Below are 57,075 nucleotides of genomic sequence, written 5' to 3'. Positions count from 1 at the left end.
AGGCCACCCTCCCCGTCGGTCCTCGTGGCTCGGCGCGAGTCCGTGAACAACATCAGCGCCAACAGCCCCTGAAGTGACGGCTCGTCCGGCATGAGGTCGATCATCAGGCGGGCCAGCCGAATTGCTTCGTCGCACAGCTGAGGTCGCACCAGAGTCTCGCCGCCGAGATGCCCGGCGGTGAAGAGCAGATACACCGTGGTGGCCACCGCCTCGAGTCGTTGCGGCAACTCCGCCGAATCCGGTACTCGGTACGGAATGTTGGCGGTGGCGATCTTCTTCTTCGCGCGCGTGAGCCGTTTGGCCATGGTGGCCTCCGGCACGAGCATCAGGCGGGCGATGTCGGCAGTGGCGAGCCCACAGAGGGTGCGCAGGGTCAGCGCCACCTGCGCCTCGACGGAGAGCGTCGGGTGGCAGCAGGTGAAGACCAACCGCAGCAGGTCGTCGCCGACCGAGTTCTGATCGCTCTCACTCCAATCCTGTTTCAGCAGCGCTAGATTCGCTGCCTCCCGTTCCTTGGCGCTGCGCCCGGCCTCTCGTCTGACGATGTCGAGCGCCTTGTTGCGAGCCACGGTCGTGAGCCAGGCGCGTGGGTTGTCGGGGACACCCGACCGAGGCCAGTGGGCGAGTGCTGCCACCACGGCTTCGGAGACTGCGTCTTCGGCGACGGAAAGGCTGCCGGTGATCCGCACGAGGGTCGCCAGAACTCGGCGACCCTCGTCACGGACCACGGCCGCCAGGTGCTCGGCCGGTGTGCTCACCGAGCCATCGGGATGATCGGCCGCACTTCGATTGCTCCGTTCCACGCCGCGGGGATCTGTGCTGCCAATGCAATTGCCGCGTCAAGGTTCTGTGCCTCGAGAAGGAAGAACCCCGCGAGTACCTCTTTTGCTTCGGCGAACGGACCGTCCGTCGTCAGGACGTCGCCGCCCTTCCCACCCGACACACGCACCGTGGTGGCGGTCGACGTGGGGTGAAGTACCGCGCCGCCGATGATCGCGGGTCCGGCCGCGGCACTGAATGCACCGTATTCGGCCATCTCTTCCGCCACGTCGGGTGAGGTCCAGTCGGCATCATGGGTGTAGACGATGGCTGCGTATGCGGTCATGGTGAGCTCCTGAGAATCGTCGTGGTCGGCGCCGTTCGCCGACCTACACACGAAGGACGAACGGGGTTCGTCGAAAAGGACACCATGGACCGGACGTTCTCGCCACACCTCAGTTCTGACAGTGCGGGCAGTGATAGATCTGCCGTTCCTCGAGCGGGTTGTCACCGATCAGACCGAATTCGATGGTGTTTCCACAGCGTCGACACGGCTTGTTCTCGCGCCCGTACACCCAGAAGTGTCGGCCCGGGCGCCGATCCCCGGTAGTGACGCGCTGGTTTCGATCCTTGTTGGCCATGATCAATCGATAGGACAGGTCGATCGTCTTCTTCAGGTCGCCGGCGTCGCCGACCGGTGTGCGAGGGTCGATTCCGCGCAGAAAACAGATCTCGTTGCGATAGACATTGCCGAGCCCGGCGATGTTGCGTTGATCGAGCAGTGCGAGCCCTATCGGCCGGGCCGGATCCGATGCCAGCCTGGACAGAGCGACGTCGGGGTCCCAGTCCGTACCGAGCAGGTCCGGTCCGAGGTATCCGACGGCCTCCTCCTCGTCCTCGATGATGTCGAGCACTCCGAGCTCGAACCCGATGGCCTGCGCGTTCGCGGTGTTCAAGATGATGCGCGCCTGGAATGCCGGGCGACGCCACCGAGCGCCGGGTGCGTAGACGTGCCAGGTGCCCTCCATCTTCAGATGCGAATGGATGGAGTAGCCGCCCACTCGAATCAGCAGATGCTTCCCGCGTGAGGCAACGGAGTCGACGGTCTCGCCGGTGAAGTCGACTGTGGCGTAACGGGGTACGCGAATGTCGCAGGTGGTGAGCTGCTGGCCCTCCAGCGCGGCGCGCAGGGTGTTGGCTGCGCGCCAGACGGTATCGCCCTCGGGCATCGGAGTTGGTGTCCTCTCTGCTGTTCTTCGTCGGTCACGGATGATTCAGCGGCGTAAGCGAAGCCCTCGTGGTGTTGCCGAGAAACCTGCTTCGGTCAGGGTCCTGGAGAAATCCGTGCCGTGGATGTCGTGACCGTTTATCCGCTCGACGAGCAACTTGTCGACACCGCCGCGTCGAACGGTGGCCGCCAATGCGGTTGCCGCAGCGCCGACGTCCTCGGCATTTTCACCGAACGTCAGCACCGACTTTCCGCCGCGTTCGACGAACATCGTCAATTCGCCTCGGACGAGTACGACCAGTGCGCCGGCTTTGCGACCCGGGCGATGCTTCGTCGTCTCGTCCGGCTTCTCTCCGACACCGACCTCGCCGCTGCCGGCCTTCGGCCAGGGCAGTGCTCCGCCGTAGGGGTTGGCCGGATCGCACGACGCGAGCACCACAGCGCTGGAATTCTTCTTCGGTTCGTCGTAGCTGCGTAGCCGGTCGACCACGTCGGACGTGGAGAACTGCGCACCGCCGAGTGAATCGACGAAATAGCCGCGACGGCAGCGGCCGGAATCCTCGAATCCGGTGAGCACCTTGTACATCGTGGCGAACCCGCCCGGCACACCCTCGTTCATCACCGAACCGCGGGTCACCACGCCGTAGCGTTCGAGCAGTACGTCGGCGGTCGCATGGGCGCGGACGGTGAGGTCGGGTTCGAGTTCGGGTAATCGTGACCATCGTCCACCCGCAGTCGGCGGACCGGTGCGGGTCGGAAGAGCAGGGCGCTCGAACTGCCGGTACGAGCGCAACCGCGGCGTACGACGAGGTGCTCTATGACTCGGGGCCGAGCGGGTGGTCGTGGAGTTCAACAGGGCGCGCAGCGGAGCGAACGTGTCGTTGCTCAGACGGCCCGCCCACACCAACTCCCACAGTGCAGCCTGCAGGGCGGTGTCGTCGGTACTGCCGACGGTGTCGGAGAGCTGCCGGAAGAAGTACGCGCCGCCGCCCGCGACGGCGTCCTGTATGCGAATCTGCAACTCCGACAGGTCGGATTCGGCTGCAGGCACGAGGGTGAGCGGGGCGGTGTCGGCCATGTGCAGGCTCACCCAGCCGTCCTTGGACGAGATCGCGCCGTGTCCCGACCACAACACCTCACCGGTGGAGGTGAGTTCGTCGAGCATCGCCGGGCTGTAGTCGGTCACCCGCGAGGAGAGGACGAGAGATTCCCAGGCCGACGCCGGAACAGGCACGCCCGCAAGCTGTTCGATCACGGTCGCGACGCCGTCGATTCCGCTGAGGCGTCGGCTGTCCACGTGCTGCCACGCCGGCAGGAAGCGGCCGAGGGTGGCGGTGGAGACGGGTTCGACTTCCTGCCGAGCAGCAGCGAGTGAGCGACGGCGTAGACGCCGGAGGACCTCGGCGTCGCACCATTCGCTACCCGTTGCGCCGGGACGGAATTCGCCTTCGACGACTCGTTTGTCGACGGCCAGTCTGCGCAGGACGTCCCGTACCACGGCGGTACCGACGCCGAATCGCGCCGCGGCGTCGTCGAGGGTGAACGGCCCGTGCGTTCGGGCGTACCGGCTGATCAGGTCGACCAGCGGGTCGTCGACGGGTTCGATGAAGGCGGCCGGGGTGCCGATCGGGAGCGGGACGCCCAACGCGTCGCGTAGCCGAGCGGCGTCCTCGATCGCCGTCCACCAGTTCTGGCCGGCGAACGAGACCTCCATTGCCCTTTTGGCATCGGCGAGTTCGGTGAGCCACTGCGGGTATTCGTCGCCGTCGGTTCGGAGGCCGACTTCGTCGACGGTCAGCGGACCGAGCAGTCGCAGGAGGTCTGCGACACCTTCGATGTCCTTGGCGTGGCGGTCCTCGGGGAGGCGCTGTAGTTCGAGTTCGGTGGTGGTGATGACACTGTCGTCGAGCAGTTCTCGCAGTTCGACGCGTCCGAGTAGCTCGGCGAGAAGCGCGGAGTCGAGCGACAGTGCGGCGGCCCGGCGTTCGGCCAGGGGGCTGTCGCCCTCGTACATGAATGCGCCGACGTAGTTGAACAGCAGCGAATTGGCGAACGGTGACGGCGATGGTGTCTCGACGTCGACGATCCTGATTTGGCGCCGACCGATTCTGGCCAGGATGTCTTCGAGGGCGGGGAGGTCGTAGACGTCCTGGAGGCATTCGCGGACGGTCTCGAGCAGGATCGGGAACGTCGGGTACTTGCGTGCCACGTCGAGCAGCTGAGCCGAACGCTGGCGCTGCTGCCACAGCGGCGCTCGTTTACCCGGGTTGCGGCGGGGGAGTAGCAGTGCCCGCGCGGCACATTCGCGGAATCGCGATGCGAACAAGGCCGACCCGCCGACCTGCTCGGTGACGATGTCTGCGATCTCGTCGCGCTCGAACACGAACAGTTCCGCGCCGGGCGGCTGATCGTCGGTATCGGGGAGCCGGACGATGATGCCGTCGTCGGATGCGGTGGGGGCGGCGTCGATGCCGTATCTCTCGATCAGCCTCGCGCCGACCGCTAGCGCCCACGGCGCATGCACCTGCTGGCCGTAGGTGGAATGCAGCACGAGCCGCCAGTCGCCCAGTTCGTCGCGGAACCGCTCGACGATCATCGTCTTGTCGGTGGGGAGCTGGCCGGTGGCCTCAAGTTGCTCGTCGAGCAGGGCGATGAGGTTGTTCACGGCGTTGGCGTCGAGACCGTCGGAGCTCAGCCGCTCGGCCAAGTTGCTGCGATCGGTGGTGCTTCGCAGGAACTCGCCCAGAGCTTGACCCAGTTCGGCCGGCCGGCCCAGTCCGTCGCCGTGCCAGAAGGGGAGCCGTCCGGGTTGGCCGTACGCCGGGCTGACGAGCACCCGATCGTGGGTGATCTCCTCGATTCGCCAACTGGTGGCACCGAGAGCGAACACGTCGCCCACTCGCGATTCGTAGACCATCTCCTCGTCGAGTTCGCCCACCCTGGACTGCTTTTCGCCCACCATGTACACGGTGAACAGGCCGCGGTCGGGGATGGTGCCACCGGAGGTGACGGCCAGCCGTTGCGAGCCGGGACGGCCGGTGAGAGTGTTCGCGTCGCGATCCCACACCAGCCGCGGCCGCAGTTCCGCGAACTCGTCCGAGGGGTAGCGACCCGAGAGCAGGTCGAGGGTCGACTCGTACGCCGAACGAGGCAGAGTGGCGAAACTGCCGGTGCGACGAACTGATTCGAACCAGTCCTCGGCGTCGATGGGTTCGAGTGCGCACGCCGCGACGGTCTGCTGGGCGAGGACGTCGAGGGGATTGGCCGGGACGAAGAGGGCCTCGATCTTGCCCGACGTCATGCGTTCGACGGTCACGGCGCAGTGGATCAGGTCGGTGCGGTGCTTGGGGAACAGCACGCCCTTGGAAATCTCGCCGACCTGATGGCCCGCGCGTCCGACGCGTTGCAACCCACTCGCCACCGATGGTGGTGCTTCGACCTGGACGACCAGATCGACTGCGCCCATGTCGATTCCGAGTTCGAGGCTGCTGGTGGCGACGACGCAGCGCAGCCTGCCGGTCTTGAGATCGTCTTCGATCAGCGCACGCTGATCCTTGCTGACACTGCCGTGATGGGCTCGGGCCAGCAGGGGATCGGCACCGTGGTTGACGTCGGATGCGGTACCGACCTGGGACGGCGGCTTGTGTTCGGTCGCCACCTCGCCGCCGATCCGCTCGGCGTAGACCTCGTTGAGCCGCGCGGTCAGTCGTTCGGCAAGACGACGAGAATTGGCGAACACGATGCACGACTTGTGCTCGAGGATGAGATCGACCATCTTCTCCTCGACGTGCGGCCAGATCGATCCCTGAGCCGGGGGAGCGGCGGAGGTGTCGGCATTCGGGTCGCTCACGCCCAGTTCGGTCATGTCCTCCACGGGCACCTGAACCGTCAGGTCGAAGGTCTTCGGAGCGGGCGGGGCGACGATCTCGATGGGGGCTGCGCCGGCCAGGAAGCGGCCCACTTCTTCGTGGGGGCGCACCGTCGCCGACAAGCCGATGCGCTGGGCAGGCTTGTCCAGCATCGCGTCGAGCCGCTCGAGGGACACCGCGAGGTGCGCGCCACGTTTGGTGCCTGCAACGGCGTGTACCTCGTCGACGATCACGGTGTCGACCTCGGCGAGGATGTCGCGGGCAGCCGAGGTGAGCATGAGGAACAGTGATTCCGGAGTGGTGATCAGGATGTCCGGGGGAGTCTTGATCATGTTCCGGCGGTCGGCAGCGCTGGTGTCGCCGGATCGCACTCCGACCGAGATCTCGGGTGGGTTCAGCCCGAGGCGCTTGGCGGTCTGGGTGATGCCGACGAGAGGAGCTCGCAGGTTGCGCTCGACGTCCACTGCCAGAGCCTTGAGCGGCGAGATGTAGAGGACCTTGGTCTTGCGGGTGCTGTCCGCGCCCAGTTGCGCCAGCTCGTCCAAGGCCCACAGGAAGGCCGAGAGCGTCTTACCCGAACCCGTCGGAGCGACCACGAGGGTATGTGAACCGCTCGAGATCGACGACCACGCGCCCAATTGCGCGGACGTAGGAGCTGGAAAGGCTCCGGTGAACCACTCACGGGTGGGCCGCGACAGCTTCTTCATCACCGACAGCTCGTTCGCGGCGTCGGTGCCCGTACTGTGCCTGGCCATCCCATCATCATGCCCCCGGGCACCGACAGATAATCCTCACGCAGTTCCCCGGCCGCGGAACGGTGTCGATTCGAGCGATTCGGGTACACCGATTCCATGACCGACGACCAAGAGACCATGCAGAAGATTTCCGCGAAGCTCGACGCTCTGCTCGGCAGCAAGACCAATGGCCTGCAGAACGAGGTGCCTCCGGGCGCGAGCATCCAATCCGACGAGGACGATGCCGAGCATGGGCCACTCGGTCGCGACTACCACCTGGCGAGCAAGTACGCGCAGGCGCTCGCCATCAACGAGCCACAGGTCATCGACCGTGAAGAATTCGATCGATTGGTCGCCGAGTACGGCTGACCAGCACCGCTGTACGACGACAGCCCCGGCCCGCGCACTGGGTCGGGGCTTCGTCGTGTTTGCGGCAGACGTGGCGCAGAGCCTGGCACCGGATCTACAGTCGATGGGGTGACCGAACGCAAGAAGCCAGGAGTCACGTTCGAGTCCTGGGTGGACAAGCAGATTCGTGAGGCGCAGGACAACGGTGCGTTCGAGGGCCTCGAGGGCACCGGCAAGCCGATCCCGGTCGGCGATCCCGGAGACGAGCTGTGGTGGGTCCGCGGTTACTTGAAACGTGAGAACCTGCCTGCCGATGCGTTGCTGCCCACCGCACTGCAGCTACGCAAGGAGATCGAGCGGCTGCCGTCGACACTGATCGGTATCAGGCGCGAGGATTCGGCGCGAGAGGTGTTGGACGAGTTGAACGCTCGCATCGTCGACTGGATCCGGTTCCCGACGCCGCCGATCGTGCCGCTGGGCCCGGTCGATGTCGAGACGTGGATGGAGAGCTGGCGGATCAACCGCGCCGATGTCGACCGACTGGAGCGTGAGCATCGCTCGCAGTCGGCCGCGACACCCACGACTGCGACGGGTTCGGATGCGCCGTCCTGGTGGACACGACTGCGCGCGAAGATCGTCCGGAAGCGCCGAGGTCGAGTGCGTTAGTTCTCCGAGTCGCGTTCTTCGTCGGCGAGCTTGTCCTCGCCGCGATTGCGGAAGAACTTGAACCCTGGAATGCCGATGACCGCGCGTCGAACGTCCTTGGTGACTCCGAGGAGCTCGTGAATCTCGGGGGACACCGTGTCGAGCGTGGCGAGAATGGGAAGCAGCGCTTCCATGTGATCGAGGAGCCCGGGCAGTTGATCGACCATGGCGATCGCGGCGTCGACTTCCTCTTCGGAGAGGTTGTCGACGAACTTTCGTGCCATGGGTTCGGATTTCTTGGCGATGGGATCGAACAACTCGATCAGCTCCAGCGCGGTGTGCGAGGCGACCGACGCCGACGCGACCACCTCGTCCGCGGCCCCGGTTGTCCGCTGCACGCGGGCGACCACGGCGTCGGCGGAGTCGATCACGTGATCGATGCGTGTCATCAACATCTCAATACGCGTCAACAGTGCTTCGATTCGGCCGGGCAGGGTAAGCGCGAAAGCGGTCGTGGTGAGCATCCAGCCCGCACCGGCCCGAGCGACCGCGACTCCTCGTCGGAGCACCGTTTCGGTACCGAGGGGATCGGGGAGAACCACACCTGCCAAGACCAGAGCCATAGGAGCGACAATGCCACACCGACACAACGCCTCGAGTGCCGTTAGCCTCGAAGCATGAGAGCTCTCGTCACCGGTGCCAGCGGGTACATCGGGTCGCGGTTGGTGGCAGCTCTGTTGGCCGACGAGGCCGAGGTCGTGGTCGGCTCCCGGACACCGGACAACCTGCGGACCTTCGACTTCTTCGACTCCGTCACCGCAGTATCGCTCGACGTCACCGACGAGCAGTCCTGCGCTACCGCGTTGGCTGAATCCGGTGACATCGATGTGGCCTATTACCTCGTGCACGCCATCGGCGAGTCCGATTATCGCGCGCAGGATCGGCGATCCGCCGAGCAGTTCGCGGCGGCTGCCGCACGGGCGGGAGTACGCCGAATCGTGTACCTCGGCGGTTTCGTACCCGACGACGACCACCTGTCGGAGCATCTCGCGAGCCGGGCAGACGTCGGCGAGGCTCTGACGGTGGACGGCGTCGAGCTGGTCTGGCTCAGAGCGGCCATCGTCCTGGGTGCAGGTTCGACGTCGTACGAGATGTTGCGCTACCTGGCGGACCGCCTGCCGGTGCTGCCTCTGCCGAGCTGGCTCGCCGAGCCCGTGCAGCCCATCGCCGTCGACGACGTGCTGCACTACCTGCTCGCGTCCGCCGACGCCGACTCGGTTCCCGCGGGTTCCTACGACATCGGTGGGCCGGATGTGGTGCCGTATCGAGATCTGGTGTTCGCGTACGTCGAAGCTGCCGGTCTCCAGCGCATCGGTGTTCCGGTGCCGCTGGTGCCGACCTCGCTCGCAGGCAAGGTCATCGGAAAGATCATTCCGGTTCCCGCCGGACTCGCCGAGGATCTCGTCGGTTCGCTGCACAACACGATGACGACGTCGGAAAGTCGGATTCGTGAGCTCGTACCCGACCCCCGCCGAGGTCTCACCACGATTGCCGACGCCATGGCCCGTAGTGTGCTGGGAACGGTCGGTGACCCTCCCGGTGTGTGTGCGCTGAAGGATCCACTCCGGCTCGCGAGCACCGACGCAGCGTGGAGCGGCGGTGACGCTCTGGGGATCAGACGTCGCGGCGTCGCGGCGTCCTCCGACCGCACCTGGGGGTTGATCGAAGCACTCGGTGGGCGTCGACTGCTGTACTCGAAGCCCGTTGCGGCAGCGGTGCGTACCAATCTCGACGTGGTGGCCGACGTGAATCGACGTGCGAGGTCGGTCGTGCGCCGACTGACCGATACCGAGGAGGCGTGATGGGAACGTGGTCCACGACCGCACTCAACGTGATGAAGTCCGCTCTGGTCGATCCGGTCGAGCGCGATCACCGACAGTCCGACGCAGCGTTTCGTAAGCGCCGAATCGTCGTGCTGATCACCCTGGTGATCGGTGCCACGGTGCTCTACTTCTCGCTCAAGGTCGAGCCGGGCGACCCGGTGTTCTACGCACTGACTCTGCTGTTGGCCGGGGTGTGGACGGTGGGCGGGTTTCTCTCCGGTCCGCTGCATCTCGGACGCATCCAGGTCGGGGGATCGATCAGGCGGCCGATCGTCACGCCCATCCTGATCGGTCTCGCCGTCGGCGGGGTGTTCATGCTCGGCGGTCTCGTGGTGCGGCAGATTCCGCCGCTCGCCGATTTCACCGAGAACGTGCTCGCGCACGCCCGGGTGGGTTCGTTGGTGCTCATCGTGTTCATCGCCCTGCTCAACGGCGTGGCCGAGGAGATCTTCTTCCGCGGAGCGCTGTACTCGGCCATCGGCGTCAAGCATCCGGTGATCATCTCGACGGTCGTCTACGCCATCGCCACCCTCGCGTCGGGCAACCCGATGCTCGGCTTCGCCGCGGTACTTCTCGGCTACGTGATGGGCCTGCAGCGGCGCGCGTCCGGTGGAATTCTGGCACCGATCCTCACGCACGTCAGTTGGTCGGCGGTCATGGTCCTCGCCCTACCGCCGCTTTTCGTGTGACCTCCGGTGTTCGAGCAGAAAGAGGCGCAAGCACCGATTCGACCAGCAGAAACGGACGCCTGCGCTGATTCGTCGCCGATCTGGGCTACATTGCGCAGGTGAGTGAAAATCTCGATCGCGTCGATCGCTTGATCATCGACGAGCTTGTCTCCGACGGCCGCGCTACTTTGGCGACGTTGGCGGAGAAGGCTTCCCTGTCCGTCTCGGCCGTTCAATCCAGAGTTCGACGGCTGGAATCCCGACGCGTCATTCGTGGGTACACGGCGCAGGTCGATCCGGAAGCCCTCGGTCGTCCGCTGTCGGCGTTCGTGGCCATCACTCCGATCGATCCGGCCCAACCGGACGATGCCCCCGCCAGGTTGAAGCATCTGTCGGCCATCGAGTCGTGCCACTCGGTTGCCGGTGAGGAAAGCTACGTCCTGTTGGTCCGAGTCGAGTCCCCGCGCGCGCTGGAACGTTTGCTGCAGGAGATCCGGGCCACCGCCAATGTGCAGACGCGCAGCACGATCATTCTGCAGACGTTCTACGACCGCTGACCGCCCGCCACACGCGGTCCGAGGACATCGGTAGGTCGTACAGTCGGGTACCGACAGCGTCACGGATCGCGTTGGCCAAGGCCGGTGCCACGGGATTGTACGGAGACTCGCTCATCGATTTCGCGCCGAACGGGCCGAGACGGTCGTAGGTGTCGGCGAACAGAACTTCCGTGGGAGGAATGTCCGCGAACTGCGGAACGTGGTAGCTGCGAATCGAGTCCGTGGTGACCAGACCCGCACCGTCGGTGCGGATCTCCTCGTACAGTGCGCTACCGATCGCCTGTGCGACGCCGCCCTCGACCTGCCCACGGCACTGCTGTGGATTCATCACGGTTCCGGCGTCGGCGCTCTGCACCGACTGCAGTATTTTCACGGTGCCGGTCTCCTCGTGCACCGCTACCCGGAACGCGTGCACGTTGAACGCCAGCGAACGCGGCAGTCCGCCGCTGTTGCCCGCGGTGACGAGGGTGCCTCCCGCCATCGCCAGAACGTCGTCGAGGGTGACGAAGCGATCTCCGCAGCGGACTCCCTCCGGTCCGAGGGTGCAGTCCGAATTCCGGTGTCCGGTCGCGGTGGCGGCCAGATCCAGGATCCGAGCCGACATCGCGCGAACCGCCGCATACAGGGCCTTGCCTGCCACCACGGTGCCCGCCGAACCGAAAGCGCCCGTGTCGTACGTGACCGAGTCCGTGTCGGATTGATCGACTCCGATGCGGTCGACGGACGTGCCCAGTTCGCTGGCCGCGATCTGAGTGTGGACGGTGGTGGTTCCGTTGCCGAATTCCGCAGTCCCGACGCGTATCTCGTACCGACCCTCGGACAGCAGTGCCACCGAGGTCTCGGCCCGGTGACCACGCGGCGGAATGGTCGCGATCATGGCCACCGCCATTCCTTCGCCGACCTTCCAGCCCGCCGGGGCGTGCTCGCCGTTGCCCCGTCGCAGAGCGGCTTCGGCGAGGTCGATGCACTGATCGAGGCCGTAGCTGCCGAACTGCAGGTCGTCTTCTTCGTGATGGGCGGCGACGATGTCGTCGCCGGGGACGATGACGTTGCGTCTGCGGAACTCGAACGGGTCGACGTCGATCTCCCGCGCCAGATCGTCCATCGCCGATTCGATCGCGAACATCACCTGTCCCAGCCCGTAGCCGCGGAAAGCTCCGGACGGAATGTTGTTGGTGTACACGGTTTTCGCGTCGACCCGCTTGTTGGCACACCGGTAGATCGCCACCGACTCGCCGCAGCCGTGGAACATCACGCCTGCACTGTGGTTGCCGTAGGCACCGGCGTCGGTGAGAACGTCGATCGACAGGGCGGTCAACGTGCCGTCGGCGCTCGCGGCTGCCGTGACGTCGACCCGGAACGGATGACGACACGGTGCGACGGTGAACTCGTCCGTGCGGGTGAACTCGAACTGAATCGGTCGACCGGTGCGTAGTACTGCCAGCGTCACGACATCTTCGGTGAGCAACTCCTGCTTGCCGCCGAACCCGCCGCCGACGCGCGCGGTGAACACGCGGACGCGATCGCGTGCCAAACCGAAGATCTCGCAGATCTCGTCGCGCACCAGAAACGGAACCTGAGTGCTGGTGCGCAGATTCAACTTTCCGGTCTCGTCCAACCAGCCGATGGTGCCGTGGGTTTCCAGGTGTACGTGCTGTATCCGCTGAGTGGTCCAGCGGCCGGTGACGACCGCCGCCGCGTCGCGAACTGCAGCCTCGACGTCTCCGGTACTGCCGTGCAGTTCGGCCACCAGATTGCGAGACGGATCCGCGATGCGAGCCGACGCGTCCTTGTCCCCGTGGATCCTCGGCGCATCGGGTGCGAGCGAGGACTCCGGATCGAACACTGCGGGCAGCACGTCGTACTCGACGACAAGAGCGCGGCATCCCTCCTCGGCTGCTGCGACCGATTCTGCGACCACGATGGCCACCCGCTGGCCGATGAAGCGCACGACGGTATCGAGAACATGGGTGTCGTCCGGATCGTCGACGCGGCGGTCGTGGCGGGCCGTCGAGAAGGCCGTCGCCGGGCTGTCTTTCGCAGTCAGGATCAGGTGCACCCCCGGTACCTGCTCCGCCGCGGTGGTATCGATGGAGACTATCCGGGCATGCGCGTGTGGACTTCCAAGAACACTGGCGTGCAGCAACCCGGGAGGGGTGTGGTCGAGTGTGTAGGGCTCGGTTCCGGTGACGATGCGGGTGCTGGCGGGTGCCGCGACGGATCGTCCACACGCCGGACCGTCGACGGACTTCTCGGTGTTGACCACCCCGCAGACGGCGTCGGACACGGCGCGATACCCGGTGCAGCGACACAGGTTTCCCTTCAGCCGTTCGGGAAGCTCGTCCAGATCGTCCTCGGTCAGTGTCGAGGCGGTGACGACCATTCCCGCAGTGCAGAATCCGCACTGGAACCCGGCGGCGTCGACGAATCGCCTCTGCATCGGATGGAGGTCGTCCGGTGTGCCGAGCCCCGCGACGGTGGTGACGGACCGGTTGGCGGCACGGAACGCGGGAAAGATGCACGAGTGCACCGGTTCGCCGTCGACGAGCACCGAGCATGCGCCGCAGTCGCCCGCGTCGCATCCTTTCTTCACCTCGAAGTGGTCGTGTTCACGGAGCATGGTGCGCAGGCACTGACCGGGCCGCGGAGTGACATCGGTCGGTACACCGTTGATGTCCACGATCATGACAACTCCTCGCGAATCTGCTGCGCTGCAGTGCAACTGATGTGACGGCGCCAGTCCGGAGCCCCGTGGGGGTCGTCGTACCAGTGCTGGGGACCGATGGTGGCGGCGAGCGCGTCGTCGAGTTCGCCCGCCGTCGGCAGGCTCGGAAAGCGCAGAACGAACGGACGGACGGTCGACGCGCTGACGGTGAGAACGAATTCGCCGCCCTCGTCGACCCGCCCGATCACCACGGCGGCCGATCGGCCCAGCGGCGACAGTGCGAGCTTGCGCATCGCCGTTCTCGACTGGAGTGCGTGCAGCGGAATCTCGATGCTGCGCAGCACGTCTCCCGGTCGAAGGGCGTTGGTGTGCGGGCCCGTGACCAGGTCTGCGATCGCGATGCGGTAGTCGTGATCGGGCCCATCACCCGACCACACTTGCCCGACCCCGTCGAGAGCTGCAGTCAGCGAGATCATCGCACCGGCAGGCAGGGCCAGCGCGATGTTGCCGCCGACCGTGGCGGTCTTCCAGATCTTGAACGAGGCCAACAACGCTGCTGCGCAGCGGGGAAACAATGCGGTGGCCGGCCACGGTGAGGTGTAGCGCGCCAAAGTTTCGATGGTGCACGTCGCGGCGATCTCGAGTCCGGTCTCGGTGACGGTCAACGGCTCCCAGCCCAAGGCGGTGACATCGACGAGAGTTGCCAGGTGGTCCTGTTTCTCCGAGAACAGCCAGGTACCTCCCGCGAGCACAGCGGTGTCCGGGCGTCCGGGCGGAAGGTCCGCGCGGGAGCCGGGAACGAGAATGTCGTCGACAGTACCGAGATCCATGGCCCTCGTTCACCTCGTCCTCGCCGGATGATCCACCACGCCGGCAGATCCACCACCCGATGTGTCATCTCGAACTGTAGTGAGTATCTGTTACCGATCTTCGGTCGTTCGGCGATACGCCCGAAACTCGGAGGAAACAACACACACATACTGTTTCTACCTACGAGCTCAGCTGTTTCGAGCGCGTTCAGCGAAGGCCGGGGGAGGAACAGCAGTGCAGGTCAAGGACTTGCTCGACGCCACGCAGCTCGGCATTCGATTGCTCACCTCCGATACCGACGCCCTTGGCCGCACGCTCCGATGGACGTACACGACCGATCTGCCCGATCCGTCGCGCTACATCGCCGGCGGCGAGCTGGTCATCACCGGTCTCGTGTGGCATCGAACGCCTGCTGACAGTGAGATGTTCGTCCAGGCTGTCGCCGAATCGGGGGCTTCGGCACTGGCCGCCGGTGAAGGGCTCCTCGGCCACATTCCACCCGACCTGATCGACGCCTGCGAGCGACACGGATTGCCGCTGCTCGCGGTGCCAGAGACCGTCTCGTTCGGTGAGGTGACCGAGTTTCTCGTCGGCCGTGTCACCGGAGACCGCATCGCCTCGCTGAACACCTCGCTCGTCCGGCAACGGCAGCTGCTCACCGCGATCGCGGACGGCAGAGCCCTCGACGAGTTGGCGCTGCACACCTCCAGGGAAACCGGGATGGCGTGTCTGATCTTCACGGCGACCGGACGTCGGCTGGTGGCCGAGGTCTCGGCGTTCTCCGATGCCGACGTGGACATGCTGACGGACGCTGCGCTCTCCTCCGAAAGGCTGCCCACGACAACAACTCTCAGTGACGGCGGTGTGTACAGTATCTTCGGCATCGGGCCGTCGCTCGTGCAACGGACCACGCGATGGTTCCTCGCGGTGGCGGGAGACATGACGGCGTTCCCACCCGCCATCTCCGATGCGTTCGGCCAACTCGCGGCCATCGCCGCGCTCGATCGTGCTCGACGCGAGGAGGGACGGCTGGTCCGACGCGAAATCGCCGACCAAGCAGTGGCGTTGATCGAAGCCGACAGCACCGGACCCGAAGCCCTGACGAGGCTGCGTCAGGCAGGAGTCGACCCGGATCGTTCTCTGATCGTCGTCAGGGTCGCCCACAGCGGACGGATCGACCTGCGCGAGATGCTGCGTACCGTGCTGAGCGACACGCTGACCTCTTTCGGTGGCGGATGCGTCGGATGCAGCACGCACGGCGACATCGTCGCGGTCGTCAACACCGATGACCCGAACTTCACGCACACTTTGCGAACCCGATTGAGCCGCTTGGGTTCCGGCATCGGACACAGCCGTCTGCTCGTGGGCGTCAGTTCCGAAGCGACCGGAATCACCATCGACGGCGCGCTGCGATCGGCGCGTCACGCACTCGAAGTCAGCAGGCAAGGGTCGAGCCCGGTGACCGTCACCGCGGGTGCGCAACTGACGTCGGCGGTCTCGATGCTCTCGGCTCTGCCCGACGACGTGCGTCGGTCGTTCGTCGAGCACGTTCTCGCTCCGTTGCTCGACTACGACCGGCGGACCGATGCCGGTCTGACCGATACCCTCCGTGAGTTTCTGGCCACCGGTGGATCGTGGAACAGAACAGCCGAGTCGTTGCACGTCCATCTCAACACCGTGCGCTACCGAATCAAGCGAGTCGAGGAGTTGCTGGGTCGCGACCTCAATTCCACCTCGGACCGACTCGACGTCTATCTCGCGCTTCAATCCATCCCTCGTTCGTCGGCCACCGGGGCCGCATAGGATCGAGTAATGACTGGCTTCACCGGAATACCCTTCGCGGCACTCGACTTCTACGAGGACCTCGAAGCCGACAACAGCAAGCTCTGGTGGAACGAGCACAAGGATGTCTACGACACTGCGGTCAAGGGGCCGATGACGGCGTTGCTCGCGACACTCGAACCCGAGTTCGGTGCTGCCAAGATCTTCCGCCCCTACCGTGATGTCCGTTTCTCCAAGGACAAGACCCCGTACAAAACCCATCAGGGTGGATTCGTCGCTCGCGGCGACAGTCTGGGCTACTACGTCCAGATCGACCCTGCCGGCTTGTTCGTTGCAGGCGGCTTCTACAACTCCTCGACCGACGGCGTTGCCCGCTACCGCCGCACCGTCGACGACGACGTCCGCGGAGCCGAGCTCGAGCGGATACTGGCGGCGCTGACCAAGGCCGGATACGAGATCGGCGGCGACAAGCTCAAGACCAAGCCGCGGGGATACGAGCTCGACCACCCGCGCATCGACCTTCTGCGCCACAAGTCACTCACGGCGGGCAAGCATTTCGGCTCGCCGGCCTGGCTGGAGACACCCAAGGCCGCGACGAAGGTGCGCGATGCCTGGCGAGCTCTCACCCCGTTGGTGGAATGGACTGCGGCGCTGCATACGTGAGCGCAGCGCTCTATCCGACGACAGAGTATGTCCGCCAGGCACTTCCGGCATCCGGGGCATCCTCGCGCTCGACGGTTGCCTGAATCAGACCGTACGGCCGATCGTCCGCATTGAACACCTCGAGATTGTTCTCGATGCCGAACTTGCCCAGGTCGTAGACGAAGTGATGCTTGTTCGGTGCGGACATGGTGATCTCGGCGATGAACGGATACTTCTCCAGCACCGCCTCGCCCATGGCGTACAGGGTCTGCTGCAGAGCCAGCGACTGCAGATTGGCGAACCGCTCGATCATGGCCGCCTTCACGCCCGCGTAGACGGTGTCCCACTCGACGTCGGTGGTGGTGTATCGCCACTGGGCTGTCAGCGATGTCGCCATCACCCGGTCGGTCGTAGGCTCGAGAATTGTCAGGTCGTCCTCGAGGAATCCGTGGAACTCGGAGCCCGTGGACTTGAGAATCACCATCTCCTTGAAACCGCTGATCACCCACGTCCGCTGTGCATCGCCCTTGCCCTCGACGGTCACCGCCGACGTACGGATCTCCTCACCCTTGCGTGTCCACGTGTGATCGTGCTCGACGCCGTCGATCACCGCGCGAGCCCAGGCGTATTCCTCCAGTTCGATGCGGGCACCGTCCACGGGCTCCACATCGTCGACGTAGTGGCGAGCCAGATCGAGGCCGTAGCTCTCCAGGTGCAGTAATCCCTTGGTCTTCGCGTATGCGTATGCGGTCTGCTTCTGAGTATCGGTGGGAAGCACATTGGACTGATCGCCCACCAGGTGAGCGGGGGAGAAGTCCCCACGCAGAGCACTCGAGACGTTGATGTCGTGGATCTCGTGCCGAGGCGAGTCCCGATAGATCCGCACCACACGGTTCTCCGCCTTGCCGTACTGATTGGATCCGAGGACGATCTTTCCGGTCAGGTCGGTCATGTCAGCTCCCGCGATAGGTCGAATAAGCAAAGGGGGACAGCAGCAATGGGACGTGATACTGGGCATCGGGATCGGTCACGGTGAACGAGATCGACACCTCGGGGTAGAAGCTCGGTGTCTTCGTCGCCTCGAAATAGTCGCCGGTGTCGAACGAGAGTCGGTAGATGCCCGGATCGATCGGCCCCGGTACGACTTCCCCGATGCGGCCGTCCCCGTCGGTGGTGGCGGTGGAGATCTCGCCCTTCTCGGGGTGGAACAGCCGCACCCGCATTCCCACCGCGGGTGTTCCCGAGGTGGCGTCGAGTACGTGCGTCGACAGCCCGGTCACTGTTCCGGACCCAGCATGCGGCCGAGGCGAATTCGGTTGATTTTGGCCAGTTCCACGCGGAGCACCCGTCTTTCGGTTTCGGCATCGTTGTCGAGCCTCTCCTCGAGGATAGCGAGCAGGTCCTCCGCGGATCTGCCGGTGGCGCACACCAGGTAGACGTGCCCGAACTTGTCCTCGTACGCGCGGTTTCTCGCCGCCAACTTTTCGCGTACCTCGGTGCCTGCGGTCGTCACCGCAGCCTGCTCACGTTTCGACGACGGGTTGTCGGCCTTACCGCCGATCCGGGGATGGCCGTCGAGCGCGTGGTCGATCTCCGCCTCGGGTAGCTCGGCGAGCACTCGATCTGCTCTGTCCAACAGCAGGTCTCGACTGTCGAAGGGGCGACCCTGGGCCACTCGACGGGCCCAGATCGACGATGCGCAGCACTCGTAGAGTGCATGCATCGCCTGCCGATCACTGAGCCGATTGAACCCGTCGAGCCCTATCCATTCGTGCAGCACATCTCGCTCGCTATCTGAAGTCGTTGATGCGCCCGAACCGCGCGGCCGCGATCGGGTTGGCGTCGGCCACGAGATCGTCGAACCGGTAGTTCGCGATCTTGGCGATCTCGATCATCGCGAACGACCGCTCCGCCGACGGTGCGTTCTCGACGCGCGACCACCCGTTGGCCAGGACTCGATCGTAACGTTCGGTCTCCCGTGCACAGATCACCAGCGGGAAGCCGAAGTGTTCGCGGTATTCGGCGGCGAGTTGGACGATGTTGTCGTGCTCGTCCTCCTCCAGGTTGGACAAGCCGACGTGGTCCGCCGCGTTGAGGGTGCCGGTGGCGTCCTCGCTGCCGAGATCGGGGTAGCTGTTGATCAGCTCGATCTGTTCCTCGGTGGTGCCGGCCAACAGTGCCTCCTGGAAGGCCTCGCGCAGACCGTGCGCATCGGCGAAAGGCCGCTGCTGGTAGGCGCGTTCGACAACCCACGGGGTGCCCTGCACCAAGCCGCCGAACGTGGCAGCGAAGTCCTCGGCGGACATCTCGTTGACCGTGTCGAGGGTGATGCCCTTCCCCGGACCGCCAGCGACGGCCTGACCTCGGTTGCCGATGTGGAAGAACAGCACGTTGAGCACGATCGCGGAGACCGCGCCGAGAACGATGCCACTGCCGAACAACATTTCCAGCCAATCGGGCACACCCTCGGAAACCGTCGGTTGAATGGTCACGAGCATCGCGAGCCCGAGGCTTGTGGCGACGATGATCAGGTTGCGGTGATCGGTGAAATCCACCTTCGACAGTGTCTGGATTCCGACCACGGCGACGGTCGCGAAGAGGGCGAGCGCGGCTCCGCCCAGCACCGGGGGTGGGATCGATGCGACGACGGCTGCCGTCTTGGGTAGCAGGCCGAGCAGAATCATGATGCCGCCGGCCGTGGCCACCACCCACCGGCTGCGCACACCGGTCAGGCGGACCAGGCCGACGTTCTCCGAGAAGGCCGTGTACGGGAACGAGTTGAACGTACCGCCGATGACGGTGGCTACTCCGTCCGCGCGCAGAGTCGCTGCGATGTCGTCCTTCTTGATGCGCTTGCCGACGATCTCACCCGTCGCATACACACTGCCGGTGGTTTCGACGGCGATGATGAGCATGACGACGATCATCGAAATGATCGCGACGACACTGAATTTGGGCACACCGAACAGGAAGGGCTGCGTGAAGCCGATCCAGGACGCCTCGGAGGTGCCGTCGAAATTCATGTCTCCCAGGACGAATGCGACGGCACTGCCGATCACCAGGCCCAGCAGCACCGCGATGGTGGCCATGAAGCCCTTGAAGAACCGTTGGATCAGCACGATGATCAGCAGCGTGCCGATCGCGTAGGCCATCCACCGCCCGTTGGACGGATCCTGTTCGTGAGTAGCAGGATTGGTCACTGCATCGTTGACTGCGACGGGGAGCAGCGCCACTCCGATGATCGTGATGACGGTACCGGTCACCACGGGCGGGAAGAAGCGCAGCAGCTTGCTGAAATACGGAGCCATGAAGAACGTGACGAGACCGGCGACGATGACGGCACCGTAGACGTACAGCAACCCCTCGGTGCCGCCGCCGTTCGCCATCGCGATCGCGATCACCGGAGAGACACCGGCGAACGTCACACCCTGTAGGAGCGGCAGGCGGACGCCGACCTTCCAGAATCCGACCGATTGAATGATCGATGCGATGCCGCAGGTGAACAGATCCGCATTGATCAGGTGAATCAGTTGTTCGTTGGTCAGTCCGATCGCGCTGCCGATGATGATCGGTACCAAGACAGCGCCTGCGTAGAACGCGACGACATGTTGGAACCCGTAGGCGGCAAGCTTCGGAACCGGGAGAACTTCGTCGACAGGATGGACACGTCTGCGTGTGGTGGGCTTGACGGACATGGGTGGGCACCTCGCGGAAGCAACAGGGCAGGATTCCTGCGACGCTGCAGGAGAAGTGCACTAAGAATCAGTCATCGCGCCTATCCTCGCTAGTCGAGCGCGCACAAACTTGTCGACGTACTCGAGTCGGATGTTGTGCGAACATCCAAGACTCCAATCGAGAGCGAAAGGAACGATCGTGTCGGACGTTGCCGTCGGAGTGCTACTGGCCGCCGGCGCCGGAACGCGATACGGATCGCCCAAAGTTCTCGCCCACGACGGGCTGTGGCTGAGGACAGCGGTGCAGGCACTGCGCGACGGCGGCTGCGATCGTGTGGTCGTGGTGCTGGGCGCGGCGGATGCCCCCATGCCCGACGGCGTGATCGCGGTAGACACACCCGACTGGCACCAGGGTATGAGTGCCTCCTTCACCGCCGGGCTGTCGGCGGTGTCGGACGCGGAGTACGCGGTGGTGCACGTGGTCGATACCCCGGACGTCGGACCCGAGGTGGTGCAGGCAGTACTCGCCGCAGCGCAGAAAACCGGCCTCGCCAGGGCAGTGTTCGACGGCCGCCCCGGCCATCCGGTCGTGCTGGCGCGTCGACATGTCGAGGCAGCCGTGGCATCGGCGTCGGGAGACTCCGGTGCCCGGGATTTCCTGCGGGGAAGAGACGACGTGATTGCCGTCGAATGTTCGCACTGGGCAACGGGAATCGATCACGACTATCGGTGAGCGGACACCCAGCCTGCATGCTCGACCGAGTCGGTCTCGTCATCGACTACGAGGATCGGGACCAGTAAAAGCGTCCCCGCGGGGACGCCCGATTCCGCGGATCTCGGCGGCAACGGCGTCGATCATGCCGTCGAACTGATGACCACCGGTCGGGAACTCGACCACTGTCGCCGACGGGAGAGCCTTCGAGTTCAGCGCCAGATGAGAAACGGGAACCACGTCGTCGTCCTGGCAGTGGACCAGCGTCAGGTCGGTCTCGGGCTCCGGGTCGGTGAACGCGTAGTCGGCCACGTCCCACCCACACGGAGTCCAGTCCGGCATCGCCAACAGGGTGGCCCGTGTGGGCCGTTCCCGGCGATGTTCTGCCAAGACCCCGACGAGGACCGAAGCGCCGAAGGAATGCGCAATCACCGCATCGTCGGGTCCAAGCTGGTCCAGTTGCTGCCGAACCGGCGCGGCCCAGTCTTCGAAACCCATGGCGGTGTCGGACAGCTCCGGCATCCGAAGGTCGAGGCGCAGAGCTCGAGCCAACCCGTGCGCCAGCTCCGCGTCGTCGAGAAATCCGCCGGCACCGTGAACGAACAGAAGTCGACCGACCATGCTGGGTTCCTCTCCTCGGCAATGCTGTCATCGAAGAAGACCGAATCGGGGCCGCGAAGTCACCGGTTGACTCCGTTTCGGGGTCCGTGCGAGCATCGTCGGCAGCGTCGCGTGCCGATGACGGACTGCGTCAGGCATGGAGGCGTCGTACTGCCCAGGAGGCAGCGCATGTCCATTTCGTTCGATCACACCATCATCGTTGCGAAGAACAGTTCCGATTCTGCGGCATTCTTTCGCGACGTGTTCGCACTGCCAGAGGCGCCGTCATGGGGGCCGTTCGTCAACGTCCAACTCACCGACGGCACGCTCGTTCAATTCGCCGAGCCCCCTTTCGATGATATTCAGTTTCAGCACTATGCGTTTCGGGTCAGCGACGATCTGTTCGACGCGGCCTACACCAGGCTGGTCGACCGGGGCGTCGAGCACTGGGCCGATCCTCGGATGACCGAACCCGGCACTGTCAACACCGACCACGGTGGCCGCGGAGTGTACTTCCGCGACCCGACCGGGCACTTCTTCGAGATGCTGACGCACTCGTACCTGCCGACGCCGGGTGAGCCGGTACCGTAGCCATTGTGACCGAGCAGCAGCATGTTTCGATGACGAGGGCCGCCTACGACACCGTCGCCGAGAGCTACGCCGACCTCGTTCGTGACGAACTCGACGGGCGACATCTCGAGCACGGACTGTTGGCGACATTCGCGGACCGAGTGTCGAGCGGCGGCGTTCTCGAAGTGGGATGCGGAACCGGCCGCATCACCGAACATTTGCACCGTCTCGGCGTCGACGTAGCAGGAATGGATTTGTCGCCCAACATGATCGAGGTCGCGCGGCGCGAACACCCATACCTGCGATTCGAGGTCGGATCGATGGAGGTAATGGACGCGGGGGACAGCACCCTGGCGGGGATCGTCGCCTGGTACTCGATCATCCACACTCCACCATCGCACCTGCCTGCCGTGTTCGCCGAACTGCATCGAGTGCTGAGGCCGAACGGTCCACTGCTACTGGCATTTCAGTCCGGCGACGAGCGAGTGCGGCTCGAACATGTCTACGGACATTCGGTCTCGTACGACGCATACCGACTCGACCCCGACGCGGTCGTGAGCATGCTCGTCGACGCAGACTTCGAGGTGGACGTGCGCGTGCATCGAGCTCCGATGGGATACGAGTCGACATCGCAGGCATTTCTGTTGGCCCGCAAGCGAACATCGTGACGTCTCGAGACCGGTAGGATTTGCCCGATGCATGCACCCCGCCCACGCGTTCTCTTCGTCACCGACCTGGCGTATCTGTCGAAGGGCCGACGCTATTGCGACAAAGATATTTTTCTGTCGTCACAGCTCCGCGAGTGGGTCGACATTGCGCTGTGTCATCCACTCGAAGCGCGTGCGCTGATGGACGCCTTCGATGTTGTCGTGGTCCGGAACTCCGGGCCCGTGCTGGGTTACCAGGATGCTTTCGACGCGTTTGCTCGTCGTACGCGCGAGAACGGAACGAGGGTCTTCACCCAGCTCACCGGGAAAGGCGACCAGCGAGGGAAGCAGTACCTGGTCGATCTTTTCGCAGATGGTTTTCCGGTCATCCCTACCGTCGACGACCCGCAGGACGTCTCGCGTTTACCCGAGGTGAATACCTATGTGGTGAAACCGAAATGGGGTGCCGACTCGATCGGCATGCGTCATGTCGAGCGCGCCGAATTATCGGAAGCAGAGCCGGGCAGCCTGATTCAGCCGCGAATCGATTTCGTGTACGAAGTGTCGTTCTACTTCATCGACCGCACGTTGCAATACTCCTTGTACGCTCCGGACCCCGGCCGACGCTGGGACTTGGAGCCGTACTCGACTACTGCTCAGGACGAAGAGTTCGCGCAACGATTCGTCGACTGGAACGACATCGACCACGGAATCACCCGGGTCGACGCATGCCGCACCGCCGACGGAGCGCTGCTGTTGGTCGAGCTCGAAGACCTGAACCCGTACCTTTCACTCGACCGGCTGCCCGAGATGCCACGTCGAGAGTTCGTGAACAACATGGCGCAGGCAATCCTGGCACTGAACGCCCAACCGTAGCGGGCGCAACCAGTCGGGTACAGCACGCTCGTCGCTCTCGATTCGGTAGCGTCGAGGCCGCGAAAGGTGGTGGCCGATGCCGATCACGGTGCTGCACATCTCGGCCGCGCTGCTGTCGGTTCTGCTCGGGGCCGTGATTCTGCTCGCGCGCAAAGGGACGCCGCGTCACCGGCGCTGGGGGCGTGTGTACGGCGTCGCCCTGCTGGTGATGGTCGCGTCGTCGTTCTTCATCACCGACCTGCGGGGCGGCTGGAGCGTGTTTCATGCAGTGTCGATCCTGACGGCCGCGCTGGTGCTGTTCGGGTGGTGGCAGCCCGTGTTCGGGCGCTCTCGAGCGGGTTGGGTGCGACGGCACATGCTGTCGATGCAACTGTCCTACCTGGTGCTCATCGTGACCGGAACGGCCCAGTTCTTCGATTACCTGCCTCTTCCGAACGACGCTCTCAACGCCATCGTTTTTCTGCAGTTGCCCCTGATGGTCGGGATCGTGGCAATCATTCGACGTAGTCGACGACCTATCGGTTCCCACGATTCGCTACCGTCTTCTCCGTGATTCTCGGACCGCACGATGCAGTGTCCCGTCGCCCCGCGAGGATCGTCGTCGCGGGGACATCCGGTTCCGGAAAGACCACGCTGGCCGCTCGCATCGGGTCCTTGCTCGACATCGAACACGTCGAGATCGACAGCTTGTTCCACGGCCCGAACTGGACGCCGCGTCCGACGTTCGAGCGCGATGTCGACGAGTTTCTTGCACGCCCGTCGTGGGTCACCGAGTGGCAGTACAACATCGTCCGTGACCGTCTCGCCGATCGAGCCGAGCTGTTCCTGTGGCTCGACCTACCGCGTCGAACAATCATCCGGCAGGTCATCGTTCGCACACTCCGTCGTAGGTTCGGTAGGCAGGAGCTGTGGAACGGGAACATCGAACCGCCGTTGCACCGAATCTTCTTCGATCGCGAGTACATCGTCCGGTGGGCCTGGAGCACCTACCGGTTGACGACCGAGCGGGTGCAGCGACTGAGTGTGCGCTGCCCAGAGCTGACGATTGTTCGCTTCCGTTCGCACCGGGATGTGGACGCGTGGATCGCGCACCAGCTGATTCCGCTGACGTGACAGGTGCTGTCAGCAGCCCAATTGCGTTGCGAGAGACTCGATCGAGTCGACGCTGTAGGTCCAGTCCGACTCCGCAACGAGGTCGGCAGTCTGACTCGGCCCGTGTTCGAGTGGACGGGCGACGAATGCAGTTGCGAAGCCACAGTCCGCGGCCGCAGCGAGATCGCTGTTGTGTGCGGCCACCATCATGCACTCGCTCGGCTCGACACCCAGAATGTCCGCGGTGCGGAGATACGCGTCGGGCATGGGCTTGTACGCCTGTACCGGTTCCGCGCCGAGGATCGCATCCCAGGGCAGTCCGGCATTCTTGGCCATGTCCAGCAGCAGCGAGATGTTTCCGTTGGAGAGCGGAGCGACGATGAATTCGGTGCGGAGCCGGGTGAGCCCAGGCACCGAGTCCGGCCATGGATCCAACCGATGCCAGGCGTGATTCAAGGATGCGACATCACTGTCGTCGAGCCGAACATCGAACTCCGACAGTACGACTCGAAGAGACTCGAGATGCAGTACATCGAGTCGGGTGAACGGTCGACTGCCCGATCGAACCTGTTCCATCGCCGGTTGATACAGGCTGCGCCAGCGGTCGGCAAATGCATGGCTGTCGACGTCGGAACCACACACCGATTCGACCTCGCGGGCCACGCTGGTGCGCCAATCGACCACCGTGCCGAACACATCGAACAGAAGCGCCTTCAACGATCCTTCTTCTTTTTCTTCGAATTCTTCGAGTGACCGCCTGCGGACAGCAAGGCACCGGCGAGGGGAATGAGAAGGAAGAAGAGCCAATTCTGATCGAAGTCGGTGAGGAAGAACAATGCCAGTGAACCGAAGATGACCAGGGGCATCACCACTGCGCGCCAATCGATTCCGGCACCGCCCTCGGCCGGTGCCGGAGACTTCCCGAGCTGGGCGGGTGTGTGCGACGTCGAAGTAGCGGGGAGATCGACGAATACCTTGTCGATCTCCCCACGCGTCGTCGCCGAAGCAACGACGGCGCTGCGCTCGTCGAATTCGGGCACAGTCAGCCGCCCCTCACTGAAGTGCAGGCTCAGTGCCTCGAGGGCCTTCTCCCGATCGGCCGTACCGATCCGAATTTCCGGAAGCTCGGACATCGCTACGTCATTTGATCTCTGCGAGGACGGTGCCTTGGGTGATGGCGTCGCCTGCGGTGACGGTCAGGCCGGTGATGGTGCCTGCTTTGTGGGCGTTGACGGGGTTTTCCATTTTCATCGCTTCGAGGACGGCGACGAGGTCACCGGCGGCGACTTCCTGGCCTTCTTCGACGGCGACTTTGACCACGGTGCCCTGCATCGGTGCGGTGACCGAGTCTCCGGAGGCGGCTCCTGCTCCGGCACCGCCGCGGGTACGGGCTTTGGGTTTACGCCGCACCGCACCGGCATTCCCGCCGTTGTTGCCGCCGAGGGACAGTTCCCCGGGCAGGGAGACCTCGACACGTCGGCCCCCGACCTCGACGACGACGGACTGGCGGGGTAGTGCGTCGTCGTCGTCGATCGGCTGGCCGGCGGTGAACGGGGGTACCTGGTTGTCCCATTCGGTTTCGATCCAGCGGGTGTGCACCGCGAACGACTCGCCGTCGCCGATGAACGCGGGATCGGAGACCACCGCAGCGTGGAACGGGATGACCGTCGCCAACCCGTCGACGGTGAACTCCGCGAGCGCGCGGCGCGAGCGTGCGAGGGCTTCGTTGCGGGTGGCTCCGGTGACGATGAGTTTGGCGAGCATCGAATCGAACTGGCCACCGATCACACTGCCGGATTCGACACCGGAATCGACACGCACTCCGGGGCCGGAGGGGGCGGTGAAGGTGGTGACCGGTCCGGGGGCGGGCAGGAACCCGCGGCCGGCGTCTTCGCCGTTGATCCGGAACTCGAACGAATGCCCGCGTGGTTCCGGGTCCTCGGTGATGGACAGTTCTTCGCCGTTGGCGATCTTGAACTGCTGCAGCACGAGGTCGATGCCGGAGGTTTCTTCGGTGACGGGATGCTCGACCTGCAGTCGGGTGTTGACCTCCAGGAACGACACGAGGCCGTCTTGGCCGACGAGGTATTCGACCGTCCCGGCTCCGTAGTAGCCGGCTTCGAGGCAGATGGCTTTGGCGCTGGAGTGGATTTCTTTGCGTTGGGCGTCGGTGAGGAACGGGGCGGGGGCTTCTTCGACGAGTTTCTGGAAGCGGCGTTGCAGGGAGCAGTCGCGGGTACCGGCGACGATGACGTTGCCGTGTTGGTCGGCGATGACCTGGGCTTCGACGTGGCGTGGCTTGTCGAGGTAGCGTTCGACGAAGCATTCCCCACGCCCGAATGCGGCGACGGCTTCGCGGGTGGCCGAGTCGAACAGTTCGGGGATTTCTTCGCGGGTGCGGGCCACTTTCATGCCGCGCCCGCCGCCACCGAATGCGGCTTTGATGGCGATGGGGAGGCCGTGTTCGTCGACGAACGCGAGGATTTCGTCGGCGTCCTTGACCGGTTCGGAGGTGCCGGGGACCGACGGTGCCTTCGCGCGGGCGGCGATGTGGCGGGCGGTGACCTTGTCGCCGAGGTCGCGGATGGACTGGGGGGACGGTCCGATCCAGATCAGTCCGGCGTCGATCACGGCCTGGGCGAAGTCGGCGTTCTCGGAGAGGAATCCGTAGCCGGGGTGGATGGCGTCGGCACCGGACTTGGCGGCGGCGTCGAGGATCTTGTCGATCACCAGATACGACTCCGCCGATGTCTGCCCACCGAGGGCGAAGGCTTCGTCGGCCAGGCGTACGAACGGGGCATCGGCATCGGGCTCGGCATACACAGCGACACTGGCCAACCCGGCATCGGCGGCCGCCCGGATCACCCGCACCGCGATCTCACCACGATTGGCGACAAGAACCTTGGTGATCTGAGCACTGGCATGGCTGGGCACTGAGCCTCCTACGGATGTATTTCTCGCGTGCATCGTTGCGAACGTCACGTCGGAGTCTAAGCACCGGCACTGTCATCGCTGCAATCGGTCCACACAGCTGCAGTGCATCGGTGGCGAGCCGCCGGGGGCTACTGATTGGTAGCGATCTGACCGGAGTCGAGATGCCCGATATCGGAGCGCTCGTCGCTCGCGACAGGGAACCGGGCCGTCCCGGTGTCCGCGACATCGGTCAACAGTGCGCGGAAGGCACCGACGTACTCGTGGACCCGCGCGGTTGCCTGCTCGGTGTTGGGGTAGCGCGCCGCGATGTTCATTCCCTGCGGTGTGCGATTGATCCAGATGTAGACGTCGTGCTGATACTGCTTACTACGCAGGGCTCGGGCGTTCCAGTCCGGCCAGTGCTCGGCGGCCGGTGCGAACCGGACATCCATGAACGACACGACGAAACGCGGGCGGGCGGAGTAGCCGAGAGTGGTGAACACGCGATCCAGAGGAACGCGGGCGATCGGTTTGGTTTTCTTCACCTCGGCCGAGGCCGCTGCCACCACCGAGCCGAACGAGTCCGTGCCGGCGATGTCGAACGATATGGGGCACAGTCCGACGAACCAACCCAGCGCGGATGCCCATTGGGGCTCGTCCCGGGTGTGGACCGGAGTCACCGTGCGAAAGCGAGTGCCGCCGCCCAGTTCGGAACCGGTGATGGCCAGCACTGCGAGCAAACCGGCGAACAGGCTGTGCCCGGTCTTGCGGCACGCGACCGAGAACGCGTCGGCCTGATCGGGGTCGAGCACCCACGCGGACAAACCGCCCTGGGGCAGATCGTCCGGGCTCGGATCACCGATGTCGAGGGGAAAGGCAGGTAGCTCGCCGTCGCCGTCGACGAGAAAGTCCCGCCAGATCCGCACAGCGTCGTGCGAATGCTCCAGTTCCGCATTCCTCTCGCGTTCGGAGGAACCGAAGTCGAGGTAGCTGCCGGCCTCGAAGAGGGCGGCAGGCGCACCGCCGAGTTCTTCTCCGTACAGAGCAGCGATCTCGTGGGCCACCAGCACCGTGGACAGCCCGTCGATGATCGAGTGATCCGCTGCGAAGAACACGGTGATCGGACGCGTCTCGTCCACCGGTTCGAGCGTCACGAAGGCATAGGCCGGCCAGATCAACGGCGAGGTGAACTCGTCGAAGAGATACTGCAGGTGCTCGAAGACCTCGCTCGATTGCGCGCACCGCTCCTGCTCGACCTGCCAGATGTCGATAGCTCCCTGTGCGGCGGTCACCCGCGTCATCTCGCCCGTCACCTCGTCGATCGACGCGCTCGAACGCATCGCCTCGTGCCGGTCTATCCAGTTCAGAACTGCCCGGCGAAACGCAGGCTTGTCCAAGGGGCCCGCGATCTCGAAGGCCGCGCCGAGCCATGACTCACGACCGCGACGAGGACTGCTCAGGCTCGTCCGCAGGTGTGCCTCGTGGACGTAGGACGTCGGCCTGGCGTCGGGCCGCCACCCTGCCGCTTCCGGCGTGCGGGCCTGCGGGCCGACGCTGGGTATCCACTCGGTGAGCGTGCCCGCGGGAACCGCGTAGTCCGCCAACTCCGTGAACTCCATATCGGCAGCAACCAACCTTCGTCGTACGCATCGGGGGACAGGGCCCTTGCAGCCCTGCCGCGGAGTCTAACGACGACCCGTTGTATCGATCAAGACGACGGCGCGCTACCGTCGCCCGTCAACGCAGGTGACGCTTGATCCGCGCCAGCATCGCCGACATTCCGCGCAGTCGTAGCGGGCTGACCGCGTCGCTCAGCCCCAGCGCCGAGTAGAAGTCGTCCGGCACGTCGAGGATCTCCTGTGCGCTGAGACCGTCGAGTCCCTGCGCGAGGATCGAGGCGAACCCCCGCGTGGTCGGCGCTTCCGGCGGGGCGCTGAAGTACAACTGGATCCGCGCCGGATCTCCCGCGTCGACCGACAGGAACAGCGGAGACTGGCACTCCGGCACCGGTTCCATCGCATCCTGGGCCAGGTGCTCGGGCAGCGGAGGCAGTTCGCGACTGAACTCCAGCAGCAGCTGCAGTTTGTCCTGGCCCTCCACTGCGGCGAAGTCCTCGACGATCTCGGCCAGCGATTCCGGAAGGGAACTCATCGAGCCGCCGGAGCCGATCCGGGCTCCTCGCCCTTGGCGATCGGGACGCGAACGGCGTTGCCCCATTCGGTCCACGAGCCGTCGTAATTGCGAACCGAGTCGTATCCGAGGAGGTGGGTCAACACGAACCAGGTGTGACTCGACCGCTCACCGATGCGGCAGTAGGCGATCACCTCGTCGGTCGAGGAGGTGTCGGAGTAGATCTCGTCGAGTTCCTTGCGGGAACGGAAGCGTCCGTCCGGTGCAGCCGCCTTGGCCCACGGGATGCTCACGGCGGTGGGGATGTGGCCTCCTCGCAGCGCGCCTTCTTCCGGGTAGTCGGGCATGTGGGTGCGCTCGCCGGTGTACTCGGCGGGGGAGCGAACGTCGATCAGTGGCACGGTGCCGAGCGAGCCGAGCACGTCGGAGGCGAACGCACGGATGGGTGCGTCGTCACGCTCGACTACCGGGTAGTCGGTTGCGGGGAACTCGGGGACATCGAGCGTGGTGTCACGGTTCTCCGACAGCCAGGCGTCACGACCTCCGTCGAGCAGACGGACGTCCTGATGGCCGAAGAGGGTGAACACCCACAGTGCGTACGCGGCCCACCAGTTGCTCTTGTCGCCGTACACGACGATGGTGTCTTCTCGCGAAATACCCTTGCGGCTCATCAGTGTCGAGAACTGCTCGCCGTCGATGTAGTCGCGGGTGACCGGATCGTTGAGGTCGAGATGCCAGTCGATCTTGACGGCACCGGGGATGTGGCCGACGTCGTAGAGCAACACGTCCTCGTCGGATTCGACGACGCGAAGGCCGGGGGTGCCGAGATGAGCGGACAGCCATTCGGTCGATACGAGACGATCCGGATGCGCATAGTCGGCGAACGTTGCGTTGGAATCGGTTGGTACAGGCACGTATCGGCTCCTACGGAAGATATTCGGCTCGCGGCCCGCCCGGGGGTGAACGGACTGCACTGTCGATCCTATGCGGAATCGGTTCGTCAGGGCGTCAGGGCAGCGATGTCGGGCTTCGTTGTGCAGGCCCGCATGAGGGCGACGAGTTCGGCGGTGAACGCGGCCATCACCGCGCGTGCCGTGGGTGTGTCGGGGAAGCGTGCTCGCAGGGCCAGTCCCGAGGGGGTGCGGGAGACCCAGAACTGGGCGTCGTCGGACACCGTGGCATTGCTGATGTGGTGTGCGTTCGAGTCCTCGAAGAGTTCGTGTCCGTCGATTCTCGTGTAGTCGATGTAGGACACCATGAACACGTCTCGACGCGACAGCGTGAACGCATCGCCGAGATTGGCCAACACCTGGGGGATCGGGACGGTGCTCAACGGCAGTGCTGCCCGAAACGCGCTGTGGGCGGCGGTGATCGTGTCGGAGAGGTGGGTTCCGACCTCGACGGTCATGGGGGCATTGGTGGTGAACCAGCCCAGGGCTCGCGACCACTTCTGCTGATGGCGGGTGTGCAGCGGGAACAGAAACGGCATGCGGCTCGGTCCGCCGATGGCGGCACCGGCCTGCGCGATGGCAGCGACGACGCCTGCGAACATGCCGGCTCCCGATCCGGCGCAGAGCTGCTCGAATTCGAGGGTGTGCCGCGCATCGAGCACGGGGGTGAGCGCCGTTGCCTGTGGCGCGGCGTCACCGTCGGCGAGGCCGAGGTCGAAGGGGAAACGCGGCGTGGTGCCCCCGCACTCGGTGAGAAAGTTCGCCCACCGCACCATGCGCTCGTCCGCGGGATCGACGCGCGGCTCGGTTGCCTCGATGCGGCAGTACTCGACGAACCCACCTACCGGAGGCAGGTCCACGTCCGGTCTCGACGGGCAGCGACGGTGGGCGTCGTACAGGGTGTGTATCTCGTCGACGACCACGGCGATGGACATGGCGTCGACGTTGGCGTGGTCGAATGCGCACAGCACGGTCGAGGTGTCCGGCCGGTCGATGCCGAAACAGGTGTACGACGGGAATTGCCGTGCATCACAGTGTAGTTGGAGTGCGCTTCGGAGCTGATCCCGAAGCGTGGACGCCGACGCGACAGCGGATCGAGTGGACTGCCGCATCTCGACGGCACCCGGCTCGTAGAGCGTCCGTTCGACCCCTGCCGTTCTGCGGACGAACGCACTGCGCAGGGTGTCGTGGCGGTCGATCAAACGCTCGAATGACCACCCGAGTGCTTCGATATCGATGCTGCCCTGGACATCGAAGGACCCGGCGATCCAGACGCGCTCGGCCTTCTCCAGATCGCCCAGGTGAAACAGCTGGTTGAACGACGGTGGAATGGGCGAGGGTCGCGGATCGCCGGTGACGACGGCGGTGAACTCGATCAGCGCACCCGCACGCGGGGTGAACTCAGTGATCGAGGTGACCCGCACCGGCCGGCTCCTGAACGAGATGGTCGAGCGTGATGTCGTAATCACCCTCGCGGGCAATGGTGTTCAGCACGTGCGCGAGGTGGTCGTGGTATCGCTGCACCGCAGCGGCGGCGACCTCGGTATCGGGGGTTTGTGCCACCAGATACAGGTGCTCACCGTCTCGGTTGATCCACATCGATGCGTTGGACGTCGAACCTTCTCCGGTGAAGTGCTTCGCGCGTGTGTCGGCGTCTCGCCCGACGCCGGGGAACCAGCGAAAGTCGATGTACGAGAGCATGTTCGGGCTGACCGCCAGCTCGCTACCCAGAGTGCCGTCGGCAGCCAGAGCGCCGAGTACGGCGTGCACCGGGGCCTCGGCGATCTGTTTGGCCTCCTCGAAGCCTCGGTGCGCCAGGGCCGCGACGTCGGAGAACGTGTCGTGTCCTGCCACCTCGAACGCGACCGGAGCGAAATTGACGAACCACCCCTGAGACTGTCCGTAGTCACCGTGGTGCCGGGTACTCAGTACGGTGATCCCGAAGTAGTCGGTGGCACCGGCCAATTCGAAGTCGGTGATCCCGACGGCGGCGAAGATGCCGCTGCTCATCCGGGCCCCGGCGGCCTTGCATGCGGCGTCGAATGCGGCAGTCAGGTCCTTGTCCAGCAAGTGACGTTCGACGATGCGAACCGGGGCTTTCTCACCGGGTGCGAGCCCGAGGTCGAGTGGGAATCGGGGCATCCGGCCGTCGTGCCGGGTGAAGATGTCTCGCCAGGCGGCGATTTCGGGAGCATCGGACCCGAATGTTGCCGCTCGTGCCCGTTCGTCGGCGGCGTAGGTCAGATGGCTACCTGCTTCTGCAGGTTCGGGTACCTGTGCTCCGGTCTCGAGGGCGTACAGATCGGCCAATTCGCTGATGACCAATGCCTGCGAACCGCCGTCGGTGAACGCATGGTCGGCACCGTAGTGCAGGGTGAAGCTACCGGGCCTGGCGACGACACCGACGACGAACCCGGGCCAGACGTCCGCGGTTGCCTCGGACGAGAACCGTTGGCGCACATAGCGTTGGAACTGCTCGTCGTCAGTCGCATGACCGGCGTCCGACACCTCGAACGCGGCTACCTCGGGGGTGGCGAGATGTCGAACGACGGTGTTGTTCTCGATCTCGAACCAGCAACGCAGGCCCTCGTGACGCACTACGTAGGCGGCCAGCGCGCGGCTCATCGCGTCCGTGTCCACGTCACCGTCGATCTCGGTTGCGACCCCGGTGTAGGCGGTGTGAACATCGCCGCGTTCGCGTGCCGCCCAGGCCGCCTTCAGATGGTCCTCCTGGAGAAACGACGGCGGAGTCGAATCGGCCGGTGCCGCAGCGGCGATCGCTTCGGCCGCCGCCGTCGGATGCCACTCGAGCAGACGGCCGGGAGCGGGATTCCACCTGCCCATTGCGGTGATGATCATCGTCGCTTCATCCTTTTCGGTTGGGGCCGCGGCCCGATTCGATGGCTCACTCTGCGGCGACGACCACCGACTGCGAGGCCGACGTGAGCACCGTATCGGCACCGCAGTCGGAGTCGATCACCGCCGTCAACACTGCGACGAACTCGGTGATGAAACGGTGGACGTTGGTGGATGCAACATCCGAACTGGGGAAGCGCGCGGAGATGTTGAGGCCTTCGAGCGTCCTGTTGACCCAGAAGTACACCTCGTCGTCGGCGTGGCAGTTGCTTCGCAGAGCCCGGCCCTTGCGGCCCTGCCACTGCGCGGCGTCCGGAAGGAACCGAAGGTCGATGTACGAGACCACGAATCGGGGAATCTCCGTCGACTCGAGGATCTGGGCGATCTTCGAGTACGGCATACGTGCCAGACCCTTGTTGGCCGCGCCCGCAGTTGCCGCGGCTTCGAGTGCCTCCCCGAAGGTGTGAGCGTTGTCGAGCTCGATCTCCATGGGCAGGATGCCGACGTACCACCCGACCGACGCAGCCCACTTCTGCTCGTCTCTGGTGTGCATCGGCATCACGGTGCGCAACGACGAGCGGCCGGACAGGCGCGAGTTCGTCAAGGCGAGAGCCGCGAGTATTCCGGCTTGCATGTTGTACCCGGCGGTACGGCACGCAGAGTTGAAGGCATCCGACTGGTCGGACGTCAGCAACCACGACGAGATGCTGCTCTGAGCAGCTGGATCGGCGGCAGCGGGTGCCCCGTCGACCGTCACCGGCAGTGGGAAGGCGGGGAAGCGTCCGTCCTCCACCGACAGAAATTCCTGCCAGGTGCGCACTGCACTGTGGTCGCTGGTCAGCGTCTCGCCGAGAGTCCTCTCGGACTGGCTGAAGTCGACATAGCTACCTACTTCGGGTAACTCCGGGTCGATGCCGTCGAGGGCGTGTGCGTACAGGCGGTCGATCTCGTTGATGGCATAGATCTGGCTGTAGGCGTCCATCACCGAGTGGTCGGCGGCGAACGCGAGCAGGAACGACTCTCCCGGCCCGTTCGCCAGAGCGCGGGATGCGTCGTCCGGTTCGATGGTGGCGAGGACGAAGTGCGGCCACGCCGTCGGAGACACGGTTTCGCCGAACCAGGAGTGCAGGTGGCTGAAGACCTGAGTCTCGGTCCGGGGTTCGGTGTGTGCCCGATCGGTCACCTGCACCGCATCTGCCGGAGCGGTGTGGCGCAGCCACGAACCGGATTCCTCGTCGCGCCGAACCTTGGTGCGAAACGCCTCGTGGCGAGCCATGTATGCGGCGATCGTTGCGCGCACTGCCTCGACGTCGTAGCGGCGATGAATCTCGAACACCGTGCCGATCCACGAGCCCGGTGCGCTGCGCTCGCAATGGTCCTGGTGCGTGAAGGACAGGCCGCGGGGGTCCGGCGCCCAGCGGTCGTCGTCGACGCGGGGGACCCACTCGGTCAGGCGACCGGCGGGGAGGGGGTAGTCGGCGAGTTCGGTGTATTCCATGGGAGTCCTCTTCCGTTCCGGGCTCGGTCAGCGATGTTCGGCGTTCGTTCGGTATTGAGTGTCCGATTACGGTTGAGCCGCGCGTGTAAAGCAGCGGAGCGGTGCCCGTCGCGTCGACTCGTCGTTTATGTGTTTGCTGTTGGATTGCTGCTTTCATCATTGAAAGAACAACGTCATTGCCGTCGACCCGAAGTGAGTCCAGAACACACGATAGGGCGAAACCAAAATTATTTCGCTACGCGTAAAAGTAATACTTCTCACTGTCGAGCGTCTTGACCTGTCGATCCCGGATCTCCTGCCGAAGACGCCCCGACTGTCCTATCGTACGACTGCATCACTGTTTCTGCTGGTCTTCTTCATGAATGTTCACAGGGAGAGTGTGGTGCGGCACGGCTCGGACGACGGACTACGAGCCACATCACTGGATGGGCCGAACATGATGCGGGGCACAATTCGGCGTGCATATCACTGCACCTATTGTCGATTGCTAATACGTGGTAAGTGGCGAATTCTCACCGCTGCCTCGGTGTCGGAGATGTAGTACGTTCGGCGCGTGACTCGAATTGGATTTGCCGATCACCTATTCTTGAGAATGCACCACGGCATCGGATATCCCGTCTATAACCAGTTTTTGTGGTGGTTCGACGAAACCGTCCGGCGCGACGACCTGGAAAATCTACGCAACAACCTGTCCGACGGTTTGCTTGCGCGCCGAGTGGTCTCCTCGAGAGTGCCGACTGCTCGTGCTCGATGGGTGCGATCACCCGTCTCCCATTCACTGGACTTTCACTCGCAGTTCATCGACGAGGCCGACATACCGGCGTGGGCCGACGGCCGTCTCGATCCCGACATCGACCCCGAAACCGGTCTCGGATGGCGTCTGGCGGCGGCACCGGTGTCGAACGGCGGGACGGTCGTGTCCTTGGTCGCGTCGCACATGGTCGCCGACGGCGGTGCGCTGATCGAAGCAGTCCGTGCTGCGAACAACCGGTCGAAACAAGGCCGGTTGGCTCCTGACGCCGACGGCATCGCAGCCATCGGCTCGGACCTCAGAGACGCCGCAGAGCAAGCGTGGTCCGTCGCTGGGTGGCTGGTGAACGCCGCCGCCGACGCACTGCCGATCCCGACCCGAACCGAACCCGACGCGGTCGTCCCACGATCCCGCCCGACCCGGTCACAGGTGCCCGCCGACGCGATGGACTCCGACTGGGTATCACCTCACGCCGTGGCAGAGGTGAACGCGGGTGCCTGGACCGCAGCCGCCGAGCGATGGGGTGGTACGTCCAATTCGCTGTTCATCGCCGTCCTGACGGCAGCGTCCGGGAACGCCGGACGTGCCTCGATCGGCGACTCGGTGCAGTGGTCTCTGCCGGTCAGTGACCGCACCCCGGCCGACACCCGTTCCAACGCCACCAAGATCGTCAAGATCGACGTCCCCGTCACCGACGCCTCGGACCGCGACCTGACGACGATTCGGTCGATCAGCAAGGCGGCGTTCACCGCTTTCGCCGTGAGGCAGGCCGAAGGGCAGGCACCCACAGGCATCTCGCAGGCCCTTGTCCAAATGCTGCCCGACGCCGTGGTTGCGCGTGTTCCGCAGCCGCGAGACGGTGCCGAAGGGCTCGCGTCCAACCTCGGTGTCCTCCCCGAGGACTTCACCACGGTGGCCGGCGTTCGGGCTCGTGCAGTCTCGGGCAGGGCGACGTTCGCGGGAGCCGATGCCGCATTCGCCCGGTCGCTCGACGGTGGTCTCACGGCCTGGGTGTGCGAGACGGGATCGAGCGTGACCGTGACCGTGCACGCCATGGATCCCGATCGCTTTGCCGACGAGGACGTCCTGCGTGAACACCTGACCGAGGCGTTCGCTCGATGGGAGCTGTCCGCGCGTTTCTGGTGACTGCGTCAGCGGTCGCGCGCGGCGGCTTCGGCGATGTCGGCAGCTGCAGCCACCGCCGTTGTGGTCGGGGCAACGACGTCGGCGAGTCGACGCGCCGCCTGCCTGGCGCGGTCGGTAGTGATATCGGTAATGGCCTGCTGCAACACGGATTCGGTCAGTGTCGAGAACTTCGTGCTGGCTCCGGCTCCGATCCGTCGTAGAGCGGTTCCCCAGTACGGCTGATCGGCGCTGAACCAACACACGAGCGTCGGTAGACCCGCCCGCGCAGTGGCCGCCGTCGTACCCGCGCCGCCGTGGTGCACCGCGGCGAGGCACTGCGGAAAAACAGTCCCATGATCGACCGAATCCACGATCTTGATGCTGGAGTTCGTCCGAGTCGCAACAGAATCGGCACCGACGAGGTTGCTCCAGCCGGCACAGACGAGAGCACGAACACCGAGTCTTTCCACGACGTTCTCGATCATGCGCAGGAGGGCGGCCGGGTCGGGAACAGGCATGCTGCCGAATCCGAAATACACCGGTGCCGAGCCGGCCTGCAGCCATTCCTCCAGCGTGGGATCGGCCTCGAAGCGTCCACTGCTCAGGCCGAGGAATCCGACGAACGGACGAAGCGGTCCCCATTGCTCGGCGAGCCCTGGGAACAGCGCCGACTCGTAGGCCTGAATCTCGACCCCGCCGTAGCGTTCGGAGCGAACGGGCAACGAATCGCCGGTCGGTGCCATTCCGAGGGACACTCTCTGCGCGTTCTCTCGGGTCTTCATCGACTTCCAGCGCATCGACTCTGCCAATGCCCACATCGATCGATTGAGCCGGCCCGGCAGGGTGATTCCCGGAACCACGGGCACGACGTCGTTGCGCCGGAGTGGGCAATAGTGCAGTGCCACAAAAGCACTGCCCGCAGACTCGGCCATGTTGAAGGCCATTTCCTGCCCCAGCGAACCGGTGACGACCGCATCGCAACCTTCGGCCATCTGCTCGAGTTCGGCTGTCATTCGGTCCCAGCCGTAGTTGGCAAGCTCGGCCAGCGCTGCCAACCTGGTCCGCGGATTGCGTGATTTGATACGCACCCTGATCAGCTCGGACTCCAAGAGGCGCTGGGTGTCCGGGCCGAACGACACCACACGTATCGGGTCGCACTCGGCCGTTGTCGTGCGCGCGAAGTCCAGCAGATTCGGCGGTGCGCCGAATACCACCTCGTGCCCGCGATCTGAGAGTTCGACGCCCAGCGCCAGACCGGGCGTCACATCACCGCGGCTCCCGTTGAAGGGCATCACGAACTTCATACGGGCACTCGCAGTCGCGTCGGTTTCGGAGAGCGATCACAACCTATCAGCTTCGCTCGCAGTAGCCCGGTGCGGAAAACATATGGTGCGAAACACATTTGCGGCCCACCTGCGTCTGCACTCGCGCAGCGATAGTCTCTCGAGGTGGAAAGACTGACGTACGACGACGACCTGTTCCTCCGCATGGAATGCGTACTCGGGGTACCGGTGGTGAACCAGATCGTCTGGAAGTTCGACGGTGCCGTCGCACTCGACGCACTCGAATCGATGTGGCGAATGCTCGCCGCAGGTCCCATCGATCGATCCGTTCGGCGGACGCGGATGCCCGGAGCCCGTGACAGTTGGACGGCGGCGCGCCGATCGGCCGATCCCGTGGCGATCGGATCGTCGATCGACCGCACGGCGGTCGACAGGTGGATCGAGGACGAAGCCGCAGTGACGTTGGACCCGATCGGGGGACCGGCGTGGCGCTTGTCGGCCACCTCGGTCGACGGAGGCGGCACGATCGTGTCGCTGGTCGGCTCGCACGTGGTCGGCGACGGTGGGGCACTGACCTCTGCCGCCGCGGCTGCGCTCGCCGGACGCGCTGTACCCGACGACTTCGTACGCGTCGGACTCGATGACAGCTCCGCGTCCTCGATGACGCTCACGGGAGCCGATGTGTCCGATGGTCTCGGCCGGATCGGTGCGTCGCTCTCGGGTGCGGCACGAGCGATCGGCCGCACCGCGGTGGAGACGGCGAGGGCACGGTTCACGGCGTCGGCCGGCCGGAGCAACGCCGCGCCGGACTCCACGAGCGCCGATCCGGACCGTCCGCGCGTGTTGGTCGCACCCGAGAACGGGGCGTGGGTTCCGAGCACCGTCGTTGTCGACTGTCTTTCCTCGCAGTGGTCCGCCGCTGCAGCGAGCAAGGGCGGCAGCTCCAACAGTCTGCTGGTCGCGGTGGTGCTCGGAATCCTGACCGGAAGCGGCAGGATCACAACGGAGGACAGGGTTCGCGTCGCCCTTCCGGTCAGTACCAGGACCACGGGAGATCGGCGCGCCAACGCGACCTCCGGTGTCTCGATTCACGTCGACGCCGGAGGGGCGTACCTCGACGATCTCGGAGCTATCCGCGCATCGAGCAAGCAGGCCTTCAGAACCCAGGCCGATCGCACCGTCACGACGACGTTCGAGCTTCTCAAACCGTTGATGCAGTTGCTGCCGGACGCGATCGTCGCCAAGCTCGCCGCGTCGGGATCGGCACCGCTGTGCCTGTGTTCGAATCTCGGTGCACGAGGCGTCGCGCTGCGCACCATCGGCGGTGTCGACGCCACCGCGGTGGCGATGAGGTCGATCACGCAGAACACCGATGTCGACCTGCTGCGCCGCACCGGCGGCGGCGTCAGCGCCTGGTGGAACGAATCGGGGGAGCGCGCGACACTCTGCGTCACCGGGCTCGATCCGGACAGGTTTCCCAGCAAGGAGCACCTGCGTGGGCTCGTCGAGGCGGAGTTCGAACGCTGGGGCCTGACGCCCGAATTCTGGTGACCTCGAGACAAGTCACAACTGCAGGCGAGGACGGATTTTCGACCGGATCGCCGGTGCGGCTATGCTTTCCGACTGTTCGAGTGTTCGAGCAGGTGTGAGAAAGGGGAGCGATCCATGGCAGTGGTCGTGTTGTTCGGGTCCGAGACCGGTACGGCCGAGGAGGTCGCCGACAAGATTGCGGACGTGCTGAGCGATCATGACGCCGAGGTACGCGACATGCTCGAGTACGAGGTGTCCGACATCGACACCGACGACTTCCACGTCGTCGTCTGCTCCACCTACGGAGACGGCGAACTCCCCACCGGTGCAGAGCCGTTCTTCGATGCACTCGTCGAGGACGCTCCGGATCTCGCCGGACTGCAGTTCGCGGTGTTCGGTCTGGGGGACCGGGTCTACGAGGACACCTTCAATCGTGGCGGCGAGATCCTCGCGGAGAAGCTCACCGAACTCGGCGGCAAGCAGATCGGTACCCACGCTCGGCACGACAGCTCGTCGAACGTCAAGCCGAAGTCCATGGCCGAGGAATGGGCTCGGGAGTTGATCGACCTACTGCCCTGACGGTAACGACCGACTGCGACGGGTACCTTCCGGCGGAGCCGGGGCGATTACGACGGTGTTCGGTCCCAGAGGGCAGCCAAGGACGTACCGACACGGGTGAGCAGCGTCCGCACCAGCGGCAGACCTATTCCGATCACCGACGACGGATCGCCCTCGATGCGGTCGACGAACCAGCCGCCGAGGCCGTCCAGCGTGAACGCACCTGCCACCAGCAGCGGCTCGCCGGAGGTGAGGTAGGCCTCGAGATCCACCGAGGACGGCGTCGCGAAATGCACGATGGTCGAACTGTGCGCTGCAGCCTGCGCCACGACCACACCGTCGGTCACTCGGAGCACCGCGTGGCCCGTCAACAATTCGCCACTGTTGCCCGCCATCGACTGCCATCTTTCGCGCGCCACCTCGACCGAATGCGGCTTGCCGTGTAATTCGCCGCCGATGGACAGCATCGAGTCGCAGCCGACTATCACCAGATCGTCGGCCGAATCCGAAAACGTCTCGGCCACTGCCGCTGCCTTGGCTCGGGCCAGCTCGGTGACCACCGTTTCCGGAGACGCAGACGGACCGAGCGCTGCGCTCAGTGCATCCTCGTCGACACCCGACACTCGGACGATCGGCTCCACACCGGCACCGCGGAGCACCGACAGGCGGGCCGGCGACGCCGACGCCAGGACCAGACGAACGGGGCCCGGCGCAGCGTCGGAGGGTGCCACCGTCACCGTGGGTGGCGACCCGACGCGGCATACGAATACGCCGATCGAGCCACGAAGCCACGATGCAACGATTCCGGCGAACCCCACAGCTCGCGGGGACGAGAATCGACCGTCGATTGCGACCCGTTCTGGGCCGCCGTCAGAACCGCCACCAGAGCGGCAAGTTCCTCGTCACTCGGATTGCCCTTCACCACGCTGACGGCAACGGGTGTTCCGGACGCTGCGTCGGCGCTCGCGGCGTCATGATTCGCTTGTGCGCTCACTGCGTCGTGATTCGCTTCGCTCATAGTGGGATGTTTCCGTGTTTCTTGGGTGGGAGGGTGACTTGTTTGCGTTCGAGCAGTCGTAGCGCGGTGACGATCTGGCCGCGGGTGTGACTGGGCGGGATGACGGCATCGAGGTAGCCGCGTTCGGCAGCGATGTAGGGGTTGACGAGGGTGTCCTCGTATTCCTGCTGCAGTGTCAACCGGAGGGCGTCGACGTCCTCACCGTTCTTCGCGGCCTCCAACAGTTTCTTGCGGTAGACGAACCCGACAGCACCGGAGGCTCCCATGACGGCGATCTGCGCGGTCGGCCACGCCAAATTCACGTCGGCTCCCATGTGCTTGGACCCCATCACGTCGTATGCCCCGCCGTACGCTTTGCGGGTGATGACGGTGATCTTCCCGACGGTCGCTTCCCCGTAGGCGTACAACAGTTTCGCCCCACGCCGGATGATGCCGTTGAATTCCTGCCCCGTGCCGGGCAGAAAGCCCGGTACGTCGACCAGGGTGATGATCGGGACGTTGAAGCAGTCGCACGTGCGGACGAAGCGGGCTGCTTTCTCGGATGCATCGATATCGAGGGTGCCTGCGAACTGGGTGGGTTGATTGGCCACGATCCCCACCGACCGGCCGTCGATCCGCCCGAACCCGACGATGATGTTGCGGGCTCGACCTTCCTGGACTTCGAGGAATTCGTCGTCGTCGAGGATCCGGGTGATCACCTCGTGCATGTCGTACGGGGTGTTCGGTGAATCGGGGATCAGGGTGTCGAGTTCGAGGTCCTCGGCGGTCAGCGAGTCCTCGATCGCCCCGACAACAGGGTCCGACGCCACGGTGCGGGGGGCGTCGGCGCGATTGTTCGAGGGTAGGTAGGACAGCAGGTCCCGGACGTAGTCGAGGGCGTCCTGTTCGCCGGAGGCGACGTAGTGCGCGACCCCGGATTTCTCCATGTGGGTGTGTGCGCCACCGAGTTCTTCCATGGTGACGTTCTCGCCGGTGACGGTTTTGATGACGTCGGGGCCGGTGACGAACATCTGGCTCGTGCCGTCGACCATGACCACGAAGTCGGTCAGGGCCGGGGAGTAGACGTGTCCGCCTGCGGCGGGTCCCATGATCACCGAGATCTGCGGGATCACCCCGGACGCGCGGACGTTGCGGTGGAAGATCTCCCCGTACAACCCGAGGGAGACCACCCCTTCCTGGATGCGGGCTCCGGCACCTTCGTTGATCCCGACCAGGGGCCGGCCGGTCTTGATCGCCAGGTCCATCACCTTGACGATCTTCTCGCCGTAGATCTCCCCCAAGCTGCCACCGAAGACGGTCGCGTCCTGGGAGAACACGCACACATCGCGGCCATCGACCGTGCCGTAGCCGGTGACGACACCGTCACCGAACGGCCGGTTGTCGGCCAACCCGAAATTTTGTGAGCGGTGCCGCGCCAACGCGTCGAGTTCGACGAACGAGCCCTCGTCCAGCAGGGCGGTGATCCGCTCCCGCGCGGTCAGCTTGCCCTTGGCATGGACCCGCTCCACCGCCGCCTCACCCGACGGAATCTCCGCAACCGCGAGACGTTTACGAAGATCGGCCAACTTACCCGCAGTGGTATGGATATCGGGGGTTTCGGCCGACCCGTGTGCAGTGGAATCCTGGACGCTGGTCATGGGGCACCACTTTAACGGCGAGTGTGATCTGGGCCCCGACCGAGGGTGGTTCGCCGAAGCCGATCGTGCCTCGCCGAGCCCATATGCTGGTCGGTATGTGGACAAACCTCGATCGCCCACCACTGGACGTTCGCGCGCTTCGCCGGGCGCTGGTGGATGGACCGCAGGCATCCTGGTCTCGGTTGGACGTGGTGGCCGAAACCGGTTCGACCAATGCCGACCTGATTGCGGGGGCTGCGAACTACGCAGACCGAACAGCCCTGCTCGCCGAGCATCAGGGCAGCGGACGCGGCAGGCATGCGCGACCGTTTTCCGGTGCGCCCCGGTCGCAGATCCTGGTCTCGATGCTGTTGAAGTTTCCCGGAATCGATCCCGCGGTCCTCGGGTGGGTGTCGCTCATGACCGGAATCGCACTGGTCGACGCGTTGCGCACCGTCGGTGAAGTCGATGCTCGACTGAAATGGCCCAACGACGTACTGATCGATGGCAAGAAGGTCTCGGGCATCCTGGCCGAGGTCGCCGCGCACGGGCCGTCGCCCACTGTCGTCATCGGGCTCGGGGTGAACGTGTCGATGACGGCCGATGAGTTGCCTGTGCCGACGGCGACGTCACTGGCGCTGGAAGGGGCTGCAGTTCTCGACCGCGACACGTTGGTCCGGGCAATTCTGCGTGCGATGGCCGCCGAGGTGGATTCGTGGCGGGACTCGAACTGGAACACCGATGCGCTCGCTCACCGGTACCGGGAGAGGTGCGGCACCATCGGGCAGCGCGTGCGGGTGGACCTGCCCGGCGGCGACGAAAAGGTCGGAACGGCGGTCGATGTCGACGAGCACGGGCGCATCGTGATCGAGGTGGAGCACACCGGGACCGAGAACCCGTCGGTGTTGGCCGTTGCCGCCGGCGACGTCACCCATCTACGACCTCTCACGTGAGACCATCTCAGCTCGACGGAAGCTATAGCAAATAGTCAGGAGTGCACGGTGGGCTATCCCCAAGATGCGTTGGCCGATGAGGAAGAGCTCCTGCTTCATCATCACCCGCACTGGAAGATGCTGATCCTGCCGTCGATCACCTTCGTGATCGCCACAGGTGTGGCGGGCGTCGCCCTCGGCGCTGCGAGTGCACGGCTCGAATCGACCGCTGCGAACGTGGCGATGATCGCCACGGCTGTGCTGTGGGCGGTGATCGTCGGGTGGCGTTGTCTGGTGCCGCTGATCAGCTGGAAGTGCACCCATTTCATCGTCACCGATCGGCGGGTGTTGATTCGACAGGGTGTGCTCACGCACTCCGGTATCGACATTCCGATGAGCCGGATCAGCAACGTGCAGTTTCGACACGGGCTGGTCGATCGAATGTTGCGCACCGGCACCCTCATCATTGCCTCGGCATCGGACGATCCACTCGAGTTCGACGACATTCCCCAGGTGCAACGAGTCCATTCCTTGCTGTACCAGCAGGTATTCGACTCGATGGAATACCGCCGCGAGTCCGTGCACGGGCGGGAGACGGCGTTCGAGTCCATGCCCGAGGATTCGGCCGCCGAGTCCAAGCCCGGTTGGCGCGCGGGCAAACGCAGGTAACACAGGCTGTTCTCACCTTCGAACCGTATGGTGACCGATGTGACCGACGTGCTACTTGCCGAAGACGACGAAGCCATCGCTGCACCCCTGTCGCGCGCCCTCGGGCGCGAGGGCTACACGGTGACCGTCGAACAGACCGGTCCCGCCACTCTCCAACGCGCGTTGGACGGAAAATTCGATCTGCTGATCCTCGACCTGGGCCTGCCGGGGATGGACGGTCTCGAAGTGTGTCGGCAGGTGCGCGCCAACCGATCCGAGGTGGCCGTCCTCATGCTCACCGCACGAACGGACGAGGTCGACTTCGTCGTCGGCCTCGATGCCGGAGCCGACGACTACGTCGGCAAGCCCTTCCGGCTCGCCGAGCTCATGGCTCGCGTACGTGCGCTCCTTCGTCGTCGGGGTGCCGGCGATGATTCCCCGATCGAGGTCGGTGCCATTCGCCTCGAACCCGCCGCTCGACGCGTCCTCGTCGGTGGCACCGAGATCTCCCTCGCCAACAAGGAATACGAGCTGCTCAAGGTCCTGCTCGACCACGCAGGCCAAGTCGTCTCTCGCGAAGTGATCCTGCGCGAGGTCTGGGGCGACGCAGAGCTGCGGGGGTCGAAGACTCTCGACATGCACATGTCCTGGCTGCGGCGCAAGATCGGTGACGAAGGACCTGTGGCCGAACGCCGTATCGCGACGGTTCGCGGCGTCGGATTCCGCATCAACAGCGACTAGCGGTCGATGCGCCGTCGAATTCTGGTCTCGATTCTCGCTGTCGTCGTCATGACGGCTTTGCTGCTCGGTCTGCCCCTGATGTACACCGCGTGGCTGTGGGTGGAGGATTTCACTCGCAACGACCTGCAGGCCCGCCTGGATCGGATGGCGGCGGAGATCATCTCGCAGGAAGGGTCGGCGGGGCTGATCGAGGGCCAACTCGACATCGGTTCACTTCGGCTGGCGATCCCGCAGGGCGGTCGCCTGGTGGTGATCTACCCGACCCCGGAGGACGCCGCCTCGCGCGCAGACATCGGCGAAGCGTCCGTGCCTCGTCCGCTGGTCGAGTCCCTGTCGATGGGTACCTCGGGTTCGCTTCGACTCGAAGTGCCGTCGGACGACATGCGTTCACTGCAACGCCAGGCGCTCGGAGCGGTGACTCTCGTCGTTCTGGCGTCCGCGATGGCGGGCACGGTTGTCGCTGTCGTCACGGCGAAGCGCTTGGCCGATCCGCTGCAGGACGTGGCACGTCGAGCTGCCCGACTCGCCGAAGGTGACTTCCGGCCGGACCCACGACGGCACGGGATCGCCGAACTCGATCGAGTCTCGGAGGTTCTCGACTCGGCCACCGTGGAGATCGCCGGCCGGCTGCAGCGCGAACACACGTTGGTCGCAGACGTCTCGCATCAACTTCGCAGCCGCCTGACGGCCGTTCGTCTGCGCCTGGACGAAATCTCCACGCACCCGGACCCGGCGGTGGTCGACGAGGCCAACGAGGCGATGGATCAGGTCGATCGGCTGACGCTGGCCATCGACGAGCTCGTACGGTCCTCTCGCAGTGACGGCGCGGCCGGGGCACACGAAGTGTCGGTCGTCGAGGAACTGATCGGGACCATCATCGAGTGGCAGCGAAACTTCGAGGACGTGGGTCGGACGTTGGTCATCAGGGGAGACGAGGATCTGAAGGCGTCGGTGACGGGATCGCGATTGCGCGAGGCCGTCTCGGTGCTGATCGACAACTCTCTGGTGCACGGCGACGGAGCCTGCACGGTGGCCGTCCGGGCGGTCTCGGCGAAGGAGAGCACCGAGCGACGCCGCGAATCTCTGGTCTGCGTCGAGGTTTCGGACGAGGGCCCGGGGGTGAGCAACGAACTCGCCCCGCACATCTTCGACCGCGGATTCTCCGGTGCCGGCTCCACCGGTGTCGGGCTCGCGCTGGCCCGGGCCTTGATCGAGGCGGACGGCGGCAGGCTCGAACTGCAGCGGCGCCGACCCGCTCTGTTCTCGGTGTTCGTGCCTGCGTGGCGTGAACCGTCGCCTGCCGTGCGAAGCAGCGAACCGCGCTGAGTCGGTTCAGGGTTTGTCGAGTGCGTCCGCTGCGTCGGTGGGGTCCTCGTTGCGTTCGGCGTCGACCTCGAGGATCGTGCGCGCGTTGTCCTCGGGAAACGCGAACCGTCGCAGAGCCCAGAATCGGAACGCCATCTGCAGCAGATTGCCGATGATGTAGTTGAGGACGAAGTCGATGACCACCAGCGTGGTCAGCGATTCGCTGGTCTCGCGAATGTCGAAGATGTTGTTCGCAATCCACAGCGGACCGGCCGCGATGAGCACGCCGATGCCGCTGATGGCGAAGAACAGCAGCGCCTCGTGGTGCCGTTCCCGTCCGCCGCGGTGCTTGAACGCCCATTCGCGATTGAGGAAATAGCTCAGCAGGGTGGCCAGAACGCCGGAGATGATCTTGGCGATCACCGGCTTCTGTTCGAGCACCGTCAGACTCAGCGAGTAGAAGATGACGAGGTCGAAGACCATTGTCGTACCACCCACGATGGCGAACTTGATCAGCTCACTGTGCCGAATCGCGAGGTCACGAATGGGCGTGGGTAAGCGATGAAGCACGCTGTCGATCGTCGGCACAACGCTGAAGTCTACGAAACACCCCCTCGATCCGACGAACCGACGCTCTGATCATCAGGGTTTCCACAGGTCCGCACCGACTCCGCGGTCTCGCGTGCGGCTGCCGGTTCGGACCGATGTCGCGCGACATGACACCATGGTGAGCCGTGACAGGTACCGAACCGCGCCCCACTGCCGCGCGCCCGTCGTCGACCGGAATGCCCGTGGTGACGATGATCGGCGGTGGTCAGCTCGCCCGCATGACCCATCAGTCCGCGATCGAGCTCGGACAAACTCTCCGCGTGCTCGCCGCGGGTGCCGACGAGCCGGCAGCGCAGGTCAGCCCCGACGTCGTTTTCGGTCACCACGACGACCTCGATGCTCTGCGCACCGCCGCTACCGGTTCCAACGCGCTGACCTTCGATCACGAGCATGTGCCGACCGAGCACCTCGAGACTCTCGTGGCCGAGGGCGTCAACGTGCAGCCGCCGCCGAGTGCGTTGATCTACGCGCAGGACAAACTGCGCATGCGACGCAAACTCGCCGAGCTCGGCGCGCCCGGACCCGCCTATGCGGAGGTCTCGTGGGCGCAGGACGCGGTCGCCTTCGGTGACGAGCACGGGTGGCCGGTGGTGCTCAAGGCCGTCCGCGGCGGCTACGACGGCCGCGGGGTCTGGATGCCCGCAGACGCAGAGGAAGCCGAGGAGATCGTCTCCGCACAGCTCGACCTGGGCGTACCGCTCATGGTGGAGGAGAAGGTCGCCATGCGCCGCGAGCTGTCGGCCATGGTTGCTCGGTCACCGTTCGGGCAGGGTGCGGCCTGGCCCGTCGTGCAGACGGTGCAGCGCAACGGCCAGTGCGCCGTGGTGCTGGCACCGGCCCCTGACCTCGACGAGGACGTCGCCACGTTCGCGGGCAAGCTCGCCCTCGACATCGCGAGTGCGCTCGGTGTGGTCGGAGACCTTGCGGTCGAACTGTTCGAGACCACCTCGGGCAAGCTTCTGGTGAACGAACTGGCCATGCGGCCACACAACTCCGGTCACTGGACCATGGACGGGTGCCGCACCTCGCAGTTCGAACAGCACCTACGCGCAGTACTGGACTACCCGCTCGGCGACACCGATCCACTGGCTCCCGTGACGGTGATGGCCAACATTCTGGGCGCGGCGGATGCGCCCGAGATGACGATGGACGAGCGGCTGCATCACCTGTTCGCACGCATGCCGGATGCGAAGGTGCATCTGTACGGCAAGAGCGAGCGCAAGGATCGCAAGATCGGCCACGTCAACATCCTGGGCTCGCAGTCGGGTTCGCTCGCCGACCCCGACTATGTGGCCTCGGTGCGCGAGCGAGCCGAACGCGCAGCGCACTGGATGTCGCACGCCGAATGGACCGATGGATGGGACCCCCACGATGCCTGACACCTCCAACTCCACTCCTGCCGTCGGCCTGATCATGGGCAGCGACTCCGATTGGCCGACGATGGAAGCCGCAGCCGAAGCGTTGGCGGAGTTCGGGATTCGATTCGAGGTCGGCGTCGTGTCGGCGCACCGCACTCCGCAGCGCATGCTCGACTACGCGCGCGAGGCCGCGGACCGCGGCATCCGAGTGATCATCGCCGGAGCCGGGGGAGCAGCCCACCTGCCCGGCATGGTGGCGTCGGCGACGCCGCTTCCGGTCATCGGTGTTCCGGTGCCGCTGAAGTACCTCGACGGTATGGACTCACTGCTCTCGATCGTCCAGATGCCTGCAGGTGTTCCTGTGGCCACGGTCTCCATCGGCGGCGCTCGGAACGCAGGTCTGCTCGCTGTCCGGATCCTCGGTGCGTCCGATCCGGCTCTGCAACAACGGATGTCGGAGTTCCAGGCCTCACTGGAGGCGATGGTGCTGGAGAAGGACAAAGCGCTGCGCACCACCCTGCTGGGGTGAGCGGAACCGTGTCACGGAGCGAGCAGCTCAGGCGCGCAGGTCGCGGTAGTCGGCAGGCCGTGTTCGTGACCCGGCTCGCCTTGCTCTACGCCGGGCTGTGGCGCGGTACGGCGAGCTTCGACGACGAGTTCGAGATCTTCGTGTGCACGGGTCTGCGCGGCGGATTCGGCCGCGGGGGAACGACATTCGGTGGTGCCTATCTGACGAAGGGCAACACCGCTCGTCGCGTGTTGCGACACGAGTCCGTGCACGCCGACCAATGGGCCCGTTTCGGGCTCACCTTCCCGTTCCGCTACCTTGCCGAGGAAGCCCGACATCGGGGCCCGGCCAACAAATACGAGAGAGAGGCCGGACTGGCAGACGGGGGCTATCGTCAGCCCGGCTGAGCGATGGTGGCGGTGACCTTCTCGGTCTCGGCGCGCCGCTGTGACTTCGTCTCGTCCGGATTCGCCACCTGAACCAGTGACGCTCCGGTGACGAGCACCGAGAGCAGCCCGTCTGTCAGTTCGTCGGCTGTGGTCCAGTGTGCGCTGGACATCACCCGGTCCGATGCGGTCAGCGACCTGGCGTCGGCCCGATCACGTGCGGCAGCGAGTACCTCGTCCACCGAGCGCCCGTCCAGAGCCGCACTTCCACCCCCGGAATCCATGGCCCTGAATTGATCGCCGTGCACCCGCACCGACGTCGCGTAGTCGGTCATTCCGATGGGCAGATCGGGGACGGCCTTGCCGAACGCGTCGAGCGAGAAGGCCAGCACCTCGTCGACGTCGGGGGCTTCGTCGAGGCGATCGCCCGAGACCAACGCCACGTCGGCGGAGTCGTCGGCCCCGAGGATCACCTCGCCGCCCGCCCACCAGATCCCGAGTAGCGCCGCAGCCGTCTGCCAGTGCGCGGGTAGCAGCACACTCACCCTGCCACCCACCTCGAACGCGAACTCGTCGCGCAACAGATTGGCGGTCTTGGCCGCCCAGTTCGCAAGGGTCACCGCCGACACCTCGACCCGCTCGCCGGTCGCATCGTCGTAGAACGTGACGCGCGGACCGGCCGGATCGGCGGCGAGAATCGGGTCGAGCAGGGTCTGAGTCAGATTCGAAGCCACCCCACGACCCTAGATGACGCTCGCCGATACAGATTCACACGCTGCGAGCGACATCGATCAGTTGACGCACATCGGGCCGGTGGAACCGGCGTCGATCGGAGCCGCGGGTGCCTCGGGAATCGCAGCACCCGATTCGGGAGCGATGATTTCTGCCGTCGAGGCCTGGCCCGAGCCCGGACCTGCGTAATCATCGGCGAGTACCACCCGCACAGTGTCGTCTGCGAGGGTGTCGTCGGCAGTGATCTGCAGTCCGCCGAGCGCTGCCGATACGGCGCGCGCGGCATCGCTGTCGACATCTGCGGCCTGGATTCGGCTCGCGGAGATCGACGCGCCCTCGTAGTTTCCGATGGTGCCGCCGACGTATCCCAATGCCGTCAGCGAACCGGCGACACCGTTGGCGAGTCCGTCGATCCCGCTGTCGTTCGCGACGTCCACCGTCACTGTCGAGGGATCGACTTCCGGAGCGTCGGCGTTCTCGGCGTTGGTCTCGGCGGAATTGCCGTCTCCGAGCAACCCTGCGACGTATTTCTTCACCGCCGCCGGATCCACCTGCACGATCGACTCGCCGTAGTCGGTCGTTGCATTGATGTCGACTGCGGGGACGGTCTCGAACTTGACCTTTCCGCCGGCGAGATCCTGCAGGCGAGTGGCGAACTGCAGAATGTCCCAGTCGGAATCGAGTGTCACCGATCGCTGGACCGCGGTGCTGAGCTGGCCCAGTTTGCCGGGGTTGCTCAGCGTCTTGGCGCTGAGCACACTGCGCACGAGCGAGGCCATGAACACCTGCTGGCGCACGATGCGGTCCAGATCGCCGCGGGGGAGGTCGTGCCGCTGTCGCACGAAACTCAGGGCTTGCGAACCGGACAGCTTCTGCTCGCCCGCCGGGAAGTTCGCACCCGAAAGAGGCTCCTGAACAGGGTTGTTCAGGCATACCTCGACGCCGCCGACGGCATCGGTCAGTAGCACGAAACCGAGTAGCCCCACCTCGGCGTAATGGTCGACGGTGATACCGGTGAGGTTGGCGACCGAGTCGATGAGGGCCTCGCGCCCGGCCTCGGTGGCCTGGCCCTCCGCATCGGCGTCTGGGACACCTTGCTCCACCAGTTCGAGCCGCTTGTTCTCCTTGGTCGCGCCGTAGGCAGCATTGATCTTCGACATCCCGATGCCGGGTACTTCGACGTACGAATCGCGTGGGATGGAGATGGCGGTGGCCGACGACCCGTCGTTGGGGACACGAATCAGCACGATCGTGTCGGTGTTGGACGCCACCTCTTCACCAGCGTTGAGGGATGCCAGTTCCTCGGGGGACAGCGCGTTGCCGTGGGCGTCGGTGCGGCTGTCGGTGCCCACCATCAGGATGTCGACGGCACCGTCCGCGGCACCGCCGAGGCCCAGGCCACCCGCGGTGGCGATGTTGGACCGCAGACTGTCGACGCTGCGCCACGCGAAACCGGTCACCAGTAGGACGAGAATGGACAATACCGCGACCGCGACGTGGGTTGCAGGCCATCGCGCACCGCTGCGTCCGCGAGACGACCGATCGTTCGATTGAGCACCGTCGACGGGACCGCGAGGCGTGCGCTGCCCTGACCGCCGAGACCGGCCGGAGGCGTCGCTGCGATTGCCCTGTCTGCGTTCGCCCTGTCTGCGTTCGCCGGTGCGGCGGTCCCCGCGCGGTTCGTCGCGCGGTTCGTCGTCGCCGTGTCGATGGGCTGCTCGTCCCGCGAGGTCACGCGGGCGACCGGAGGTTCGCGGGTCGGGGCCCTCGGGTCGCCGGGGAGCGCGTCGCCTGGGCGGGGGAGTGCGCTCACCTCCTGGCGTGCCTGGATCTCGTGGCACCGTGACGACCCTCTCTGGTTTCCGGCCGGCGTGAAACGCCCGCCTGCTTCGTTGTTGTCCCCCCGCCTTTCGAAGGTTACTGGTCGGCGGTCGCTGCCTCGCCGAAGCGAACACGGCGTGCCACACTTGGCAACCGTGAATGCGATCGTCGTGACCGGTGCACACGGCCAGTTGGGCCGCCGAGTGGTTTCTCTCGCCGCCGAACGAGGTGACGGTGTCGAGGTGTCCGCCTATTCGTCCGCCGACCTGGACATCACCGACCCCGATGCCGTCGCTGCCACGGTGAACGCGGGGGCGACGGTGATCAACTGCGCCGCGTACACCGCCGTCGACGCCGCCGAGACGGACGAGGCCAGGGCATCGGCGGTCAACGCGGACGGCCCTCGAAATCTCGCGCGCGCGTGCGGGCGTGTCGGAGCCCGGTTGATCCACGTCTCCACCGATTATGTGTTCGACGGCACAGCAACCGAACCGTACGAGGTCGACTCCAGGACCGCGCCGCAGTCGGCGTACGGACGCACCAAGCTCGCGGGTGAGCTCGCCGTGCACGAGGAGCTGCCCGAGGCCGTGGTCGTACGGACCGCGTGGGTGTACGACAACACCGGCAAGAATTTCGTGACCACGATGCGTCGACTCGAGGGCGAGCGCGAGACCGTCTCGGTGGTGAACGATCAGATCGGTTCGCCCACCTTCGCCCTCGACCTCGCGTCGGGCCTGCTCGAGATCGAAGCCGACCCGGACCTTCGCGCGCGGACTCTGCACTACACCAACGCGGGGCAGGCCAGCTGGTTCGATCTCGCCCGTGCGGTGTTCACCGGGATCGGTGCCGATCCCGACCGAGTGAATCCGTGTTCGAGCGCCGAGTACGTCGTTCCGGCACCTCGGCCCGCCTACTCCGTGCTCTCACCGACGGCATGGGTCGATGCCGGTCTGACCCCGGCGCGGCCGTGGTCGGAGGCGTTGGCCGCAGCCTTGGCGCAGTCGACATGAGGGTTTGACGCGTCCTCGGGCTAGTCTTGCCCGCGTGAGTTCCGAGCTGGCCGTGGTGACGGTGACCTATTCACCCGGCGAATACCTTGACCAGTTCCTGACGTCTCTACGTGAGGCGACGACGCGTCCGCTTCGGGTGATCATGGCGGACAACGGCTCGGTCGACGGTGCGCCCGAGGCCGCCGAACTCGCGTTCGACGAGGCGAAGTTGCTGCGCACCGGCGCGAACATCGGCTACGGCGCAGCAGTGAACCGCGCGGTGGCCGAGATCGATTCCGATGTGGAGTTCGTCGTCGTGGCCAACCCCGATGTGCGGTGGCACCCCGGATCTCTCGACGGTCTGCTCGACGCGGCGGCGCGGTGGCCACGCGCGGGTGCTCTCGGACCGCTGATCCGCGAGCCCGACGGCTCCCGATACCCGTCGGCGCGCTCGGTGCCCGATCTCACGTCCGGTGCGGGCCACGCGGTGCTGGGCAAGCTCTGGCCCGGAAACCCCTGGACGCAGCGGTATCGCCAGGAGAACGAGACGGTGGCCGAGCGGCCCGTGGGATGGCTGTCGGGATCCTGCCTGCTGTTGCGGCGGTCGGCGTTCGACTCGATCGGCGGATTCGATTCGCGCTACTTCATGTACATGGAGGACGTCGACCTCGGTGACCGGCTCGGCCGAGCGGGCTGGCACAACGTCTACGTGCCCGGCGTCGAGGTGACCCATTCGAAAGGTCATGCGGCAGGACGGCATCCGGAAGTGATGTTGCCCGCACATCACACGAGTGCGTACCGATTCCAAGCCGATCGACACGCCCGAACGTGGCAGGCGCCCTTACGATTGGCCTTGCGTGTGGGTCTCGGTCTTCGCTCGAAGATCGTTGTGGCTTCGGCGCTGCGGGCCCGCGCAGTCGACGGACGAGAATCGGACGAGAGAACAGAGGCTGGACATGTCGGATAGTTCCCCATCGGTCGCTGCAGGTACGGATGCAGTGATCTTGGTCGGCGGCAAGGGAACTCGACTGAGGCCGCTCACGCTCTCGGCACCCAAGCCGATGCTTCCCACGGCGGGACTGCCGTTTCTGACGCACCTCTTGGCGCGCATCAAGGCCGCGGGTATCGAGCATGTCGTCCTCGGTACCTCCTTCAAAGCAGAAGTGTTCGAGCAGCATTTCGGCGACGGATCCTCGCTCGGTATCGATCTCGAGTACGTCTTCGAGACCGAACCGATGGGCACCGGCGGTGGCATCAGAAACGTGCTGCCGCGTCTGCGTGCGGACAATGTCATGGTGTTCAACGGCGACGTTCTGGGCGGCACCGATCTGACTGCGGTTCTCGATACCCACCGCACCACCGATGCCGATGTCACGTTGCATCTGGTGCGCGTGGGTGACCCGCGCGCGTTCGGTTGCGTGCCCACCGACGAATCCGGCCGGGTGACAGCGTTTCTCGAGAAGACACAGGATCCGCCGACCGATCAGATCAACGCCGGTTGCTACGTGTTCAAGCGTGAGATCATCGAGTCCATTCCGTCCGACCGACCGGTGTCTGTGGAGCGAGAAGTGTTCCCCGCCTTGCTGGCCGAGGACAAGAAGGTCTACGGGCACGTCGACAGTGCGTACTGGCGCGACATGGGAACACCGGAGGACTTCGTGAAGGGCTCGGCCGATCTGGTTCGCGGTATCGCGCCGTCGCCTGCACTGCACGGTGATCGCGGGGAATCGTTGGTCCATCCGGGTGCCGGTGTGGCACCTGGTGCCTTGCTGATCGGTGGAACCGTCGTCGGACGCGGTGCCGAGATCGGGGCGGGTGCCCGCCTCGACGGTGCCGTCGTGTTCGACGGTGCGATCGTCGAAGCAGGGGCCGTCGTCGAGCGGTCCATTCTCGGCTTCGGTGCCCGTATCGGACCCCGCGCACTGGTGCGCGATGCGGTCATCGGCGACGGTGCCGACATCGGGGCCCGCTGCGAGTTGCTCCGCGGCGCGCGCGTGTGGCCCGGGGTCACGTTGCCCGACGGTGGCGTCCGCTTCTCCACCGACGTCTGACCGGACGGAATCCAGCGGGTCGATCGGTCAGCGGAGCGCCGCGAGCGAGACGAGGTGGTCGATCGTCTCGCGCTCGGCGTTCTCGGGCAGAGCATCGACCGGCCACCAGCGCAGGTCGGTCGATTCCTCGCTGCGTACTGCTCGCGCGCCATCCTGAGCCCGGACCAGAAACCTCAGGTCGAGGTGCCGCGTCGGCTTACCGAGCGAGCACGTGATCGGGTGCGTGTGCGCCGAGAGCAGAGCCGAATCGATGCTCAGATCGGCAATCCCAGATTCCTCGGTTGCCTCTCGTAGTGCCGCGTCGACCACTGTGCGGTCGGTCGGTTCGCAGTGGCCGCCGAGTTGAATCCACCGACCCACTTTCGGATGCAGCGTCAGCAGCACATGGGTCCCCGAGGCGTCGAGCACCAACGAGGACGCGGTGAAGTGACCGGCCTCGTTGGCGCGCAGGCAGGCGTCGGGGTTGCTGTCGAGAAACGCCAGCATGGTGTGCCGGAGCGATTCGTCGCTCGAATCGGACGGTGCCCATCGATCGAGCGATGCTCCGACCGAATTCCACAGAGTCGAACGAGGCGACGTCGACGCCGACACGTCAGAGCTCCACCAGCGAGGACCCGGGCACCACCGGATCCCGCACGGTCAGCGGTTCGGTGGAGTGTCCGATTGCGATGGCCCCCATGGCTTTCCAATCGGCTCGTAGGCCCAGTTCGGCGCGCACGGTGTCTGCGGCGAAGATCGTCGAGCCGATCCAGCAGCTACCCAACTCACGCACCGCGAGAGCGACGAGCAGACCCTGGACGGCGGCACCGACGGCAACCGTGAACATCGTGTCCTCCGCGGCGCGACGCCTGTCGTCGGGGTAGAAGTGTGCGCCGTCGGGCACACAGAACGGGATCACGATCTCCGGGGCGTCGAAGAGAATATCGCCGCGGCTCAGTCTGGCCGCGATTCGTTCCTCGCTGAGCCCGTCGGCGGTCAGGTCGGCGCGCCACTGCTCACGCATCGTCTCGAGCAGGCGACGCCGCACCGCGGGGGTCCTGACCCACACGAACCGAACCGGACGAGTGTGGTGCGGGGCCGGGGCGGTGAGGGCATCGGCAACGGCCGCGCGAACGGACTCGGGATCGACGGGTTCGTCGGAGAACGAGCGCACCGATCGTCGGCGCAGCAGAGCTTCTCGTCGGCCGCGATCGAGTGCCTCGGCGGTGCCGAGCCAGAACAGATCGTCCTCACCGCCGCGCAGCAGGGTAGCCGCGGTGGAACCGTCGGCGACGGGGCTCAGTCCGCGGACGACGGCGATCGGAACCCCGCCCAGCTTGCCCTTCACCAGATCGCCTGCGGCAGCGAGTTCGTCGGCGATCGCGACCTCGGTGACGACGAGCTCGTTCCCCTGACCGTCCTCCGCTCCGGCATACGCGTGCACGACGCCGAGGCCCGCAGCCCCGATGGCGGCGTCCGTCTGACCGATTCGCCACGCACGTCCCATGGTGTCGGTGACGACGACGGCCACCGTCACCCCCAGCAGTTCTCCGACAGCTGCGCGCAGAGCTGCGGCGCTGGCATCGGGGTCCTCGGGCAGCAGTGCCAGTTCGCCACCGTCGACGTTGGAGCCGTCGATTCCCGACGCGGCCTGCACGATGCCGAGTCGATTCTCGGTGATGAGGGTTCGGCCCTTGCGCGCAACGATGCGCACGGCTTCCTGATCCACGAGAACCCTGCGGGCGGCGTCTCGCTCGTCCGCATCACGAGGTGCCTGCACCAGGCGGCCCTCGACCTTGGAGACGATCTTGCTGGTGACGATCAAGATGTCGCCGTCGCGTAGCCACGGCGCACGGTCTGCGACGATCGCGGCCAGATCGTCGCCCGGTCGGAACTCGGGAAGTCCGGTGACGGGCAGGATCTCGATCGAGCCGCCCGGAGCGTGATCCCCGGGTGCGGACCGGATCGATTCGATGTCGCGAGGCTCGCTCACAGGTCGAGTCCGGCCGCACGCAGAGCGGTGCGTG

General features: G+C 65.3%; 58 protein-coding genes (2 of these 58 only partly in view). 26 read left to right on the top strand and 32 right to left on the bottom strand.

Going from position 1 to position 57,075, the window contains the following annotated elements; genetic code table 11:
* From MTX34_RS01100 to MTX34_RS01085, 4 genes are all read right to left on the bottom strand, one after another.
* On the bottom strand, positions 1-758 hold the 5' portion of the coding sequence (locus MTX34_RS01100; protein WP_243608147.1) for an RNA polymerase sigma factor. It extends 499 nt beyond the left edge of the window; 758 of the gene's 1,257 nt are visible here — the first part of the coding sequence; its start codon is at positions 756-758; the stop codon falls past the left edge of the window.
* Positions 755-1,105: a YciI family protein gene (locus tag MTX34_RS01095; protein WP_243608146.1), complete on the bottom strand. Its 351-nt coding sequence runs from the start codon at positions 1,103-1,105 to the stop codon at positions 755-757. Before MTX34_RS01095 ends, MTX34_RS01100 begins: the two co-directional genes overlap by 4 nt.
* Positions 1,106-1,214: 109 nt before the next feature.
* Positions 1,215-1,988 carry a DNA-formamidopyrimidine glycosylase family protein gene (locus tag MTX34_RS01090; RefSeq protein WP_243594857.1) on the bottom strand — a complete coding sequence of 258 codons (774 nt, stop codon included), beginning with the start codon at positions 1,986-1,988 and terminating at the stop codon, positions 1,215-1,217.
* 45 nt (positions 1,989-2,033) lie between these two features.
* On the bottom strand, positions 2,034-6,611 hold the full coding sequence (locus tag MTX34_RS01085; protein ID WP_374638795.1) for an ATP-dependent helicase: 4,578 nt from the start codon (positions 6,609-6,611) through the stop codon (positions 2,034-2,036).
* A 96-nt stretch (positions 6,612-6,707) separates the two neighbouring features.
* Between MTX34_RS01085 and MTX34_RS01080 the strand changes: the two genes are divergently transcribed.
* Entirely contained in the window at positions 6,708-6,959 is a 252-nt protein-coding gene (locus tag MTX34_RS01080) for a modification methylase HgiDII (RefSeq protein ID WP_243594858.1), read from the top strand.
* A 108-nt stretch (positions 6,960-7,067) separates the two neighbouring features.
* On the top strand, positions 7,068-7,604 hold the full coding sequence (locus MTX34_RS01075; RefSeq protein WP_243594859.1) for a DUF1992 domain-containing protein: 537 nt from the start codon (positions 7,068-7,070) through the stop codon (positions 7,602-7,604).
* Here the strand turns inward: MTX34_RS01075 and MTX34_RS01070 are convergent.
* On the bottom strand, positions 7,601-8,206 hold the full coding sequence (locus MTX34_RS01070) for a ribulose 1,5-bisphosphate carboxylase large subunit (RefSeq protein ID WP_243608145.1): 606 nt from the start codon (positions 8,204-8,206) through the stop codon (positions 7,601-7,603). The two genes, MTX34_RS01075 and MTX34_RS01070, sit on opposite strands and share 4 nt — an antisense overlap.
* 54 nt (positions 8,207-8,260) lie before the next feature.
* Between MTX34_RS01070 and MTX34_RS01065 the strand changes: the two genes are divergently transcribed.
* From MTX34_RS01065 to MTX34_RS01055, 3 genes are all read left to right on the top strand, one after another.
* Positions 8,261-9,445 carry an NAD(P)H-binding protein gene (locus MTX34_RS01065; RefSeq protein WP_243594861.1) on the top strand — a complete coding sequence of 395 codons (1,185 nt, stop codon included), beginning with the start codon at positions 8,261-8,263 and terminating at the stop codon, positions 9,443-9,445.
* Positions 9,445-10,155: a CPBP family intramembrane glutamic endopeptidase gene (locus MTX34_RS01060; protein ID WP_094611703.1), complete on the top strand. Its 711-nt coding sequence runs from the start codon at positions 9,445-9,447 to the stop codon at positions 10,153-10,155. The genes MTX34_RS01065 and MTX34_RS01060 overlap by 1 nt, the downstream gene beginning before the upstream one ends.
* 98 nt (positions 10,156-10,253) lie before the next feature.
* Entirely contained in the window at positions 10,254-10,691 is a 438-nt protein-coding gene (locus MTX34_RS01055) for an Lrp/AsnC family transcriptional regulator (protein ID WP_032376860.1), read from the top strand.
* Here MTX34_RS01055 and MTX34_RS01050 read toward each other — a convergent pair.
* Complete coding sequence (locus tag MTX34_RS01050) at positions 10,663-13,377, bottom strand: molybdopterin cofactor-binding domain-containing protein (protein ID WP_243608144.1); 2,715 nt, start codon at positions 13,375-13,377, stop codon at positions 10,663-10,665. The genes MTX34_RS01055 and MTX34_RS01050 overlap by 29 nt on opposite strands.
* On the bottom strand, positions 13,374-14,186 hold the full coding sequence (locus tag MTX34_RS01045) for an FAD binding domain-containing protein (RefSeq protein WP_243608143.1): 813 nt from the start codon (positions 14,184-14,186) through the stop codon (positions 13,374-13,376). The genes MTX34_RS01050 and MTX34_RS01045 overlap by 4 nt, the downstream gene beginning before the upstream one ends.
* A 214-nt stretch (positions 14,187-14,400) precedes the next feature.
* On the opposite strand from MTX34_RS01045, the gene MTX34_RS01040 reads away from it, so the two are divergent.
* Positions 14,401-15,969 (top strand): PucR family transcriptional regulator, encoded by a 1,569-nt coding sequence (locus MTX34_RS01040; RefSeq protein ID WP_243608142.1) that lies wholly within the window; start codon positions 14,401-14,403, stop codon positions 15,967-15,969.
* Positions 15,970-15,978: 9 nt separating this feature from the next.
* Complete coding sequence (locus MTX34_RS01035) at positions 15,979-16,611, top strand: DUF2461 domain-containing protein (RefSeq protein WP_243608141.1); 633 nt, start codon at positions 15,979-15,981, stop codon at positions 16,609-16,611.
* A 10-nt stretch (positions 16,612-16,621) separates the two neighbouring features.
* On the opposite strand, the gene pucL is transcribed toward MTX34_RS01035, so the two are convergent.
* The 4 genes from pucL to uraD (MTX34_RS01015) are packed head-to-tail and all read right to left on the bottom strand — an operon-like array spanning position 16,622 to position 20,285.
* Positions 16,622-17,542, bottom strand: coding sequence for a factor-independent urate hydroxylase (pucL, locus tag MTX34_RS01030; RefSeq protein ID WP_243608140.1), 921 nt, complete (start codon positions 17,540-17,542; stop codon positions 16,622-16,624).
* Position 17,543: 1 nt separating this feature from the next.
* Positions 17,544-17,870 (bottom strand): hydroxyisourate hydrolase, encoded by a 327-nt coding sequence (gene uraH / locus MTX34_RS01025; RefSeq protein ID WP_243608139.1) that lies wholly within the window; start codon positions 17,868-17,870, stop codon positions 17,544-17,546.
* Entirely contained in the window at positions 17,867-18,370 is a 504-nt protein-coding gene (gene uraD, locus MTX34_RS01020) for a 2-oxo-4-hydroxy-4-carboxy-5-ureidoimidazoline decarboxylase (protein WP_308198455.1), read from the bottom strand. The genes uraH and uraD (MTX34_RS01020) overlap by 4 nt, the downstream gene beginning before the upstream one ends.
* Before the next feature lie 10 nt (positions 18,371-18,380).
* Positions 18,381-20,285, bottom strand: a complete 1,905-nt coding sequence (gene uraD / locus MTX34_RS01015; protein WP_243608138.1) for a 2-oxo-4-hydroxy-4-carboxy-5-ureidoimidazoline decarboxylase — start codon at positions 20,283-20,285, stop codon at positions 18,381-18,383.
* A 175-nt stretch (positions 20,286-20,460) separates the two neighbouring features.
* Here uraD (MTX34_RS01015) and MTX34_RS01010 point away from each other — a divergent pair, with 175 nt between their 5' ends.
* Positions 20,461-20,997, top strand: a complete 537-nt coding sequence (locus MTX34_RS01010) for an NTP transferase domain-containing protein (RefSeq protein WP_243608447.1) — start codon at positions 20,461-20,463, stop codon at positions 20,995-20,997.
* 39 nt (positions 20,998-21,036) lie between these two features.
* Here the strand turns inward: MTX34_RS01010 and MTX34_RS01005 are convergent, their stop codons facing one another.
* Positions 21,037-21,597, bottom strand: coding sequence for an alpha/beta fold hydrolase (locus MTX34_RS01005; protein WP_243608137.1), 561 nt, complete (start codon positions 21,595-21,597; stop codon positions 21,037-21,039).
* Positions 21,598-21,765: 168 nt separating this feature from the next.
* Between MTX34_RS01005 and MTX34_RS01000 the strand changes: the two genes are divergently transcribed.
* From MTX34_RS01000 to MTX34_RS00980, 5 genes are all read left to right on the top strand, one after another.
* Complete coding sequence (locus MTX34_RS01000; protein ID WP_243594870.1) at positions 21,766-22,167, top strand: VOC family protein; 402 nt, start codon at positions 21,766-21,768, stop codon at positions 22,165-22,167.
* A gap of 5 nt (positions 22,168-22,172) precedes the next feature.
* A complete protein-coding gene (locus MTX34_RS00995; RefSeq protein ID WP_243608136.1) occupies positions 22,173-22,814 on the top strand; it encodes a class I SAM-dependent methyltransferase in 642 nt (213 codons plus the stop codon).
* Between the two features lie 27 nt (positions 22,815-22,841).
* Positions 22,842-23,669 (top strand): hypothetical protein, encoded by an 828-nt coding sequence (locus MTX34_RS00990; RefSeq protein WP_243608135.1) that lies wholly within the window; start codon positions 22,842-22,844, stop codon positions 23,667-23,669.
* A 76-nt stretch (positions 23,670-23,745) separates the two neighbouring features.
* Positions 23,746-24,222, top strand: coding sequence for a DUF2306 domain-containing protein (locus MTX34_RS00985; protein WP_243608134.1), 477 nt, complete (start codon positions 23,746-23,748; stop codon positions 24,220-24,222).
* Positions 24,219-24,782, top strand: a complete 564-nt coding sequence (locus tag MTX34_RS00980; protein ID WP_308198453.1) for an AAA family ATPase — start codon at positions 24,219-24,221, stop codon at positions 24,780-24,782. Before MTX34_RS00985 ends, MTX34_RS00980 begins: the two co-directional genes overlap by 4 nt.
* Positions 24,783-24,791: 9 nt before the next feature.
* On the opposite strand, the gene MTX34_RS00975 is transcribed toward MTX34_RS00980, so the two are convergent.
* The 9 genes from MTX34_RS00975 to MTX34_RS00935 all read right to left on the bottom strand — a co-directional run bounded on the left by MTX34_RS00975 (position 24,792) and on the right by MTX34_RS00935 (position 35,108).
* On the bottom strand, positions 24,792-25,478 hold the full coding sequence (locus MTX34_RS00975; protein ID WP_243608133.1) for a haloacid dehalogenase type II: 687 nt from the start codon (positions 25,476-25,478) through the stop codon (positions 24,792-24,794).
* Complete coding sequence (locus MTX34_RS00970; protein ID WP_243608132.1) at positions 25,475-25,894, bottom strand: DUF1707 domain-containing protein; 420 nt, start codon at positions 25,892-25,894, stop codon at positions 25,475-25,477. Before MTX34_RS00970 ends, MTX34_RS00975 begins: the two co-directional genes overlap by 4 nt.
* Positions 25,895-25,901: 7 nt before the next feature.
* Positions 25,902-27,695 (bottom strand): acetyl/propionyl/methylcrotonyl-CoA carboxylase subunit alpha, encoded by a 1,794-nt coding sequence (locus MTX34_RS00965; RefSeq protein WP_243608131.1) that lies wholly within the window; start codon positions 27,693-27,695, stop codon positions 25,902-25,904.
* 128 nt (positions 27,696-27,823) lie between these two features.
* Complete coding sequence (locus tag MTX34_RS00960; protein WP_243608130.1) at positions 27,824-29,293, bottom strand: condensation domain-containing protein; 1,470 nt, start codon at positions 29,291-29,293, stop codon at positions 27,824-27,826.
* A 118-nt stretch (positions 29,294-29,411) separates the two neighbouring features.
* Positions 29,412-29,825 (bottom strand): SufE family protein, encoded by a 414-nt coding sequence (locus tag MTX34_RS00955; RefSeq protein ID WP_243593576.1) that lies wholly within the window; start codon positions 29,823-29,825, stop codon positions 29,412-29,414.
* Positions 29,822-30,718 carry a sulfurtransferase gene (locus tag MTX34_RS00950; protein WP_243593575.1) on the bottom strand — a complete coding sequence of 299 codons (897 nt, stop codon included), beginning with the start codon at positions 30,716-30,718 and terminating at the stop codon, positions 29,822-29,824. Before MTX34_RS00950 ends, MTX34_RS00955 begins: the two co-directional genes overlap by 4 nt.
* A gap of 86 nt (positions 30,719-30,804) precedes the next feature.
* On the bottom strand, positions 30,805-32,178 hold the full coding sequence (locus MTX34_RS00945; protein WP_243608129.1) for a condensation domain-containing protein: 1,374 nt from the start codon (positions 32,176-32,178) through the stop codon (positions 30,805-30,807).
* Positions 32,156-33,613, bottom strand: a complete 1,458-nt coding sequence (locus tag MTX34_RS00940; RefSeq protein WP_243608128.1) for a condensation domain-containing protein — start codon at positions 33,611-33,613, stop codon at positions 32,156-32,158. The genes MTX34_RS00945 and MTX34_RS00940 overlap by 23 nt, the downstream gene beginning before the upstream one ends.
* A 46-nt stretch (positions 33,614-33,659) precedes the next feature.
* Complete coding sequence (locus MTX34_RS00935; protein WP_243608127.1) at positions 33,660-35,108, bottom strand: condensation domain-containing protein; 1,449 nt, start codon at positions 35,106-35,108, stop codon at positions 33,660-33,662.
* Positions 35,109-35,700: 592 nt separating this feature from the next.
* On the opposite strand from MTX34_RS00935, the gene MTX34_RS00930 reads away from it, so the two are divergent.
* Positions 35,701-37,005, top strand: a complete 1,305-nt coding sequence (locus MTX34_RS00930; RefSeq protein ID WP_243608126.1) for a hypothetical protein — start codon at positions 35,701-35,703, stop codon at positions 37,003-37,005.
* 5 nt (positions 37,006-37,010) lie between these two features.
* On the opposite strand, the gene MTX34_RS00925 is transcribed toward MTX34_RS00930, so the two are convergent.
* A complete protein-coding gene (locus tag MTX34_RS00925; RefSeq protein WP_243608125.1) occupies positions 37,011-38,288 on the bottom strand; it encodes a glycosyltransferase in 1,278 nt (425 codons plus the stop codon).
* Between the two features lie 144 nt (positions 38,289-38,432).
* Here MTX34_RS00925 and MTX34_RS00920 point away from each other — a divergent pair, with 144 nt between their 5' ends.
* Both MTX34_RS00920 and MTX34_RS00915 read left to right on the top strand, forming a co-directional pair.
* Entirely contained in the window at positions 38,433-39,818 is a 1,386-nt protein-coding gene (locus MTX34_RS00920) for a hypothetical protein (protein WP_243608124.1), read from the top strand.
* 114 nt (positions 39,819-39,932) lie between these two features.
* The gene (locus tag MTX34_RS00915) at positions 39,933-40,376 is read left to right on the top strand and encodes a flavodoxin domain-containing protein (RefSeq protein ID WP_243608123.1); all 444 of its coding nucleotides are present in this window, start codon (positions 39,933-39,935) and stop codon (positions 40,374-40,376) included.
* Between the two features lie 47 nt (positions 40,377-40,423).
* Here MTX34_RS00915 and MTX34_RS00910 read toward each other — a convergent pair whose 3' ends face one another.
* The 3 genes from MTX34_RS00910 to MTX34_RS00900 are packed head-to-tail and all read right to left on the bottom strand — an operon-like array spanning position 40,424 to position 43,010.
* Positions 40,424-41,086 (bottom strand): nucleoside triphosphate pyrophosphatase, encoded by a 663-nt coding sequence (locus MTX34_RS00910; RefSeq protein WP_243608445.1) that lies wholly within the window; start codon positions 41,084-41,086, stop codon positions 40,424-40,426.
* A 2-nt stretch (positions 41,087-41,088) separates the two neighbouring features.
* Entirely contained in the window at positions 41,089-41,373 is a 285-nt protein-coding gene (locus MTX34_RS00905) for an acyl-CoA carboxylase epsilon subunit (protein ID WP_243608122.1), read from the bottom strand.
* On the bottom strand, positions 41,370-43,010 hold the full coding sequence (locus MTX34_RS00900) for an acyl-CoA carboxylase subunit beta (protein WP_243608121.1): 1,641 nt from the start codon (positions 43,008-43,010) through the stop codon (positions 41,370-41,372). Before MTX34_RS00900 ends, MTX34_RS00905 begins: the two co-directional genes overlap by 4 nt.
* Positions 43,011-43,105: 95 nt before the next feature.
* On the opposite strand from MTX34_RS00900, the gene MTX34_RS00895 reads away from it, so the two are divergent.
* Genes MTX34_RS00895 through MTX34_RS00880 form a run of 4 tightly spaced genes read left to right on the top strand, consistent with a single transcriptional unit; the run spans position 43,106 to position 46,636 of the window.
* Positions 43,106-43,942: a biotin--[acetyl-CoA-carboxylase] ligase gene (locus tag MTX34_RS00895; protein WP_243608120.1), complete on the top strand. Its 837-nt coding sequence runs from the start codon at positions 43,106-43,108 to the stop codon at positions 43,940-43,942.
* A gap of 48 nt (positions 43,943-43,990) precedes the next feature.
* On the top strand, positions 43,991-44,590 hold the full coding sequence (locus MTX34_RS00890) for a PH domain-containing protein (protein ID WP_243608119.1): 600 nt from the start codon (positions 43,991-43,993) through the stop codon (positions 44,588-44,590).
* A gap of 39 nt (positions 44,591-44,629) precedes the next feature.
* Entirely contained in the window at positions 44,630-45,310 is a 681-nt protein-coding gene (locus MTX34_RS00885) for a response regulator transcription factor (RefSeq protein ID WP_243593563.1), read from the top strand.
* Positions 45,311-45,316: 6 nt separating this feature from the next.
* Positions 45,317-46,636, top strand: coding sequence for a HAMP domain-containing sensor histidine kinase (locus MTX34_RS00880; protein WP_243608118.1), 1,320 nt, complete (start codon positions 45,317-45,319; stop codon positions 46,634-46,636).
* A 6-nt stretch (positions 46,637-46,642) separates the two neighbouring features.
* Here the strand turns inward: MTX34_RS00880 and MTX34_RS00875 are convergent, their stop codons facing one another.
* Positions 46,643-47,203, bottom strand: a complete 561-nt coding sequence (locus tag MTX34_RS00875) for a GtrA family protein (RefSeq protein WP_243593561.1) — start codon at positions 47,201-47,203, stop codon at positions 46,643-46,645.
* A 146-nt stretch (positions 47,204-47,349) separates the two neighbouring features.
* Here MTX34_RS00875 and MTX34_RS00870 point away from each other — a divergent pair, with 146 nt between their 5' ends.
* The 3 genes from MTX34_RS00870 to MTX34_RS00860 are packed head-to-tail and all read left to right on the top strand — an operon-like array spanning position 47,350 to position 49,497.
* Positions 47,350-48,603, top strand: coding sequence for a 5-(carboxyamino)imidazole ribonucleotide synthase (locus MTX34_RS00870; RefSeq protein WP_243608117.1), 1,254 nt, complete (start codon positions 47,350-47,352; stop codon positions 48,601-48,603).
* Positions 48,596-49,111, top strand: coding sequence for a 5-(carboxyamino)imidazole ribonucleotide mutase (gene purE / locus MTX34_RS00865; RefSeq protein WP_243593559.1), 516 nt, complete (start codon positions 48,596-48,598; stop codon positions 49,109-49,111). Before MTX34_RS00870 ends, purE begins: the two co-directional genes overlap by 8 nt.
* On the top strand, positions 49,108-49,497 hold the full coding sequence (locus tag MTX34_RS00860) for a hypothetical protein (RefSeq protein WP_243608116.1): 390 nt from the start codon (positions 49,108-49,110) through the stop codon (positions 49,495-49,497). The genes purE and MTX34_RS00860 overlap by 4 nt, the downstream gene beginning before the upstream one ends.
* Here the strand turns inward: MTX34_RS00860 and MTX34_RS00855 are convergent.
* The 3 genes from MTX34_RS00855 to MTX34_RS00845 are packed head-to-tail and all read right to left on the bottom strand — an operon-like array spanning position 49,485 to position 52,021.
* The gene (locus MTX34_RS00855; protein WP_243608115.1) at positions 49,485-50,210 is read right to left on the bottom strand and encodes a TIGR03089 family protein; all 726 of its coding nucleotides are present in this window, start codon (positions 50,208-50,210) and stop codon (positions 49,485-49,487) included. The two genes, MTX34_RS00860 and MTX34_RS00855, sit on opposite strands and share 13 nt — an antisense overlap.
* 57 nt (positions 50,211-50,267) lie before the next feature.
* Complete coding sequence (locus tag MTX34_RS00850; RefSeq protein WP_243608114.1) at positions 50,268-51,689, bottom strand: LCP family protein; 1,422 nt, start codon at positions 51,687-51,689, stop codon at positions 50,268-50,270.
* Positions 51,665-52,021, bottom strand: a complete 357-nt coding sequence (locus tag MTX34_RS00845; RefSeq protein WP_243608113.1) for a hypothetical protein — start codon at positions 52,019-52,021, stop codon at positions 51,665-51,667. The genes MTX34_RS00850 and MTX34_RS00845 overlap by 25 nt, the downstream gene beginning before the upstream one ends.
* A gap of 163 nt (positions 52,022-52,184) precedes the next feature.
* On the opposite strand from MTX34_RS00845, the gene rfbD reads away from it, so the two are divergent.
* Genes rfbD through MTX34_RS00830 form a run of 3 tightly spaced genes read left to right on the top strand, consistent with a single transcriptional unit; the run spans position 52,185 to position 55,069 of the window.
* Positions 52,185-53,039, top strand: a complete 855-nt coding sequence (rfbD, locus tag MTX34_RS00840; protein ID WP_243608112.1) for a dTDP-4-dehydrorhamnose reductase — start codon at positions 52,185-52,187, stop codon at positions 53,037-53,039.
* Positions 53,040-53,073: 34 nt separating this feature from the next.
* On the top strand, positions 53,074-53,985 hold the full coding sequence (locus MTX34_RS00835; protein ID WP_243608111.1) for a glycosyltransferase family 2 protein: 912 nt from the start codon (positions 53,074-53,076) through the stop codon (positions 53,983-53,985).
* Complete coding sequence (locus MTX34_RS00830) at positions 53,975-55,069, top strand: sugar phosphate nucleotidyltransferase (RefSeq protein WP_243608110.1); 1,095 nt, start codon at positions 53,975-53,977, stop codon at positions 55,067-55,069. Before MTX34_RS00835 ends, MTX34_RS00830 begins: the two co-directional genes overlap by 11 nt.
* Positions 55,070-55,096: 27 nt before the next feature.
* Here MTX34_RS00830 and MTX34_RS00825 read toward each other — a convergent pair whose 3' ends face one another.
* The 3 genes from MTX34_RS00825 to cofD all read right to left on the bottom strand — a co-directional run.
* Positions 55,097-55,555 carry an NUDIX hydrolase gene (locus MTX34_RS00825; RefSeq protein WP_243593651.1) on the bottom strand — a complete coding sequence of 153 codons (459 nt, stop codon included), beginning with the start codon at positions 55,553-55,555 and terminating at the stop codon, positions 55,097-55,099.
* Positions 55,556-55,661: 106 nt separating this feature from the next.
* Positions 55,662-57,041, bottom strand: a complete 1,380-nt coding sequence (locus tag MTX34_RS00820; RefSeq protein WP_243608109.1) for a coenzyme F420-0:L-glutamate ligase — start codon at positions 57,039-57,041, stop codon at positions 55,662-55,664.
* On the bottom strand, positions 57,038-57,075 hold the 3' end of the coding sequence (gene cofD / locus MTX34_RS00815; protein WP_243608108.1) for a 2-phospho-L-lactate transferase. The gene runs 937 nt beyond the window's last position; the window shows 38 of its 975 coding nt (coding positions 938-975); the start codon falls outside the window, past its right edge — the gene reads right to left on this strand; it ends in the stop codon at positions 57,038-57,040. Before cofD ends, MTX34_RS00820 begins: the two co-directional genes overlap by 4 nt.

The sequence above is a fragment of the Rhodococcus sp. ARC_M5 genome (assembly GCF_022810405.1).
GTDB lineage: Bacteria > Actinomycetota > Actinomycetes > Mycobacteriales > Mycobacteriaceae > Rhodococcoides > Rhodococcoides navarretei.
The sequence above is the reverse complement of the archived record's forward strand: the minus strand, read 5'-3'. Positions and strand labels throughout refer to the sequence as shown.

Bases quoted from the DNA above. Each gene is read 5' to 3' on its own strand.
- MTX34_RS00940 (WP_243608128.1), bottom strand. From the start codon at position 33,613: ATGATCATCACCGCAATGGGCAGGTGGAATCCCGCTCCCGGCCGTCTG.
- MTX34_RS00990 (WP_243608135.1), top strand. From the start codon at position 22,842: ATGCATGCACCCCGCCCACGCGTTCTCTTCGTCACCGACCTGGCGTAT.
- MTX34_RS01005 (WP_243608137.1), bottom strand. From the start codon at position 21,597: ATGGTCGGTCGACTTCTGTTCGTTCACGGTGCCGGCGGATTTCTCGAC.
- MTX34_RS01065 (WP_243594861.1), top strand. From the start codon at position 8,261: ATGAGAGCTCTCGTCACCGGTGCCAGCGGGTACATCGGGTCGCGGTTG.
- uraD (WP_243608138.1), bottom strand. From the start codon at position 20,285: ATGTCCGTCAAGCCCACCACACGCAGACGTGTCCATCCTGTCGACGAA.
- purE (WP_243593559.1), top strand. From the start codon at position 48,596: ATGCCTGACACCTCCAACTCCACTCCTGCCGTCGGCCTGATCATGGGC.
- MTX34_RS00930 (WP_243608126.1), top strand. From the start codon at position 35,701: ATGCACCACGGCATCGGATATCCCGTCTATAACCAGTTTTTGTGGTGG.
- MTX34_RS00905 (WP_243608122.1), bottom strand. From the start codon at position 41,373: ATGAGCGAAGCGAATCACGACGCAGTGAGCGCACAAGCGAATCATGAC.
- MTX34_RS00935 (WP_243608127.1), bottom strand. From the start codon at position 35,108: ATGGAATACACCGAACTCGCCGACTACCCCCTCCCCGCCGGTCGCCTG.
- MTX34_RS01045 (WP_243608143.1), bottom strand. From the start codon at position 14,186: ATGGATCTCGGTACTGTCGACGACATTCTCGTTCCCGGCTCCCGCGCG.
- MTX34_RS00915 (WP_243608123.1), top strand. From the start codon at position 39,933: ATGGCAGTGGTCGTGTTGTTCGGGTCCGAGACCGGTACGGCCGAGGAG.
- MTX34_RS01000 (WP_243594870.1), top strand. From the start codon at position 21,766: ATGTCCATTTCGTTCGATCACACCATCATCGTTGCGAAGAACAGTTCC.
- MTX34_RS01035 (WP_243608141.1), top strand. From the start codon at position 15,979: ATGACTGGCTTCACCGGAATACCCTTCGCGGCACTCGACTTCTACGAG.
- MTX34_RS01080 (WP_243594858.1), top strand. From the start codon at position 6,708: ATGACCGACGACCAAGAGACCATGCAGAAGATTTCCGCGAAGCTCGAC.
- MTX34_RS00985 (WP_243608134.1), top strand. From the start codon at position 23,746: ATGCCGATCACGGTGCTGCACATCTCGGCCGCGCTGCTGTCGGTTCTG.
- pucL (WP_243608140.1), bottom strand. From the start codon at position 17,542: ATGACCGACCTGACCGGAAAGATCGTCCTCGGATCCAATCAGTACGGC.
- MTX34_RS01090 (WP_243594857.1), bottom strand. From the start codon at position 1,988: ATGCCCGAGGGCGATACCGTCTGGCGCGCAGCCAACACCCTGCGCGCC.
- MTX34_RS00880 (WP_243608118.1), top strand. From the start codon at position 45,317: ATGCGCCGTCGAATTCTGGTCTCGATTCTCGCTGTCGTCGTCATGACG.
- MTX34_RS01050 (WP_243608144.1), bottom strand. From the start codon at position 13,377: ATGATCGTGGACATCAACGGTGTACCGACCGATGTCACTCCGCGGCCC.
- MTX34_RS00825 (WP_243593651.1), bottom strand. From the start codon at position 55,555: ATGCTGGCGTTTCTCGACAGCAACCCCGACGCCTGCCTGCGCGCCAAC.
- MTX34_RS00955 (WP_243593576.1), bottom strand. From the start codon at position 29,825: ATGAGTTCCCTTCCGGAATCGCTGGCCGAGATCGTCGAGGACTTCGCC.
- MTX34_RS00895 (WP_243608120.1), top strand. From the start codon at position 43,106: ATGTGGACAAACCTCGATCGCCCACCACTGGACGTTCGCGCGCTTCGC.
- MTX34_RS01095 (WP_243608146.1), bottom strand. From the start codon at position 1,105: ATGACCGCATACGCAGCCATCGTCTACACCCATGATGCCGACTGGACC.
- MTX34_RS01085 (WP_374638795.1), bottom strand. From the start codon at position 6,611: ATGGCCAGGCACAGTACGGGCACCGACGCCGCGAACGAGCTGTCGGTG.
- MTX34_RS00900 (WP_243608121.1), bottom strand. From the start codon at position 43,010: ATGACCAGCGTCCAGGATTCCACTGCACACGGGTCGGCCGAAACCCCC.
- MTX34_RS01060 (WP_094611703.1), top strand. From the start codon at position 9,445: ATGGGAACGTGGTCCACGACCGCACTCAACGTGATGAAGTCCGCTCTG.
- MTX34_RS00960 (WP_243608130.1), bottom strand. From the start codon at position 29,293: ATGGAGTTCACGGAGTTGGCGGACTACGCGGTTCCCGCGGGCACGCTC.
- MTX34_RS00830 (WP_243608110.1), top strand. From the start codon at position 53,975: ATGTCGGATAGTTCCCCATCGGTCGCTGCAGGTACGGATGCAGTGATC.
- MTX34_RS01070 (WP_243608145.1), bottom strand. From the start codon at position 8,206: ATGGCTCTGGTCTTGGCAGGTGTGGTTCTCCCCGATCCCCTCGGTACC.
- MTX34_RS00970 (WP_243608132.1), bottom strand. From the start codon at position 25,894: ATGTCCGAGCTTCCGGAAATTCGGATCGGTACGGCCGATCGGGAGAAG.
- MTX34_RS00925 (WP_243608125.1), bottom strand. From the start codon at position 38,288: ATGAAGTTCGTGATGCCCTTCAACGGGAGCCGCGGTGATGTGACGCCC.